Origin of the sequence: Halorussus salinisoli (assembly GCA_005239435.1) — an archaeon.
GTDB lineage: Archaea > Halobacteriota > Halobacteria > Halobacteriales > Haladaptataceae > Halorussus > Halorussus salinisoli.
The window spans coordinates 113,460-169,706 of record SZNP01000006.1 but is presented as its reverse complement, the minus strand read 5'-3'; the positions used below and the strand labels follow the sequence as shown (position 1 = coordinate 169,706).

The following is a 56,247-nucleotide window of genomic DNA, read 5'->3' as shown; positions in this document are numbered from 1 at the left end:
AAACGGCGTTCTTCGCCGACGACTTAGACGCCTTCGGCGATATTCGACCCGCCGAGCGGTTCACCGACGAGGACCTCGACTGGGCGAACCCCGAGAACCTGGACCGCCACCGCGAGATGGAACCCAGTCCGGGGTGGACGTGGCGAGGGCCGGAGACCGCGGTCTCCGGCCGGACGTGGGGCGGGTGTCTCGGAACCCTCGACATGCAGTTGCGAACCGGGCGCTACCTTCCGGTTGCCGAGGACTTGGACGGGCGAATCCTCCTGTTGGAGACCTCCGAAGAACTTCCCTCCGCGATGGACGTCCGGCAGTTCCTCGTCGGGATGGGCGAGCGCGGGCTCCTCGAACGCTTCGCGGGCGTCCTCGTCGGTCGCGCCAAGGCCCGAAACCTCTTCGAGGAGCCCGGTTCCGAGGCCCGCGCCGAGTACCGCGAGAATCAGCGCGAGACGATTGCGGAGGTCGTCGGGGAGTACAACCCCGACGCGCCGGTCGTCTTCGACGTGGAGTTCGGCCACACTGCACCGATTGCGCCGGTTCCGGTCGGCGGGCGCGTCGAAATCGACCCCGCGAGCGAGACTATCGCGTTCGAGGACTGACGACGTGGCGTTCCGAGTCGTGAGACGTCATTCACGGCTTATAAGTCGGCGCACTCCCCATCACCGAACGTTCTCGTGACTTCCGTACGACGCGACCGACTCCGACTCGCAACCGTCGTGTTCGCCGTCCTGCTCGCGCAGGTCCTTCTCTACCCCGGCGTGCCGGACCTCGTCGCGGCGGTCGGCGCGACCACGACGCTCGACGCGAGCATGTGGTTCCTCGCGGCGGAGTTCGCCGCCTTCGTCGCCTTCGCGGGGGTCTGGGGCGCGGTCAGTGACCGACTCGGCCGCCGGACGCCGCTCGTGGTGGCGGGCGCGCTCGGCGGTGCGGTCGGCTACTTCGCGCTCGCGTTCCTGCCCGGCGCGCTCTCGCTGTCGTTCGGCGGCGTGCTGGCGCTCCGGGCGATTCAGGGCGCGACCACCATCGGCGCGTTCTCGCTGGCGATGACGATGCTGATGGACTTAGAGGGCGGCCACGGCAGGAACATGGGCGCGGCGGGCATCGCCATCGGTCTCGGGACGGCCGTCGGGGCACCTCTCGGCGGGCGACTCTACGGTCTCGGCGCGCTCGTTCCGCTCTACGTCGCGGGCGGACTGCTGGTCTGTGCCGCGGTGGTGGCCCTGTCGATACCCGACCGCGCGCCGTCCACGGAAGACGGGAGGCTCCGCCGGGCGCTCGTCACGCTAACCGAGCGTCCCGTGTTGGGACTCCCCTACGTCTTCGGGTTCGTGGACCGGTTCACCGCCGGGTTCTTCGCGCTGGTCGGCACGGTCTACTTCCGCGAGGAGTTCGGACTCGACGCCGCCGCGACCGGCCTGATGTTGGGCCTGTTCTTCGCGCCGTTCGCGCTCCTCCAGTACCCCTTCGGGGTCCTCTCGGACCGGGTCGGTCGGAAGGTTCCCATCGTCGCGGGTTCGGCGCTGTACGGGTTCGCCGTGGTCGGGGTCGGACTCGCTCCGACCGTCCCCGCCGCGGCGGTCACGATGGTCGTCGTGGGCGTCATCGGCGCGCTGATGGCTCCGGCGACGATGGCGCTCGTCACCGACCTCGCGTCCGAGTCCGGGCGCGGGACCGCGATGGCGGGGTTCAACGCCTTCGGAAGCATGGGCTTTCTCGCGGGCATCCTCGTCGGGGGGACGGTGGCCGACGAGTTCGGCTTCCTCGCGGCGTTCGTGGCGGCGGGCGCGCTGGAAATCGCCATCGCGCTGGTGTCGATTCCGACGTTCCTCCGAATCGCTCCCGAGAGCGCGAGTACGTTCGGCGGGTAACGTCGGCGAGTCCGCTACACGCACCTCGAAAAGGTCGGTCCCTGCGCTCGCCGTGGAAGACGGACGATGGAACTACAGATGTGCCTCGAAGCAACAAATACGAACGGTAAATATAGGAGTATAATTCTCTGTCCGTCGACGGACCGACCCGCGACCTACCGCAGTTCCGCTCGCGCCGCTTCGATTCCGGCCTCGGTGTCTACGTCTTCGCCGGTCTCCTCGAAGGCCTCGCCGATGGTGCGAACCCCGCGGAGGATCTGTTCGCTGGAGAGGTTGCCCATGTTGCTCACGCGGAAGATTTCGCCGCCGAGGTGGGCCTGCCCGCCCGAGATGGAGACGCCGCGCTCCTCGATGGCGTCGAAGAAGGCGTCGGGGTTCTCGCGGGTGGACGTCGGGAGCGACACCCCGGTCAGGGTGTTCGAGTAGTCGGTCGCCTCGTTGCGCTCGGCGAACAGTTCGAGTCCCATCGCGGTGAACGCCTCGCGGAACGCCCGCGACTGGCGGCGGTGGCGCTGGATTCGCTCGGGCATTCCCTCGTCTTCGATGTTCTCGACCGCCACGGCGAGCGCCCGGAACAGCGGAACCGCGCTCGTGAAGGGGGTCTGGTGGGACTCGGCCTTCCGCAGGTGCCAGTCCAGGTCCTCGTAGAACGGCGCGGCGTCGCCGTCGAACGCCTCCTGGGCGGCCTCGGTGGCGTACATCGCCGACGTGCCCGGCGGCGCGGCGAGGCACTTCTGGGCGTCGGTGACCGCCACGTCCACGTTCCAGTCGTCGATGCGGAACTCGTCGCCGCCGATGGAGGTCACGCCGTCCACCACGAAGGTGGCGTCGTGGGCCTCGGCGATCTCGCCGACCTCCTCGACCGGATTCAGCAGGCCCGTACTCGTCTCGTTGTGGACCATCGTCACGACGTCGGTGTCGTCGGTGACGGTCTCCTCCACGGCGTCGAGGTCGATGGACTGACCCCACGTCGCTTCCACGGGGTCTACCGAGGCGTAGCGGTCGGCGATGCGCTTGAAGCGTCGCCCGAACTTCCCGTTGACCAGCGGGACGACATCGCCGCCGTCTCCCACGAGGTTCGCCACCGCGGCCTCCATCGCCATCGTCGCGGTCCCGTTGAAGATGAGACTGGTGCCGTCGCTCGCGGTCGTTTCACCGTCGAGCGTGGACTGGGTGAAGACGTAGTCGAGCGCGTCCTGCGCTCGCTCGTAGACGGCCTCGAACTCGGCGGAGCGGTGCGAGACCATCGGTTCGTTCATCGCCTGCAGTACGTCCCGGGTTACGGGGACGGGTCCGGGGTTCAGGAGGAGGAAGTCCTCACGCATGGTTGCACTCTCGTCCGGGTTCGGCTTAAGTACGCGGGGTCTCCGCAATTCCCGCCATCTCTGCCGGGTCGGAGAGCCGACGCTCGAACTTCCTACCAGTTACTGGCCAGAGAACTCATCACGACCGTCGGTGTATCACCGTTGCTATGGCACAATTCAGCGAGAGCGACGAGGGGAAACCCGTCGTCATGGGCGACGAGAAGGTCGGAATGGTCTCGGAAGTCAAAGGCGGGACCGCCCACGTAGACCCCGACCCAGGCATCACCGACAAGATCAAGGCGACGCTCGACTGGGGCGACCACGACGAGGACACCTACCCGCTTCAGGAGAACCGGGTAGACGCCATCACCGACGACGAGGTCCGCCTTCGAAGCGACCTGTAGGACCGGCCTGCGACCCAATCAATTGTTTTCCGCGGGCTAACCGTATCTGCACCACCGAGGACTGACTGCTCGACCGCTACGTTTCTAGCTGTTCGGCGATTTTGTCGAGGTGGTCGAGACCGACGATTGCCACGGTTTCGCCGCGCGAGCGAAGCGAATCCAGATTCCCTGCCATGCACTCCTCGCGGGTCTCGTCGCGGAGGGCGACCGGCTTGGGCGGGTCGAACGCCCGGAGGAGCGACTGAGATCGACGGGCCTGCGCGCGCTCGTCGTCGGCCTGCACCGCGGGCGGGTCCGACCAGTCGCAGTCGTGTTCGACGGGGTCGTCCACTTCGACCCGGAGCGACGTTCGGTCGGCGACTGCGGCCGCGACCCGGCAGGTCAGCGCGTGGCGCGTCACCGACGCGACGCCGGACGCGACCCGGCGGAGGGTGCCGAGCGACGCGCCGTCGCTCCACCAGTTGCGGGCGAGTCGGGCGAAGAAGTCGCCGGTCGGCGCGTCGATGCCGACGACTTCGGCGTCGCACTCGCTGGCGGCCTGCGCCGCGGCGCTCATCTCGCCGCCGAAGGCGGGCGGCGTCCGGGTGTCTCGGGCGTAGGTCTCGTAGAGCGGCGTCGCCAGCGGTGGGGCTTCCAGCGCGACGACCTCGGGGTCGCGCTCGCGTACCACCGCGCTCGCGCGGTGGACGCTCGCGGGGTGGTCGTGGACGACGCCCACGAGCGTCAGGTCGGCGTCGGGAAGTCTACGCACGTACTCGCCGTTCATCCGCGGGTCGTCTGACGGTTCCAGTCGGTCGTCGGAGGGGCCCGCGGAGTCGGTCGAATCCGGGGAGGGCATTGGTTTGCATGGTGGTTTCACGCACCACTGATAGACCTTTGGATTTGGGTCAGAAAGGATTCAGGAAACTAGACAAGATGCTAACTAATATGCCGAAGGTCGGGCCTTCGGAAACCGGACTCCGAGCCTCGACGTGAACACCAACTTACGTATACCTATCTAAAGGAAGCTTCTTTATTTCTTTAACGTGTATCAAATGATGTCTGCTCCGAAGGGAGCCACCGGCGAAGACTGGAATTTTTACGGGAGAACGGACAAACTCCCGATAATGGCTACCGTCAGCGCGGACGAGAACCCCTACGTCGAGGAGCCGGAAACCGACTTCCGACCGGTCCAGGAGTTGACCGAAGCCGAGGCGAGCGAACAGGCAGAACTCCTCCGAGAGGCCATTCGCTTCCACGACTACCGCTACTACGTCGAGAACGACCCCCTCATTGGCGACCGGACCTACGACGCCCTCTTCACGCGGTTGCAGGACCTCGAAGACGCCTTCGACGTTCGGACCGCGGACAGTCCAACCCGGCGCGTCGGCGGCGAACCGCTGGACGAACTCGGCACGGTCGAACACGTCGCGCCGATGCTCTCCATCGACTCCAGCGGCGAGGCCGACGACGTGCGGGAGTTCGACGAGCGCGTCCGGCGGGAGGTTAGCGAGGCGCGACGCGCCTCGGGGAAGTCGAGCGGGGAACCGCGAGACGGCGACGTGACCTACGTCTGCGAACCCAAGTTCGACGGTCTCTCGGTCGAAGTGGTCTACGAGGACGGCGAGTACGTCCGGGCCGCGACCCGCGGCGACGGTTACGAGGGCGACGACGTGACCGAGAACGTCCGGACCATCGCCAGCGTGCCCCACCGACTCCGCGGCGACTACCCGGACCGACTGGTGGTCCGCGGCGAGGTCCACATTCCCGAGGACGCGTTCCGGGAACTCAACCGCGAGCGCGTCGAGCGCGGCGAGGACCCCTTCGCTAACCCGCGGAACGCGGCCGCCGGAACCCTCCGGCAGTTGGACCCCACCGTGACCGCTCGGCGACCGCTCGACTGCTTTTTCTTCGACGTACTCGACTCCTCCTACGACTTCGAGACCCACTGGGAGCAACACGAGACCCTGCCCGACTGGGGCCTGAAGGTCAACGACCGCTCGGAGCGCACCGACGACGTCGAGGAGGCCATCGACTACCGCGACCGTCTGATGGCCGACCGGCCCGACCTCGACTACGAAATCGACGGCGTGGTCATCAAGGTCGACGACCTCGCCACCTGCGCGGAGCTCGGCACCACGGAGCGCCACTACCGGTGGGCCTTCGCCTACAAGTTCCCCGCGCGCTCGGAGGTCACGACCATCACCGACATTACGGTGCAGGTCGGTCGGACCGGTCGTCTCACCCCGGTCGCGCTCCTCGAACCCGTCGACGTGGGTGGGGTCACCGTCTCGCGCGCCAGTCTCCACAACCCCGACGAAATCGCGGAGATGAACGTCGACGTCGGCGACGAGGTGGACGTCGAGCGCGCGGGCGACGTGATTCCCTACGTCGCCGAGGTGGTCGAGAAGCACTCGGAGGGCCACTACGAGTTTCCCGACCACTGCCCGGTCTGCGACAGTGCAGTCGAGTTCGACGGCCCGATGGCCTACTGCACCGGCGGTCTCGCCTGCGACGCCCAACTCCGGCGCGCGGTCGAGTACTACGCCAGCGAAGACGGTCTCGACATCGAGGGACTCGGCGGCGAGCGCGTGGATCAACTCGTCGACGCGGGACTGATAGCGGACAGTCTCGCGGACCTCTACCGAATCGAGACCGAGGACCTGACCGACCTCGAAGGCTGGGGCGAGACCAGCGCCGAGAACCTGCGTCGGGAATTAGAGGAGTCGAAGCACCCGCGCCTCCGGGCGTTCCTCTCGGCAATCGGCATCCCGAAGGTCGGCCCGGCGACCGCGGCCGACCTCGCCCGCGAGTTCGGCGACCTCGACGCCATCCGGAACGCCGACCGCGAGCAACTGGAAGCGGTCGAAGGTATCGGCCCGAAGGTCGCCGACCAGATCGCGGAGTTCTTCGACTCGCCCGAGAACGAGCGCGTCATCGACGATCTCCTCGACGCCGTCGGCTCGCTCGAAACGCCGAGCGAGACCGAGACCGGCGACGAGTTGGAGGGCCTGACCTTCGTGTTCACGGGGTCGCTCGCGGAGTACACCCGGAGCGAGGCCCAGCAACTGGTCGAGGACCACGGCGCGAACGCCACGAGTAGCGTCTCCCGGAACACGGATTTCCTCGTCGCTGGCGACAGTCCGGGCCAGACGAAACTCGACGACGCCGAGGCGAACGACGTTCCGGTGCTGGACGAAGCCGGGTTCGAGGAGCTACTTCGAGAGAGAAACGTGGACGGTTAGAGGTCGGCGTCGGAGAACGCCCACAGTCCGATTGCGACCGGAACGAACAGCCAGGCGAGCAGGTAGGCGACGACGAAGGGGTCGGAGAGGTACACCGGCAGGGAGTCGCCGAACGCCTGGGCGACCTGCTTTCGCTTGAAGAGGCTGAACATGAAGACGCGGGAACGGAGCGTCGAGTCCAGCAGGAACGCGTCGATGAGCGTCTTGTACGCCTGCGTCGGATTCAGCAGTTTGACGAACAGTAGCGTCTGGTACCGTGACGCCTCACCGATGCCGACGTACTTGTCGAGCGCGTTGACGAGTTGATTCGCGAAGGAGTTCCAGAGGACGACGAACCAGAAGAAGAACCCGACCGACCCGACCACGGCGCGCTGGCTGGAACTCGTCGCCGCCGAGATGCCGACTGCGAGACCCACGAACACCAGGCCGAGGACCACGGTCAGGAGTGCGAACAGGAGGAAGTTGACCAGTTTGATCTGGAGCGAGGTGAACAGCATCAGAATCAGCGCGACGAAGAAGCCGATGACGATGGGAAGCGCTATGACGGCTCCTCGTCCCAGAACCTTCCCGAACACCACGTCGTTGCGCGAGTGTGGAAGCGAGAGCAGGAGTTTGAGCGACCCCGACTCGCGCTCGCGGGTGATGGACGCGTAGGCGATGACGATGGCGATGAGAGGGATGAGAATCGACGTCCCCTGCTTCATCAGGTAGATGAACGCGTCGGTGGTTCCGCTCCCGCCCTGTGCGGGTGCGGTACCCATCTCGAAGTAGAACTGGAGGATGGCCGGGAGCGCGAACACGCCGACGAACAGTATCGACAGCCCCCAGAGCCACTTCGAGCGCACGGCGTCCTGGAAGTCCTTCCGGGCGATGGCCTGCCACGTCATGCTTTCACCTCCTGTTCGTCGGTGGTGTAGGCCATGAACAGGTCCTCCAGCGAGGCTTCCTCGGTCTCGAAGTCCTGCACGTCGACGCCCGCCTCTTCGAGGGTCGTGAGGACAGTCGTCTTCGCACCGCTCTCGCAGGAGACCTGTAGCGTGTCACCCGAGCGAGTCACCTCCGAGACGCCGTCGAGCGCGGCCACGTCGGCGACGGCCTGTTGGGACACGTCGTCGGCCGTGATGTCGAGCACCGTGTCGGCGCTGGTCGTCTCGCGCAGGCCCTCGATGGAGTCTTCGGCGACGAGTTGCCCGTCCCGGAGGATGCCCACGCGGTCACAGACGGCTTCGACCTGTCCGAGGATGTGGCTGGAGAAGAAGACGGTCGCGCCGCGACTCGCCTCTTCGCGCACGATGTCGCGCATCTGACGGGCACCCTGCGGGTCCAGACCGGTCGACGGCTCGTCCAGAATCAGCAGGTCGGGATTGCCCACCAGCGCCATCCCGAGGACGAGGCGTTGGGCCATCCCCTTCGAGTAGCCACCCGCCTTCCGGTCGCCGTCCTCGCTCGACAGGCCGACCCGTTCGAGGATGGCGTCGGGGTCGTCGTCGACGTCCTTCGACTCGATGGCGAACTCGAGGTGCTGTCTGCCGGTCAGTCGGTCGTATACCGAGAACCCTTCGGGAAGGACGCCGATGCGCTCCCGGACTGCGACGCTCTCGTCGTGAGTGTCGTAGCCGAGAACTCGGACCTCGCCCTCGGTCGGGCGCACGAAGTCCAACAGCATGTTGATGGTCGTGGACTTGCCCGCGCCGTTCGGGCCGAGGAAGCCGAACACCTCGCCTTCCTCGACTTCGAAGGAGAGGTCGCGGACGGCGACCACGTCGCCGTACCGCTTGGTTACTCCGTCGATTTCAATGGCGGCCATAGTCGCGCCTTTTGCGCTCCCTCATGTAAACCCTTGTCTTATCGTGTTGGCCAATGGACTGAAAAGAGGGTCGACAGACGGCCGTCACACCGTTTCGTCCGGGTCGTGCTGGTCGGCCATCCGAGTCGCTTCGTCGGCGTACCGCTGGCGGGTCTCGTCGTCTTCGACCGGGTTCAGGCTCTCGGCGTCGGCGTCGATGGCGGCGGTCACGTCCGCGCCCTGCCGGAGCATGTTCATCGAACGCTGGCGCTGGACGCTGTACTCGCCGTCCGTCGTGGCGTACACCAGCGAGACCAGTCCTTTGTCCGTGTAGGTTCGCTCTACGAGCCAGAGTCGCTCGTCGTCCATGTCCGAACCTTTCCCGGAAGCGAGTTGAATCCACCGAGTTAGATTCTTCACCTTTCCCCTCGCTGATACTGCCAGTAGTGTTAAGACGGAAAGCGGCGTATCGGTCTATGAATGATGGTCCACGGGTGGCAGGAATCCAGGGGACACGGAGTACGATGTATCGGCCGCAACCGTCTTAGTTCCCTCTCGGCGACGTAATGACGATGAGCCAGTCCCCGTTGTCCCAGGCGACCGACGACCGCCTCTCCGAGATGCTGTTTCAAGGTGAGGAGGTCGAAGAGGAGTTCACGGTTGAGGGTGCGCGCGTCGCGGTCACGACCCACCGAGTCCTCGTTTTCACCCCCAATGGCGACGGGCGACGGTTCGACCACGCCGACCGACCGAACGTCCTCGACGCAAACGTCGAGACCACGGGACACCGGTCGTACGTCGGTTGGAGCGTCCGAACTGGCGTCTACGGTGCGGTCCTGCTCGGCGGCGGCATCCTCCTGAAGACCAGCGGTATCCTCGACCAACTCGACGCGGCGAATCCACCCGAAAACGCACCTGGCTCCGGCATCGCTCAACTCGTCTCTTTTCTCCCGAAGGCTCTCGGCACGCTCACGAACGGTCTCCTCGTCGTCGGCGGCCTCCTGATTCTCGCGGCCGTCGCACTCGCGGCACTCTACTTCGGTTCCCGGGAGCGCGAACTCGTCATCGAACGCGCTGGCCGCGATCCCATGCGCGTCCCGGTCCACAGCGACGACGCCGAAGACGTCGCCAGACGACTCCGGACCGCGGTAGGAACAGGTTCAAAGCCACGTAGCGACTAGCCGCGCTCGATGGACGGGGACGCGGTTCGAGAGCGCGCGGCGGAGTTACCACGCCAGCCCGGGGTCTACCAATTCGAAGACGGCGAGACGGTAGTCTACGTCGGCAAGGCCGTGGACCTCCGCGACCGGGTGCGGTCGTACGCCGACCCGCGGGGCGAGCGTATCCGCCGGATGGTCCGACGCGCCGACGACATCGACTACTCCGTCACCGACACCGAAACGCAGGCCCTCCTGCTCGAAGCCAACCTCATCAAGCGGTTCCAGCCTCGATACAACGTCCGACTGAAGGACGACAAGTCCTATCCCCTCGTCCAACTCACCGACCACGAGTTCCCCCGAATCGAGATCACCCGCGACCCCGACCCGGAGGCCCGCGCTCGGAGCGACGGCGGTGACTCGCAAGTCTCCGGCCCGCGCGTCTTCGGCCCCTTCACGAAGAAGACGCGGGTCGAGACGGTCGTGAAGGCCCTCCGAGAGACCTACGGCGTCCGGGGGTGTTCGGACCACAAGTTCGCCAACCGAGACCGGCCCTGCCTCGACTACGACATCGGGCTCTGCTCGGCCCCGTGTACCGCCGAAATCGACCGCGACTCCTACGTCACCGACGTGGAGTCGGTCGTCCGCTTCTTCGAGGGCGAGACCGGCGTCCTTGCCGACCCCCTGCGCAGGGAGATGGAGGACGCCGCCGCGAATCAGGAGTTCGAGCGCGCGGCCAACCTCCGGGACAAACTCGACGCCGTAGAGGGGTTCCACGGCGGCGCGGGCGAGGCGGTCGCCAGCCAAGACGACGAGCGCACCGTGGACGTACTCGGCGTCAGCCTCGCTGGCGACTCGGCGACGGTCGCGCGCCTCCACAGCGAGTCGGGCCAACTCGTCGCCCGCGAGCGCCACGCCGTGACGATTCCCGAGGGGGACGCGGACACGGACGCGCCCGACGCGGACACCCGTTCGGGGGCGGTCCTCTCGGCGTTCGTCACCCAGTACTACACCGAGCGCGACCTGCCCGACGCGCTCCTGTTCTCCGACCGGCCGGACGACGACGAGGTACTCGACTGGCTCGAACGCGAGGGCGTGTCGGCCCGGGTCCCCGGCGCTGGCCGGGAGGCGACTCTCGTGGACCTCGCGCTGAAGAACGCCCGGCGCGGCGCGGGCGAACCCGACGCTCTGGCGGCGCTTCGGGACGCCCTCGACCTCGATCGGGTGCCCCGGCGCATCGAGGGCTTCGACGTGAGCCACGCGCAGGGCAAGCACGCGGTCGGGAGCGACGTGGCCTTCGAGGACGGCACTGCCGACAAGTCGGGCTACCGCCGGAAGAAACTCGACGAGCGCAACGACGACTACGCCAACATGTACGACCTCGTGCGCTGGCGGGCCGACCGTGCGATCGAGGGCCGGGACGACCGACCCGACCCCGACCTCCTCCTCATCGACGGCGGAGAGGGCCAACTCGGTGCGGCGCGCGAGGCCCTCGCCGACGCGGGTTGGGACGTGCCGGCGGTCGCACTCGCCAAAGACGAGGAAATCGTCGTCACGCCGACCCGAACCTACGACTGGCCGAGCGACGCCGACCACCTCCACGTCCTCCAGCGCGTCCGCGACGAGGCCCACCGCTTCGCGGTCCAGTACCACCAGACCTTGCGCGACGAGGTTTCGACCGAACTCGACAACGTACCCGGAATCGGCCCGGAGACCCGCCGGAAACTCCTCCGGCGGTTCGGGAGCGTCGAGGGGATTCGAGACGCCTCCGTCGCGGAGTTGCAGGAGGTCGAAGGCGTCGGGGAGAAGACGGCCGAGACTATCGAGACGCGGTTGTGAGCCCCGAAACCTACTCCGTCTGAAGACGCTCCCGCGTCCGTCCCGAGTAGCCCAACACCACCGCCAGCACCAGCAGGACCGCGAATCCGACGACGAGCGCGCTCTGTAACGCCGCCGCGACGGCCATTCCGACCCCGCCGATGGCCGCGATTTTGTACCGACCGGTCCAGATGCCCCGCGTACTGGTCAGGGCGAACGAGAGCGTCAGTAAGTAGACCAGCAGTCCCGACCGGGAGAACCCTCCGGCGAACAGGAGGATGTAGACGCCGATACCGAGCATGATGCTCACCACCGCGACCGAGAACCCCTTCGCCACGGCGACGCGCGTGTTCGACATACGTCCCCGTTCCCGGTCCAGCGTCATAATACGTCGCGTTGTCCGGGCTTCGCGAGAGGGATCACGCTGTCCGACTCCCGACACAAACGTCAAACGTTATGCCCCCATAGCATCGTGTAAGCAACATGAATAACCCCTTCTACGAACTCGGGCGACTCACCGCCGGGCGGAGCGTCTCGCGTCTGCTGGCGGGCGTCGTCACGGTCCTCGCTCTCCTCTTCGTTCTGCCGTTCCTGGACCTCGCGGCGGTCGTGGGCCTGCTCGCGCTGGGCCTGGTCGTCGTGGTTCTCGCCAGTGCGGTCGAAATCGTCGGCCCCTACGAGAAGCGCGCGCTGACGGTGTTCGGCGAGTACCGGGGGCTGTTGGGTCCCGGTCTGAACTTCGTCCCTCCGCTCGTGAGCGAGACCCACACCTTCGACATGCGGACCCAGACCCTCGACGTGCCCGAACAGGAGGCCATCACCGAGGACAACTCGCCCGTGACCGCCGACGCGGTCATCTACATCCGGGTGATGGACGCCGAGAAGGCGTATCTGGAGGTCGACAACTATCGGAAAGCGGTCTCGGACCTCGCCCAGACCACGCTCCGGGCGGTGGTGGGCGACATGGAACTCGACGAGACGCTGCGACAGCAAAAGGAGATAAACTCCCGCATCCACGAGGAACTCGACAGGCCGACCGACGACTGGGGCGTCAGGGTCGAAGCCGTCGAGGTCCAGTCGGTGATGCCCACACCGACCGTCGTGAGCGCGATGGAACAGCAGACCGCCGCCGAGCGCCGCCGCAGGGCGATGATTCTCGAAGCGCAGGGCGAACGCCGGAGCGCCATCGAGAAGGCACAGGGCGAGAAGGCGTCGAACGTCATCCGGGCGCAGGGCGAGAAGCAGAGCCAGATTCTCGAAGCACAGGGAGACTCGGTTTCGACCGTCCTACGCGCCAAGTCCGCCGAATCGATGGGCGAGCGCGCGGTCGTCGACAAGGGGATGGAGACGCTGGACGCCATCGGGCAGGGCGACTCGACCAGTTTCGTCCTCCCGCAGGAACTCTCGTCGCTGGTCGGTCGGTACGGCAAGCACCTGACGGGAAGCGACGTGGCGGGAGACCGCGAATCGCTGGAGAGCCTCGACTTCGACGCCGACACCGAGGACCTGCTGGGTCTGGACGACGTGGCCGGGATGCTCACCGAGTCGGACGGCGAAGGCGTCGGCGTGGACGAGGACGTCGAAATCGTCGAGGAGACGACGAACGCGTCGGAGTCCGAATAAGGCAAGTCAACTGTTTCGGATAGCTACTCGTTTCCTTTCCATTTGAAGAATGGCGTTAGACGATTAAATAGTGGTGTGCGGCGCGTCAGAGGAAGAAAACTCGAAAGAGGACGAACGCGCCGACCAGCGAGTAGACGACCATCATGGCGCGGACGGTCGTCTGCTCGGAGACCCGACTGTTGACGAACGCGCCCGCCTGTCCGCCGACTAGACACGTAAGACCCGCGACAAGACCGAAGTCGAAGGGGACGGTGAAGTGGTGGCCGCTGAAACTCGGCGGTGCGAACCGCAACAGGAGGAGGTTGGTGACGAGTGCGGCGACGATGGTTCCGTGGAGGACGAGCGCGCTCGTCCCCGTCGAGAGCCTGATGGAGATACCCTTACGAACCGTGAGCAAGGTCTGGGTGAGTTCGCCGATGGCGATGGCGACGAATCCGGCCATCGCACCGCCGGCCCCCGCGACGAGTCGGTCGTACCGGTCGAACGTGGACGCGTGAGAGGCCGGCTGGCCCCCGTCGGCAGCGACTCCCTCGGCGTGGTCCTCGTGGCCGGTGTGGGCTCTGAACAGTATCGCCGAGAGGACGATGAGCATCCCGCCGAAGAGCAACTTCAGCACCGTCGAGGGAGCGAAGTACGAGAGTGACCGCGTGAACACGGCAATCGGGACGCTGACGACCAAGATGGCCTTCGCCACGCCGAGGTCTATCTGCTCGCGGTAGTAGTACGCCGAGACGCTACTGGTGTAGCCGAACAGTTCCACGAACAGCGCGAGACCGATAGCGGCCTGAAGCGTCACGTCGGGGAACGCCGGAACGAGCTCGGGGTAGACGAACAGGAAGGCGGGGACGAAGAGGACCGCCGCCTCCATGGCGAACGTATTGACCGTAGTACAAATTGCGAACGTGAGAAGTACGAACGTTATCAGACCGATTGCGGTGAATCCGAGAGGGAGCGCCATCTACGCGAAGCCTCCTGTCGGTGGCTGAATCGGGTGGCCAGGGTCGGAGCGAGCGAACGGCAGTTGCTGTTCCATGGTGGCCCGGTCTAAAAAACGGCTTACTGAAAAGGATTGATGAAGCTCACAACCAATTGCGGACGATGATGAGGTTTTCTACCGCCTCGAAGACGGCGACGGCTTCCGCGCTCGGACGACCAGAAACCGCGGCGTGTGCGACTCGAAGTACGCGAGCGGGCCGTCGGTTTCGGGCGGTCTCGGCTCTCGCAGGTCTTCGAGGACGAACCCGGCCCCGAATATCGGCCCGAGGACGCCGCGGAGCGACCGCCGATAGCACGGAATCTCGATTCGCTTCTCGCCCTCTCCCCAGACGCGGTCGTAGCGTTCGACCTCGTAGTAATCCGCTTCCGTGGCGTCCGCGCTCCCGATTTCGGGGTCCTCGTGTTCGATGACGAAGTAGGTGGTGAACGGGTGGTCGCACGAGACGACGAGTCGGCCGCCCGGTTTCGACACCCGGTGGAACTCCGCCATCGGCGGTCGCCAGTCCTCGACGTGTTCGAGGGTGAGTTGACTGACCACGAGGTCGAAGCTCTCGTCCTCGAAGGCGTCGAGCGGTTCGCGCAGGTCCGCGACCAGAAAGGTCGCTTCGTCTCCGTGTCGGTCGGTCGCCTCGGCTATCATCTCCTCGCTCGCGTCGATGCCGACGACTTCGGCACCTCGCTCGGCCAGCCACGCCGAGTAGTAGCCCGACCCACAACCAGCGTCGAGGACGCGTTTGCCAGAAACGTCGGGAAGCAGACTTCGGACGACGGGCCACTCGTACTCGGCGCGGGCCCGCTGGTCGGGGTTCGAGTCGGCGTACCTCGCCGCCATCTCGCCATACTTTTCGTGTGCATCGGTACTCTCTCCCATGGTCTCCTTCATCGCACCACGCCGAACACAATCAACATTTCCGACACTAACGTTCGTGATAATCGAATGTCGGGTGCGAAACGCCGCGAGGCAGGTCAGAACCCTTCTGTCGGTTCCGGCACGCCGCCCTCCACGTCCACGTCCACCTCGAACTCCTCGCGCAACTCCCGAATCCGGTCCCGGATGTCTGCCGCGAGTTCGAACTCCAGATTGCTCGCGGCCTCGTTCATGCGCTCCTCCAACTCCTCGATGCGGCGCTCGGCCTCGTCGTCGGTCTCGGGTTCGCCGTCGGTGACGCCGGAGGTGTCGGTCTTGCTCCCCGGCAGGTTGGCCTCCGAGACCTCCTTCTCGATGGTCGTCGCCTCGAAGCCGTGTTCCTCGTTGTACTCCTGCTGGATCCGGCGACGGCGCTGGGTCTCGCCGATTGCGGCCTCCATCGCGTCGGTGGTCTCGTCGGCGTAGAGGACGACTTCGCCGTTGACGTTCCGGGCCGCGCGACCCATCGTCTGGACCAGCGACGTTTCGGAGCGCAGGAACCCCTGCTGGTCGGCGTCGAGTATGGCTACGAGCGAGACTTCGGGGATGTCGAGGCCCTCGCGCAGGAGGTTGATACCCACCAGCACGTCGAACTCGCCGAGGCGGAGGCCTCGGACGAGTTCGTGGCGTTCGAGGGTGTCGGTCTCGTCGTGCATGTACTCGACTGCGACTCCGGCCTCCTCCAGATACTCGGTCAGGTCCTCGGCCATGCGCTTGGTCAGCGTCGTGACGAGGACGCGCTCGTCGTTCTCCGTCCGATGCTCGATGCGGTCCATCAGGTCGTCGATTTGCCCCTCGGCGTCGGACACCTCGACCTTGGGGTCCACGAGGTGCGTGGGCCGGACGATCTGCTCGACGATCTGGTCGCTCTGGTCGCGCTCGTAGTCGGCGGGCGTCGCCGAGACGTAGAGGGTCTGGTCGGTCTTCTCCTCGAACTCCTCGAAGGTGAGCGGCCGGTTGTCGTAGGCCGTCGGGAGTCGGAAGCCGTTCTCCACGAGACTGTCTTTGCGGGACTTGTCGCCCGCGAACTGGCCCTTGATCTGGGGGACGGTCTGGTGGGACTCGTCGATGACCGTCAGGAAGTCGTCGGGGAAGTAGTCGAGCAGGGTGTAGGGCGCGTCGCCGGGTTCGCGGTCCGAGAGGTAGACCGAGTAGTTCTCGATACCCGAGCAGTAGCCCGCCTCCTTCATCATTTCGAGGTCGAAGGTCGTGCGCTCCTCGATGCGCTGGGCCGCAACGAGGTCGTTGTTGCGCTCGAAGTACCGGATGCGGTCGTCCAAGTCCGACTCGATTTCGGCGATGGCGTCGTCCATCGTCTGCTCCGGAATCGAGTAGTGTTCGCCCGGGTGGACGAGGACCGCGGACTCCTGGGACTGGACTTCCCCCTCCAAGGGGTCTACCTTCATCATGCGGTCGATTTCGTCGCCCCAGAGTTCCACTCTGACCGCGTACCGGCCGTACATCGGGAATATCTCGATGGTGTCGCCCCGCACCCGGAAGGTGCCCTGCGTGAAGTCCACGTCGTTGCGCTCGTAGTTCAGGTCCACGAGACGCGCCAGCAGTTCGTCGCGGCCCACCTCGTCGCCGACCTCCAACCGGAGGCTCATGTCTTCGTAGTTGCGCGGGTCGCCGAGACCGTAGATGGCCGAGACGGAGGCGACCACGATTACGTCGTCGCGCGTCAGTAGCGAGCGCGTCGCGGAGTGACGCAGGCGGTCGATTTCCTCGTTGATGGAGGCGTCTTTCTCGATGTACTTGTCGGTCTGCTCGACGTAGGCCTCCGGTTGGTAGTAGTCGTAGTAACTGACGAAGTACTCGACGGCGTTGTCGGGGAACAGGTTCCGGAACTCCTCGTACAACTGCGCCGCGAGGGTCTTGTTGTGGGCGATGACCAGCGTCGGTTGCTGTATCTCCTCGACTACCCACGAAACCGTGTTCGTCTTCCCGGACCCCGTTACCCCCAGTAGGGTCTGCTTGTCCATGCCCGATCGGAACCCCTCGGCCAACTGCTTGATGGCGTCCGGTTGGTCGCCTGCGGGGTCGAAGGGTGCGTCGACCCGAAAGTCGGACTCGGCCTCGGGTCTGTCGGGCGAAAGTGGCCCTGAGTCGGCGTCGCTCATTGTAGAGCGAGGTAGGGATTGGAGCTACTTTACCCCCTCGTCGCGTCCGTCAATCGTGAACCCCGAAGGGAGATTGCGTGGGTCCTCGGCCAGCGACTCCGCGATCGCCGCGACCGCCGCGACCGAGTGTGAAACCGCTTAACAGACGGGCTTCGGATTCACGCCCATCCCTTCCAGCGTCTCGGTGTACTCGTCGTAGGCCGTCTGAATCACGCCGTTCGCGGCCTCCAGCGCACGGTCCCAGTCGTCTTCGCTCTCGCAGACCTCCGCCAGTAACTCCGTCCCGCGCTCGATTTGCCCGTCCAGGTCGCCGCCCAAGTCACGGAACAGTTGGGCGGTCTGGGGGTCGGCCTGCCCGACGAAGAAGCCGACCATCTGCTCTTTGGACTTCTCGCTGGCGAGCGTCCGGCCGAGGAAGCCACCGACGCGGCCCGCGTCGTCCTCGATACCTCGCAGGTAGTCGTGGATGGCAGGCACCTCGCTCGGTTCGTGGTCGTCGTCCAGTTTCGCCGTGACCTGCTCGTAGTGGTCGCGCTCCTGCTCGGCGAAGTCGGCGAAGGTCTCGCGGACCGACTCGGCGGCGTCCCCGTCGTCGGCCCACTGCTGGAACGTCTCGCTGGCGGCGTGTTCGGCCTCCGCGGCGGCGCGGAACACGACTTCCGGTTCCATCTCGCCTTCGGTCTCGGCGTAGAGCGATTTCGAGGAGCCGAGTCGTGAGAGCGCGGTCTCGTTCTCGTCGCGGACGGTGTCGAGGAACTCGTCTGGGTTCATGGGTTCCAGTACGGAAACCAGTCGCTTGTAAGTAGCGACAGCGGCGGAAAAGACGAAGACGAAGTTACGGAACTACTCGCCGCTACCGGTCTCGATGGGTGCGTCCACGAGATTGCCCCACTCGGTCCAGGACCCGTCGTAGTTCACGGTGTCGTCGTAGCCGAGCAGTTCGTGGAGCGCGAACCAGGCGACCGACGAGCGCTCGCCGATGCGGCAGTACGCGACCGTCGTTCCGTCGCCGTCGATGTCCTCGTCGGCGTAGAGGTCTTCGAGTTCGTCGCGGGTCTTGAACGTGCCGTCGTCGTTCGTGACCGCGGCCCACGAGATGTTCCTCGCGCCGGGAATGTGGCCGCCGCGCTGGGCGGTCTCCTGGAGGCCCGGCGGGGCGAGGACCTCGCCGCTGTACTCCTCGGGCGAGCGCACGTCCACGAGGGGGACGCCGCGGTCGATGGCCTTCTCCACGTCGTCGCGGTAGGCGCGAATGGACTCGCGCGGGCCGCCCGCCTCGTAGGTCTGCTCGGAGAACTCCGGTACTTCGTCGGTGGTCGGGTAGTCGTTTTCCAGCCAGTAGTCGCGGCCGCCGTCGAGCAGGCGCACGTCGTCGTGGCCGTAGTACTTGAACTGCCAGTAGGCGTAGGCCGCGAACCAGTTGGAGTTGTCGCCGTAGAGGACCACCGTCGAGTCCTCGGTGATGCCGTGGCTCCCGAGCAGGTCCTCGAAGTCGTCCTTTTCGAGGATGTCGCGCTGAGTCTGGTCCTGAAGCTGAGTCTCCCAGTTGAAGCCGATAGCGCCCGGCGCGTGGGCTTCGTCGTAGGCCTCGGTGTCTACGTCGACTTCCACGAGTCGGTACTCGGGGTCGTCGCTCTGGAACTCGTCTAGGTGATTCTCCACCCAGTCGGCGGAGACGAGAACGTCGTTTGCGTACTCGGTGTCGCTCATAACCATCTAGACGTACACGGCCTCTCGTTATATCCTCTTTACTTACGGTAGGTAACGCCTTGTGTCTCCCGTACCGGAAAGGATTGCCGGTGGCGGAGCTATCCGCCAGAAATATATTCGAACTGACAACGCTCGCCGGGCAGGATGCGGCAATTATCTCTGGTAGCTGTGAGATGCTGCGAGAGACCGTCCGGAACGGGGGACATTTACCACCGGACTCCCTACGCTGGTCCGATGAACCAGAACGTCGTAGTCAGCGCCGATTGGCTCGCCGACCACCTCGGCGAGGTGGCGGTCGTAGACGTGCGCGAGGCGTGGGAGTACGACGGCATCGGCCACATCCCCGGTGCGGTCAGCATCCCCTTCGACGAGTTCCGGAGCGAGGATAACGGTGACGAAGGCATGCTGCCGGGCGCTGATGCGTGGGCCGACCTGCTGGGCGCGGCGGGCATCTCGGCCGACGACACCATCGTCGCCTACGACGACACCCACGGCGTGTTCGCCGCGCGGTTCCTCGTGACCGCGGAGGCCTACGGCCACGACGACCTCCACCTGCTCGACGGCGACTTCAGTTCGTGGATGCGCGAGTACGAGACGAGCAGCGACGCGCCGGAGGTCGAGTCCGCGGAGTACGCGGTCGGGACGCCGACCGACTCGCCGCTCGTAGACCACGAGGGAGTCGAGCGGGCCATCGAGGACGCCGACAGCGTCCTCGTGGACACCCGCGACGACTGGGAGTACGAGGAGGGCCACGTCCCCGGCGCGGTCAACCTCGACTGGCGCGAACTCGTGGACGACGAGACCCGGGGGCTGAAACCCCGCGACGAACTGGAGTCGATTCTGGAGGCTCACGGTATCACGCCCGACAAGCGCGTGGTCCTCTACTGCAACACGGCCCGGCGCATCAGCCACACGTACGTCGTCCTCTCGTCGCTCGGTTACGACGATTTGGCGTTCTACGAGGGGAGTCTGACCGAGTGGGAGAAAATCGGCGGGCCTATCGAGACCGGGGACTGAGACGTAAATCGTCGTCATAGAACTGTATTCCACTATCTGGGATATAATATCGATTATATATGCATAGAAAACCCACCTGAAGAATACCTATACATTGCTCTACCCACCGTCGCGCTCTGACGTCCGGTCGCCGCGAGCGGCGACCGGACGGGGGCTTTCTAAGCGTTCACTGTTACGTAACTGCTGTCACCGTCAACGATGGCAGTTCGTAGCGACCCGGCAGGGGCTTTCTGAAAAGTTGACTCCAACTCCGACGGCTACCTCCGAACCATCACACTGCACACCAACCGCGACCGGACCGAGGATTTCGAAACCGAAGAACCCCGTGACGCCTCCGACGATTCGGTCTACTTCCGGTCCGGGGTATCCAAACGTTCAAACCCGATGACGACCAACCCCGGCCCAGTGACATCCGGCGATTCGTGGCGCGAGGTGTTCGGCCACTCCGAGCCGTACGACGAGCAGGTGGACGGCATCGAGACGGCCATCGACACCGCCGAAGACGGCGGGTTCGCGGTCGTAGAGGGTGCCTGCGGGACTGGCAAGACCATGCTGGCGCTGACGGCGGGCATTCACCTCGTCCGCGACCCCGAGAGCGACTACGAGCGCGTGGTCGTCCTGACGAGCGTCAAACAGCAACTCCGGCAGTTCGAGGAGGACCTCCGGACCATCAACTCGAACCTCCCGACCGACTGGGACCCCGTGACCGGCCTCACGCTCGTCGGGAAGGCCGACGTGTGCCCGTACAACCGCGAGAACGCGGGCGGTATCGACGACGGAAACGTCTACGAGCGATGCGAATCGCTCCGGGAGGACACCCGCGGAATAACGGGGGAAGGCGGAGCCACTACCGCCCAGAATCTGGTCTCCCGAGCGCAGAGCCAGCAGACCGGGTTGGCCGACAGCGGACGACAGGGCCGGGCCGCCGCGCAGTTCCTCGAAACCGCCGGCGAACCGACGCCGTACCCGCCCGAGATGCCCGAGTACGAGGACGTCGAGTACTGCCCGTTCTACGCCCAGTTCCTCGACGACCTGCCCGAGGACGGCGACCCCGTGGAGGCGGTCCCGTTCGACTTCGACGGTACGGGTCTCATCGACCCCGAGGAACTCGTTTCCCTCTCGGTCCAACACGGCACCTGCCCCCACTCGATGATGGGCGCAATCTTGGGCCACGCCGAGGTCGTCGTCGGAAATTACTACCACGCCTTCGACCCGGTGACGACCGGCGGATTCACGGGTGCCCTGCTCGACAAGTCCACCTTCGTCGTCTGCGACGAGGCCCACATGCTCGAACCCCGCGTGCGCGACCTCGTGAGCGACGCCGTGGGCGACAAGACACTGCGAGACGCCGAGTCCGAACTCACGCGGGTCATCCAACCCGTCAAGTTCGACGGCGACAAAAAATCCCACACCACCGCCGACGCCGACCTCGTGCGCGGCGAACTCGAAGACAGCGACGTGTCCTTGTCGGACATCGAGGCGACCCGCGACTTCTTCCGGGACCTCCGCGAGGAGTTGGACCGCCGGGTTACGGCCCACCTCGAACGCGAGCATCGGGGCTGGAAGTCGAACCTCCACGACCTGCCCGACGACGAGATACCCCTGCGCGACCCGACCGAACCGCAACCCGACGAAATCTCGGAGTGGGCCGAATCGGAGGGGTACCACGACGGCATCTGGGTCAAGGCCGAGGCCGTGGGGTCGGTCGTCGCGCGCATCCTGAACGAGGCCGAGGACGACGAGAAGGAGCGCGCCGCGCCCGCCGCGGGCCGGGTCCTCGGCGAGTGGTACCGCAACGACCACGAACGCTACTTCCGGGAGATAGAACTCGAACGAACGTGGAACGAGAAGGAACCCGACACCTCGTGGCGACGCGCCTACAACGCTCGCCTCGCCATGCAGAACTGCGTGCCGAGCGACGCCATCGGCGAGCAACTCGCGGAGTTCGGCGGCGGGGTCCTGATGAGCGCGACCCTCGAACCCCTCGACGTGTTCGAGGAGGTGACGGGGCTGAACCACCTCGACGAGGAACAGGGCCGTCCCGTCGTGGACCGAACCTACGGCCTGAACTTCCCCGAGGAGAACCGCGAGAGCTTCGCCGTCGACGCGCCCAAGTTCACCTACGACAACCGCGGCAGGCCGGGCGAGGAGACCCGGACCCGGCAGGTGTACGCCGACGCGCTCCGCGACGTGGCCCAGTCGCCGGGCAACGTCCTCGTCGGGATGCCCAACTACGCCGAGGCCGAGTGGGCCGCCGAGAGCCTCCGCGAGAACTCCAAAGTCGAGAAGTCGGTCCTGTTGGACGAGAGCAGCGACGACGACGTGACCGAGGACCTCAAAGCCGAGTTCTTCGGCGGCGACGGGAAGGTTCTCGTGACCAGCCTCCGGGGCACCCTGACCGAGGGCGTGGACTACGAGGGCGACAAACTCCACGCCGCGGTGGTCTGTGGCGTCCCCATCATCAACACCGCCAGCCCCCGGACGAAGGCCGTCAGAACCGCCTACGACCGCGCCTTCGGCGACGGCTTCCAGTACGCCCTCACCGTCCCCGCGGTCCGGAAAGCCCGCCAGGCCCTCGGTCGGGTGATTCGTGGCCCGGAGGAGGTCGGCGTCCGCGTGCTGGTGGACTCCCGCTACGCCCGCGATTCGTGGGACAGCGTGCGAGAGTACTTTCCGGACGTCGAGCGCGAGGAGTTCCAACCCGTGAGTCCCGACATGCTCTCGCTCGGACTGGAGCGATTCTGGCGCGACCCGGAGTAGCTATCTGCGGCCCCGAGGTGACGCGGCCTACTTCCGACCCGAAGTGACGTCGATATCGGCGGTCTGGCCGAACGTCCCCTCGTTCCGCCCGTCTTCCGACCCTTCGCCTCGCTCGTCTCTCAACTCGTTCAGGCGTGTTCGGAGGTCGGCCTCGAACGCCTCCCTGTCGTCGCCGAATCGTTCGGGCGAGCAGAACGACAGCGAGAAGACGTAGCCGACGACGCCCTCGACGGTCCACTCGCGCTCGGACTCGAACTTTCGGACCTCGACGTCAGAGAATCCGTGGTCTTCGAGGAGTTCGTCCCACGGGTCGTCGTACTCCTCGACCGGGCCTGTCCGGGGCGGCAGGTCGTCGAGGTACTCGTCGGCGACCCGGTACACGTCCGCCTGCCAGTCCTCGACTCCCTTCGTGAGCCACTCGGTGTCGTTGACGGTCGCTACCCCGCCGCCCGGTTCGGTCGTCCGGTAGAGTCGGTCGAGGGTCGCCTCCTGGTCCATCCAGTGGAACGACCGTCCCATCGTGGTGAGCCAAAACGTCCCGAGGTCCTCGTGCAGACTCTCCCGCAGGTCGGCGTCCGACCCGACGACCCACTCGACGTTCTCCCGACCGGCGTCTCGGGCCTTCCGGCGGGCCTGCCGCAGCATCTCCTCGTTCGGGTCCATCCCCACGACCGTGCCGACGTGCGCCGCGAGTGGGACGGCGATCTGGCCCGTGCCGCACCCGAGGTCGAGGACTCGGGCGGAGCCGTCCAGTTGGAATCGGTCTCTCAGGTATTGGACGACCGGCTCGCCGTAGTCGGGCCGATGGTCGGCGTAGTACTCCTCGGTTCCCTCGAACGGGGAGGCGGTCGAGTTCTCGTCCGCGGTCATAGTCCGCCTACGTGATTGCCTCCGGAGAAAGTATCGCTCGCCGACCGGGAGTCAGTCGCCGACCGGGTGCCAGCAGTCCACCAGCGGCCGCTCGTCGGCCGCCCCTCCCGCGGTCCCAGTTTCACTTTCACCGCGCCCTTGGATCGCCTTTAACCCCCTGAGACGCCTACTCGTCTCCGAAGCGCCGACTTCGATGGGAGGCAATCCAAGATGAAAACACGAGCCACCCCGACCCACGACGACACCCGCGACCGAATCGAGACCTACGAGCGCACCGACAGCGACGGCCGGGCGGAACTCGTCCTCTACAACCCCGCCGAGAGCCACGAGTGGCTCAACGCCGCGGCAGCGAGTACCGTCGAACTGGAGGAGTACCGATGAGCGTCGAACGCGACGCCCCGGCGGACTCCGAGCCTCCAGAGGAGTACTACCTCGTGAGTCAGTCTCCGACCACGAAGAAGCGCCACCGGCCGGACGACACCGGCGACGACCCCGCGTGCCGAGCGTTCCTCCAGCGCGACGACGCTACGTGGCGCAAGCTCACGCCGCGCCAGACCGTCTTCTACGACGATTGCGCCAACTGCTTTCCCCGCGGGTAGGAGTTCACGACCGTTCTTCGACGACCGCTCGCCCACTTCCGCTAGCCGAGACGACGTGGGCGTCTTCGGGGTCGAAGCCGACCAGCAGGGTGTCCTCCGCGGGGCGCTCGGGCGCTCGCAGGGTCACGCTACTGCCCGCCCAGTCGAGGTGGACGCGGAACGACTCGCCGAGGAACTCGACCGTCTCCACGCTCGCCTCGAAGCCGTTCTCGCCCGCGTCTCGGGTCAGGTGCTCCGGGCGGACGCAGAAGACGACCTCGCTTCCCTCGGGCGCGTCGAGGCCCGGGAGGCGGAAGGTCGCACCGCCGACCCGGACCGTCGCTCCGGAGTCGTCGCCCCCGCGCCCGTCCACCTCGCCCGCGAAGACGTTGTTCTCGCCGAGGAACTCCGCGACGAACCGGGTGTTCGGCCGGCGATACACGTCCTCGGGCCTGCCGACCTGTTCGACCCGGCCGTCGTTCATGACGGCCACTCGGTCCGAGACGGCGAGAGCCTCCTCCTGGTCGTGGGTGACGTAGACCGTCGTGATTCCGAGATCGGACTGGATTCGCTTGACCTGCGTCCTGAGGTCCTGCCGGAGTCGGGCGTCGAGCGCGCTCATGGGTTCGTCGAGCAGCAGCACGTCCGGGCCGGGCGCGAGCGCCCGCGCCAGCGCGACGCGTTGGCGCTGGCCGCCCGAGAGTTCGTCCGGATTCCTGTCCTCGAACCCCGGCAGGTCCACGAGTTCGAGGAGGTCGGCCACGCGCGCTGCCTTCGACTGACCGCCGGGCGTCTCCCGGAACCGGAGGCCGTAGGCGACGTTCTCGCCGACCGTCATGTGCGAGAACAGCGCGTAGTTCTGGAAGACGATGCCCACGTCGCGGTCCTCCGGCGGCACGCCCGCCATCTCGCGGTCGCCGAATCGAACCTGCCCCGAGTCCGGCGATTCGAAGCCCGCGATTGCTCGCAGGGTCGTGGTCTTCCCGCACCCCGAGGGACCGACCAGCGTGAAGAACTCCCCGTCGGCCACGTCGAGGCTCACGTCGCGGAGGGCCGTCACGCCGTCGAACGATTTGGAGACTCCTCGCAGGCGGAGACTCGTCACGCCTCCCACCTCCCCCCGAGTCGGTCCACGACCACGAAGCTGAGGCTGGTCACGACCAGCAGGACCGTCCCCATCGCGGTGGCCGGGCCGAGAGTGCGGTTGCCGATGTATCGCTCGACGGCGACTGGCATGGTGTAACTGGTGCTCCCGGTCGCCAAAATCACCGTCGAATCGAACTCGCCGATGCTGATGGCGAAGGCGAACGCGGCCCCGGCGGCGACCCCCGACGCCACGAGGGGGAGTTCCACGTCGAGGAGCGCGCGGACCCGAGTCGCGCCCAGGGCCCGGGCCGACTCCACGACCGAGCGGTCCACGCCCGAGAGCAGTGGCGCGACGTTCCGGACGACGAAGGGGTAGGCCGCGACGGCGTGGGCGGCGGTGATGGCGACTGGTCCGGTCACTTGCACGCGGTGGCCGAACAGTTCGACGCCGAAGACGAGACCCCGGAGCATTCCGAGACCGACGACGACGCCGCTGACCGCGAGCGGGGCCATCGCCGCGGCGTCGGCGAGTCGCGTCCCACGGCCACCCCGCGTAGTCAGAACCGAGACGGTCACGCCCATCGGGAGCGCGACCAGCAAGGTAGCGACCCCGAACAGGACGGAGTTCCGGATCGCGACGCCGGGTTTCGTCTGGAAGGAGGCCCCTTCGGCCTGTCGCTGGACGAGGAATTCGTAGTACTGGAGCGTGAACCCGGAGGGACCGGTCACGCTCTCGGCGACCATGGTCGCTATCGGACCGACGAAGACCACGGCGACCACGAGCGCGTAGGCGAGGACGCCCGCGCGTTCGAGTGCGGCGCCCGGAGAGGGCGACTGGGGGAAGAGTCGTTTTCGAGGCGGCGGGTTCGCGGCCCGACCGCCGCCGGACTGGCGGGCCTCGTACCGGAGGTAGGCGTAGGTCAGCGCGAGCGAGACGGCGGTCTCGGCCACCGCGAGGGTCGCGGCCTCGGCGTACTCCAGTTCCTGCACCAGCGAGTAGACCCACACCTCGACCGTGGCGAGTTGAAACCCACCCAGGGCGAGGACGATGGGGAACGACATGAACGTGAAGACGAAGGTGAGGAGCGCGCCCGTCAGAACCGCCGGGAGGAGTTGCGGAGCAAGCACGTCGCGGAAGGCGTACCACGGGTTCGCGCCGAGCGACCGGGCGGTCTCGACCATCCGGGCGTCCACGCTCTCCCACGCCGCGGTGGTGACCCGAACGACCAAGGGCGCGTTGTAGAAGGCGTGGGCCACGACGATGGCTTCGAGCGTGAACAGGAGGTTGGCGGGACCCAGACCGAGAATCGCGAGTAGGTCGTTCAGGGGGCCGCGAGAGCCGAAGAAGGCGACGAAGCCGATGGCGACCATGATGGAGGGCATCACGAACGGGAGGATGGTCAGCGAGCGAATCGTCCGTCTGCCGGGGAACTCGTAGCGCGACAGGACGTACGCCCCCGGAAGGCCGAGCAGGACGCTGGCGACCGTCGAGAGGAAGGCCTGGTACGCGGTGAACCCGAACAGGCCGAGTGGCTGGTCGGCGGCGACCTCGGCGACTGCGCCGAACTCCCCGGCGAACACCGGGGCGAGCGCGCCGAAGTAGAAGGGGTCGGTGAGGACGGTGACGACGACGTCGAGCGTCCACTCGCCGCCGACCCGGACCACGTCGGCGAACACCGTGAGGACGGGGTAGTAGAAGACGACCGCGAGGACGAGCGCAGTTGCGACTCCGAGGACCGAGATGGCGTGGCGTTCGAGCCACTGGGTCGTCGTTCGAGGCCGGGCCGCTTCCCGTCGGGTCGCGTCACCTCGGTTCCCCTCGGGTCGGGTCACGAGTGGGCTATCTGCCGCCGGCTATCTCTCGCGCCCACGAGTCCACCCACGAGTCGACGTTGCCCTGTAGTTCCTCGTAGGTGAACGTGACCGGGTTCTCCGGTATCTTGGCGTACTTCTCGAACTCCTCGCTGAGGGGTGCCCAGTCGGTCGCGGGGAACTGGACGTTGAGTTGGGCGATCTTCTGCTGGGCCTGCTTCGAGAGCAGGAAGTCCATGAACGCCTCGGCGAGTTCGGGGACGTCGGTATTGGCGAACTTCGCCATCCCCTCGGGGTTGGCGTAGCCCTGCCCGTCGAGGAAGCCGACCTGATGCTTGCTCATGTCCTTGTCCTGGCGGTTGGCGTACACCTGGTCGGTCGAGTAGGAGACCACCATCGGAGCCTCGCCGTTCTCGTAGGCAGTGTAGGCGTCGCTCCACGACCCGAGAATCTTCACGTCGTTGTTCTTCAACTTCTTCCAGTAGTCGAGATACTGGTCTTCGCCGCGGTTGTAGATGGTCCACAGCAGGAACGCCCGGCCCGTGGCGGCGGTCTTGGCGTTCTGGACGATGAGGTCGCCCGCGTACCGGTCGGCCAGCAGGTCGTCGAAGGTTTCCGGGGCCTGCTCGATCTCGTTCTCGTCGTAGACGAGGCTGATGTAGCCCGTGTCGTAGGGAATCGCGCGGCTCTCGGGGTCGAACTTGAGACCGTCCTCGACGTGGCCGTAGTTCGAGAGTTCGTCGGCCGTCCGCGTGAACAACTGCGTCTCGCCGAGTTTCTCGTCGATGCGGATGAGGTGGTCCACGTTGAGACCGACGTAGACGTCGGTGTCGATGTCCACGCCCTGCGAGGCGCGCTGGATGTAGTAGTTGAGTTCGTTCTCGGGCGTCTGCCACTCGACGGTCACGTCGGGGTGGCGCTTCTCGAACTCCTCTTTCACCCACGGGCCGGGCGAGGAACTCGGCGCGTCCACGAACGAACTGTACGTGGCGACCTTCAGCGTTCCGCTGAGGCTCTCTTCGGTCGTGGTCTCGGCGGCGGCGGTCCCTTCGGTCGTCGTCTCCGTCTCCCCGCCGGTGGTCGTCTCTCGTCCACTCTCGCCACCGGTACAGCCAGCGAGACCGATGAGCGTCGCGGTCGTGCCGTGTTTCAGAAAGTCTCGTCGTCTCATTACTCGGTTGTTGTACCCAGTGATACTTAATTGGCGTCATCTGAACTGGGAGTGTGCGAACGATACTCGGTGTCGTCGCGGGCGAGCCGAAAGGTTTTGACACGGGCGTTCGATTGACGGGTATGTCCGCACGGCGACAGTGGGTGCTGGCAGGTCTGTTGACACTGGTCGGTCTGCTCGCGGCCGCAGTGCTGTTCGACGTTCTCGGTACCGTCTTCTTCGCGGTCACGGTGGCGTACGTCCTCGTGCCGCTTCACGAGCGATTCGTCCGGCGCGGGATGCCGTCGTGGTGGGCCAGCGCCGCCGCGACGACCGTGGCGTTCGTCAGCGTCCTCCTCTTTTTCCTCTCGTTCGGCTTCCTCGTCTATCGACGGCGGAGCGAGTTGGTGGGTTTCCTGCTCGACCTCCCCGAGAGCGTGACGTTCGAACTCCTCGGCACGGCCTACACCATCGACGCCGGAGCCCTGACGGAAGTCGCCCGCGAGTATCTCGGTTCCATCGCGCTGTCGCTGGCCCGACTCGCACCGGTGCTGGCCCTCAAGGGGACGCTGTTCGCGCTGTTGGTGTTCGCGCTACTGATTCGGCGACGGGAGGCCCGTCACGCCCTGCTCGCACCGATTCCCCACGCCTATCGGGACGTCGCGTCCGCGTTCCACGAGCGCACCCGGGAGACGCTGTTCGCCATCTACGTCCTGCAGGCCGCCACGGCGGCGGCCACCTTCCTCGTCGCGCTCCCCGTCTTCTACCTGCTCGACTACCAGTTCTTCCTCACGCTCGCTCTCGTGGCTGGCTTCCTCCAGTTTCTCCCCATCGTCGGCCCGTCGTTTCTGGTCGCCCTGCTGGCGGCGTATCGGCTGACCGCGAACGAAGTCGTCGGCGCGGTGCTGGTCTTCGTCGTGGGCGGCGTCGTCGTCGGTTGGCTCCCGGACGCGGTCATCCGGACGCGATTGGCCCGCGAGACGGCCCACCTGCCGGGGAGCCTCTACTTCGTCGGCTTCACGGGCGGCCTGCTCAGCGTCGGGCCGATCGGGTTCATCGCCGGGCCGCTGGTCGTCGCGCTCCTCGTGGAGGCGACGGAGATGCTGGCGGCCGAGGTGAACGGGTACGGGAGCGAGAACGCGGGGTGAGAGACGCGGATACGACCCCGAACCGCTCTCACCGACGACTTCCGCGCTTCCAAACGTCTCCGTGAACCCGAGTACCAAGACTTTTACCCCGGAAAGTCGCGTTCGAAACCATGAGCGAGGACGCCGAGGAGCGCGACGAGTTGGTGGACGACGAGACGATTCCGGACGACGTAGACGAAGCGGAACTCGAAGAGATGGCCGAGGAGGACCCGGCCGCCGCGTTCGAGCAGGCGGGGGAAATCCCCGGCACGCACCTCCGGGCGGCGGAGTTCTGGGACGACATCATCGCCGACATGGAGGCGACTGCCGGCGAGTACGAGGCCGACGGGTGGGACACCCTCCAACTCCACCCCGGCGACGTGACCGTCCTCGTGCCCGGCGACGGCGACGAGCGATTCGGTCTCGACGTGCTGGCACCGAACGACGAGTTCGAGCAACTCGAAGCCCTGCTAGAGGACGAGGCCTCGTTCGACGCCTACGAGGTGTTCCGAGCGATGGCCGACAGACTGGTGCTGTTCGTGGTCGCCATGGAGGACCGCGACCGCGAAATCGCCGTCCTCTACCCCGCCTACTACGACGCCCAGAACGCTCAAGCGATGCTGAAAGCCGCCCGGAGCGCCGGAGAGATGCGAACCTACGTCCGGACGCTGACCGACGAGCAGATAGAGTTCACCCACGAGGAACCGGAGAACTTCGGGCCGCCGTCCGACGAGGGCGACGAGGACGCCGACTGAGCGTCGATTCGTCGCTGGCCGTTGCCGAGTTCGTCGCCGGGAGCGAAGCGTACGAGGAAGAGAAGTGGCGCGACCGAACCCGCGTCAGTCGTCGCCCTCGGCGGTATCGACCGTCTCGGCCTCCGAGGCTTCCATCTCGTGGCCGCAGTTGGGACACTCCATTTCGCCGTGGCGCAACTGCTCGCTGGCCGACCGAACCTCGCGCATCACGCCCGAGATGCGGTCCTCGGCCTCCAACTCCTCGTCGACCGAGAGGTCCACGCCCTCGACTTCGAGCAGGAACTTGGCCACCTCGGTCACTTCGTACATCATGTCGTCTAGCTCCTCGGCCGTGAAGAAGCCCGACATCGCACCGTAGAGGAAGGTCGCGCCCGCCTGTCGGACCTTGTTCTCGAAGGAACTCCGGGCCTGATTGACCGCCTGCGGGGTGTAGGTGTCGGTCATGAAGGGGACGAGTTCGGGCAGGTTCTCGCCGATTTTCGTCATCTCGACGCCGGTCTCGGTCCGGAAGTCGGCGCAGAGTCGGGCGATGGCCCACTCGCGGGCGGTGATGTACGTCCGGTCGCGCAGGAACTCGTTGACTCGGTCGTACTGCGCGCCGTCCATCTTGGTGAACCGCTCGTACTTCTGCACGTCCGCCGGAACGTCCTCGCGCTCGTCGGTGGCGTCTCCGCGCTCGTCGGTAGGGTCCTCGTTCTCGACTGCCGACTCCTCGTCGGTCGCTCCGTCGGCTTCGTCGGCCACTACGTCGTCCTCGCCAGCCGTCACGTCGTCAGTGGCTACGTCGTCGTCGGTCGCCACGTCGTCCTCTTCGACGTGCTCCTCGTCGGCGTCGCCTGAGGCATCTGCGTCTCCGGCTCGGTCGATATCGGACGGAGCGTCGAAAGCGGGTTCGTCGTCGGATTCCGAGGTCACGTCGGCGGACTGTTCGGCGTCCTGATTGTCGTTCTCGGGCGGACGCGATGGGTCGTCTGCCATGAATCGGGGTAGCGGTGGGAGGTGGAAAAGCGTATCGTCTGGTAGTAGTCGTGGCGGCTACACAATAGTTTTGTCGGAGGCGGCGGTTGGGGGAGGTATGAACGTCCTGCTCGGAATCGGCGGAAGCGACGACTCGCTTCGCGCGCTCGAACGGTCCATCGAACGCGCGACGGCCGCGGGCGACGACCTCACGGTAGCTATCCTCGAAAACCCCGAGAGCGACCGCGAGACCAGCGACATCGAGTCGCGGGTGTTCGAGGCGCTCGAAACCGCGGAGTTCGCGGCCGAGGTCCGACACCTCTCGGGCGACCCCGGAAGCCGACTCGTGGACCTCGCCGAGCGCGAGGGGTTCGACCAGATCGTCCTCGGCGGCGGCCAGCGCAGTCCGATGGGGAAGATAAAACTGGGCCACATCGCGGAGTTCGTCCTCCTGAACTCCCCGGTCAGCGTCAAACTAGTCCGATGAGTCGAAGCGAGCGTAGTTACCCGGACGAGGAGGCCGGGTCGTTCCCGACCCCGCCGCTGTCGTTCACCGACAAGGAGGGACGGGAGATAGAGATTCGACCCTACGACGACGAGGAGTTCGAGGCCATCGTGGAGATGTACACCGACTTCGAACCCGCCGACCGCGCGCAGGGCATCCCGCCAGCCACCGAGTCGCGGGTCCGCGACTGGTTCGAGAACCTGCTGGACGGCCTGAACGTGGTCGCGTGGCACGACGACCGGGCGGTCGGCCACGCCACGCTGGTCCCCGACGAGGACGCCTACGAACTCGCTATCTTCGTCCACCAGGACTACCAGCGCGCCGGTATCGGCTCGGAACTCATCCGGACGCTGTTGGGTCACGGACAGGAGAAAGGCGTCGAGAAGGTCTGGCTGACGGTCGAACGCTGGAACCACGCCGCCGTGAACCTCTACGAGTCGGTGGGCTTCGAGACCCACGGCACCGAGAGCTTCGAGTTGGAGATGGTGTTGCGGCTCTGAGTCGGACGAGTCGGTGTGACCTCACACCGACAGCACGGGCTGGCTCGCGTACAACAGCACGTACTCGGCGGCCTTCTCCAATACTTCGCCGGGCTCCCCGCTGAGGGGTTCGCGCGGAATCACGAGGAAGTCGGCGTCGATGTCCTCCGCGGTGTCGAGGACCGCGCTTCCGGGGTGCTGGGTCTTTCTGGTGGTCGAGAAGCCGTAGGCGTTCGAGGTCGAGAGGGTCACGCCGTAGTCGGCCGCGAGGTCCCGAACCTCGTCCATGAACGTCTCGGTCTCCGAGAGTACGTCCTCTTCGGGGACCGCACCGCTTTCGATGCCACGGACGAGTTCCTCGCCGAGAACGTACATCGCGTGGACCGAAGCGCCGTACTGCTCGGCGATGACGGCGGCGTACTCGACGGCTTCGACCGACTCGTCGCTCCCATCGACCGGAACGAGGACGGTATCAACTTCGAGCGGCGGCTCGGTCATGTGCGTACGTGTGAGGCCCCCCGGCAAAAATCCTCGCTTCGTCGCTGGAACGCCCGCGACGCGCGGTCGCTCTCGTAGGGTTCGGCGGGAGTTCGCTCTCGCCCGAACGGGAGAGGCCGCGCCGAAGGGTAGAGGCCCACCGACGAGGTACGAGAAACAAAATTATATGTTATAAAATATTTTCCTACATCTAGAAATTATATCTCTTCCTTTCGGCTCACTCGTCGAGTTGCTGAGCGATGTTCGTCAGGCTGTCGTCGGGCGACTCAGTGGCCTCGTAGAAGGCTCGCTCGCCGGGTTCGCGCAGGCCGTACTTGAATCCCGCCTCGATGACGTCCACGAGGACCGACTGGTCGAACTCGATGCCGGTTCCGTCGACCCACGACGAGAGGTGGTTCTCGGCGTCGCCGGGGTTGCGCGCGAGCGAGGGCGTCTCGTAGAGGCCGCGAATCTCGCGGCCGTCGTCGGTCAGCGGCGATTCGATGCGGGCGCGGTACTCGGTGTCGTCTGCGACGACGCGGACGAGTTCGCCGTCCGGAAACCGGTCGGCGTCCGCCGGCGGAATCTCGATTTTGGGGCGGTCGAGTCCGCCGCTTCGCGTGAGCGTCGCACGGACGGTCGTCAACGAAGAGTGGTCGCTGGAGATTCGGTCGGCCATAGCGAGTGCTGGGCGACGGTAGGAGCGTGAGAGAGAAAACTGCTGTGGTCGGGAGCGCTACTCTTCGTCCTCGCCGCCGTCGCCGAGGAGGTCCTCGACCGACTCGTCGCCGCGCTCGCTGATTTTGACGTTGAGTTGGGCCGTCGCGTCGCTGACCTCTCCGCCGCGCACGGTCACGCGCTTGCGCTCGCCGTCGCGCGAGGGCTTGTAGCCCGTGCCGCCGTCGAGCAGGACCTCCTTGAGGTTCGGTCCGGAGACATCGCCGCGCATCGGGCGACCGGCGTCGTCGGAGCCGCCGGTGATCTCGACCGTGTAGCCGTCGAGACCGACTGCGCCGCCGTCCGCTTCCTCGCCGATGGACTTGCCGAGGAATCGGTTCGCGTCTTGTCCGTCTACGTCGCGCTGGTAGGTCGTCCCGGATTCGGGATCCGCGACGACGACCTGAAAGTCTGCCATACGGGTGAGAAAGGGGACGCACCCTAAAAATACGTCGAAGTGCCACGGGCCGACGCCCCGGGCCAGTCGCTTCGTGTGGAAACGCTAGTCGGTCCGAACTCGGCGCAAGTGAACTTTTGACCGTTCGCGTCGTCCTCGCTCCATGCGCGATAGAACCAAGACACTGGTCGCGGGCGCTGGCGGACTGCTCGCGGCGTGGGTCGGATGGGGCATCTACGTCGACCGCACGACCGAGCGCGTGTCCGCCGAAACTATCGAGACGTTCGACGGCGTGGAACTCCGGCGGTACCCCCGGACCGTCCTCGTGGAGACGACGGCCGACGACCAGCGCACCGCCTTCGGTCGGCTCTTCCGGTACATCTCCGGCGAGAACGCGACCGACGAGGAGCTATCGATGACCGCGCCCGTGGCGACCGACGCGGCTGGAACCGACGCGTCGATGACCGCACCGGTCCGGACCGCGCTGGCCGACGGCGAGAGCGTGTCGATGACCGCACCGGTCCGGACGACGGCCGGGTCCGGCGCGCAGGACGCCGGCGTCACCATGGCGTTCTACCTCCCGGCCGAGTACACGCCCGGGACAGCGCCGACGCCGACCGACCCCCGAGTCCGACTCGTGGTCGAACCGCCGCGTGAACTCGCGGTCCGGCGGTTCTCGTGGTACGCGACCGAGGACCGCGTCGAGCGGAATCTCCGGGAGCTACGGGACGCCCTCGAAGCCCGCGACGCCGAACCGCACGGACGCCCGGTGGTCCTCCGGTACGACGACCCGTGGACGCCGCCGTTCATGCGCCGGAACGAGGTCGCCGTGGAGGTCGGCGACGAGAACGAGCGCTGAGAACGCGGTTCTACTTCCCGACGATGCCCTCGTCGATGTCGCCGTAGGCGACGACTTCGCCGCCGTACTCGTCGGCGAACGACTCGGCGTCACCCTGCGTCGAGAAGGGAACGAAGTCGGGTCCCATCGCGCCCTCGACTTCGCTGTCCACGACGTACTGGAGGTCCGTGGCGCGAGCGAACGACTCCGGTTCGGTGTGCGAGGAGATGGTCGTGGTGCCGCCCTGGGTCGAAACGTCGTAGTCCACCGACGAGTAGTCGGTGACGTAGCCTGCGTCGAGGTTCCAACCCATCCCCTCGCGTTCGAGTTTGTAGGGGAAGAAACACTGCTTCAGCGAGTCGAAACGCGCCGGATTGTCGTGGCCCTCGGGACTGTCGCCGTCGTAGAAAATCTGGCCGTTCGGACCTGGATGCTTCTCGACGACCATCCCGCACGCGTCGCAGTCGAGGCCGCCAGCGACCGAAATCGGGTCCGGTACGTCGCCGTCGTCGCCAGTCAATCCGCCGAGACATCCCGCGAGTGACGCCGCGACCCCGAGCGCGCCCGCCCGGAGGACCGAACGCCTGCGCCCGTCGGTCGCGTCTCGGTGGTGGTCGTGCGTGCAGCGACGACGCTCGGCGTCGTCGCCCAGAAGAGCGGACTCTCGGTCCGGGGAACACATGTTACGTACACTTCGTCGGGACCCATCATACCTCCTCGCCCGGTTCCCGGAAACTGAAACCGGGAGAAGGGGGTAAGGGTATGCCGTGCCTACGGTCGTCAGACGCACCCGCCCCCGCGGATAGCTGGTGACACGTTACGAGATGAATTCGAAACACGTCCTCGCGGTCCTGTTCGCCTTCCTGGTCGTGAGTAGCACCGCGTTCGCGGTGGACGTGGGCGCGTGCCGCCCCGATCCGGTCCCCTTCGACGACACCATCGGCATGGGGATGACGGCCGCCGCGACGGTTGAGGCCCGCGAGCGCGGCGTCGAGATTCCGAGAGCGGAGGTGTTCTACTCCCAGTATCGCTACGTCGTGGGCTACCACGGCATCACCTCGCTGGTCGACGAACTCGGCCGCGAGGGCCACGCCCGCCAGTTCGGCGTCCCACACGCGGTCTACGTCAGCGACTACGCCGACGCACAGTTAGAAGTCGGCGACGACGACTACCTCCGGGTTCCGGACACCCCCTCGACCTACGTCGGATGGGTGGCCGCCGAGGAGGCCTACTTCGTGGTCGGCAGTCGAGCGCGAACCCCGGCAGGCGAGGCCATCGTCCCCTTCTCCTCGCGGTCGGCCGCCGAGAAGTTCGCTGTGGCCCACGGCGGCGAAGTCCGTGGCTGGGACGCGATTCGCGCGACGTCGTTCGACACCGAGGCCGCGACCCGCGAGGCGTTCGAGAGCGAGGTTCGCGGCCAACACCAGTGGGCCCACCGGCGAGTCGCCGACGCCGGGGGCCTGCTCGACAGACCGGTCTCGGTCGTGGTCGGCGAGGACGCCGAGACGCTCGCGCGAGCGGTGGCGGCCGCGCCGCCGAACACCACCGTCCGCGTCCCGCCCGGCAGTTACGACGCGAACCTCACCATCGACAAGCCCCTGACGCTCCGCGGTGCCGGAAACGCGACGCGCCTCCGGGGTGACGGCAACGGGACCGTGGTGACGGCGACTGCTCCCCGGGTGGCAGTCACGGACCTCCGGATTACCGGCGTCGGCGGGACGCTCTCGGCCGAGAACGTCTCGACGGACCGGGCCGACCAGTGGGACTACCGCGTCCAACTCGGCTACGGGTACGGTGACGCGGGGGTCACGTTCGACTCGGCCAACGGGTCGCTGGTCCGAAACGTCTCCATCGACACCCCGTCGAACGGCGTCGTCGTCCGGTGGAGTCCGAACGCGGTCGTAGACGACGTGCGTGTGAACGGGAGCGACGACTGGCAGGACGGCTTCATGGGCGTCATGGTGATGCGTTCGCGCGTCGTCGTCCAAGACTCGACGTTCGCCGGGGGGAGAGACGGCGTCTACACCCACCTCGCCGACGGATTAGTCGTCCGGGACAACCGGATGGTCGGCCGGGACGAGATGCGGTTCGGCGTCCACGAGATGTACACCTCGGACGCCCTCGTGGCGAACAACACCGCGACGGGGACCGGCATGGGCGTGGTCGTGATGACGCGCCCGACCGGAAATCTCGTCGTCGGCAACGAGGTTCGAGACAGCTATTCGGGCGTCAACGTCGGCGGCCGGGCGTCCTACGTCGCCGGAAACGTAGTCGTGAACAACCACTACGGTATCGAATCGCCCTCACAGACCACCATCTACGAGCGCAACGTCGTCGCCAACAACGACGTGGGCCTCCGAGCCTCGTCGCTCATCCCGACGAACCGAGTCGTGTCGAACGACTTCGTGGACAACGACCGGTACGTCTCGGCGTCTCTCGGCCCGCTCAGGGTCTGGACCGCCGAGGGTCGGGGGAACTACTGGAACGACGCCCCCGGCGGCGACACCGACGGCGACGGCGTGATAGAGCGACCGTTCCAACCGAGCGGCCCGGTCGATAGCCGCGTGGACGACGTGTCCGGAGCGACGACGCTGGCCGAGTCTCCCGTGTTGACCGCTCTCCGGGCGCTTCAGGGCGTCGTCCCCGGACTTCGGCCCACGGGCGTCGTGGACGAGGCACCGCTGGCCGACCCGGTTCGTCCGGCGGTCGTCGCCAACGTGACCGACGCGAACCAGACGAGAGGACGATGACACACCGAACTTCCACCGAACAGCAGAGCGACGAGTCGGGCGCGTCGGGTGACTCGCTCGAACCGAGTGCATCGGACGAGCGAACGAACGTTCTCGAAGTCGAAGGTCTCGGCCACTCGTTCGACGACGTGAACGTGTTCTCTGACCTGAGCTTCTCGGTCGAGGCCGGAACGGTCACGGCACTCGTCGGACCGAACGGGTCGGGGAAGACGACGCTCCTGCGAGCGCTCCTCGGGCTTCTGGAACCGGACGAGGGGCGCGTGAACCTGACTGCCGGGGGAGAGACCGGCCGTCGGGTGGGCTACCTCCCGCAGAGCCCCCGATTTCGACCGGCGTTCACCGTCGAGGAGACCCTCCGGTTCTACGCCGACCTGCTTGACCGCGAGGTGGACGTGTCGGCCATCGTCGGACGCGTCGGTCTCTCGGAGGCGAGTGACCGCCGGGTAAACGCCCTCTCTGGCGGAATGATCAGACTACTCGGCGTGGGACAGGCGATTCTGGGCGACCCGCCGCTGGTCGTTCTCGACGAACCGACCGGCGACTTGGACCCCCGGATGACCGAGTACGTCTTCGACGTCGTTCGGGACCTCGCCGACGACGGGATGGCGGTCCTGTTGGCGACGCACAACCTCTCGGGGGCCGAGGAGGCCGACGCGGTACTGCTCCTCGACCACGGCGACGTGGTGGCGGAGGGGTCGCCCGCCGACTTCGTGACACGCACCGACGCCGACACGTTCCGAGAGGCGTTCCTCGCGCTCACGGGCCGCGAGGCCGGTGTGGACGAGGAGGGGACGCCTGACGCTCCGTCGGTCAGCGTGCGGACGCAGGGAGGTGACGCGGAGTGAACCGCCGGTCGTTCGTCCGACTGTTCGCCGTCGTGGGCCGGGAACTGACCACGGTCGTCCGGACGCGAGCGTTCCTCGCGCTCGCCGGGGGATTCGCCGCGGTCGTCGCGGTGCTGGCGTGGACCGCTGGCGCGGTCGGCTACGTTCCGCTCGTTCTCGACCTGCTCACGCCCGTCGAGGTACTGGTGCCCGCCCTGGCGCTCGCGTTCGGCTACCGGGCGGTTCTCGGCGACGAGGAGCGCGGCGAACTCGACGTACTCCGGACCCTCCCGGTCTCGCGTTCGACGTTCGTCGTCGGCGTCTATCTCGGACGGGCGGCCGCCTTGCTGGTCGCGGTCCTCGTTCCGCTCCTCGGGGTCGCCCTGCTGGTGCCCCTGTTCGGTGGCGTCGGGACCACCGTCATCGCCTCCCACGCCGCGATGGACTCGCCGCTCCTCTACCTCCGGTTCGTCGTCCTCACCGCGGTGTTCACGCTGGTCCTGATGGGCGCGGCGATGGCAGTCTCGACGACCGCCGGAACGACGCGGGCGGGTCTCGTCGTCGCGGTGGCGCTCGGGGTGGCGCTCGTCGTCGGGTTCGACGCGGGCATCGTCGCCGGACTCGCTGGCGGCGTCGTCCCCGAGGGCGCGCTCGAACTGGTCCTCGCGCTGAGTCCGAACAGCGCCTTTCGAGGCCTCGTACTGGAGACGGTAGTCGGCGGCGTCGAGTCGGGTGCGCCCGCCGCCTCGCCCGTGGTGGGTCTGCTCGGTCTACTCCTGTGGCTCGTCGGTTCGCTCGCAGTCGCGGTGGTCTCGGTGTGGTCGGGCGACGGTCGATGAGTCGTCGAGGACCTGTCGGCTTCCGGGCTACGAGAAATCGCCGAGTTGGCTGTTGACGCGGTACTCTCGCTCTGCGGTCTCGTCGTCGGGTTCGACCGTCCGGACCCACGCGGTGTAACTGTCCGGGAGGTCGTCCAACTCCACGCGAATCTTGAGGACGGTCGCTTCGCGGGCTTTCGCCCGCATCGCCTCGCGCTGGCTCCGCTCGAACGACCCGTCGCCGGTCTTGACCTCGCACCAGTACTCGGTCAGGACCGGCCGGTCGGGACCCAGTCGGACCACCGCGCGGCAGTCGGGTTCCCACCGTCGGCCCGACCGGACCGTCACCGGGTCGGGGTCGGTGTCGAGTTCGACGCGGAGGTCCCCGTCCTCGCGCTCGGGGAGGTCGGTATCGACTCGGGCGAAGTGGGTCAGGAGCGGCGGGTTCACCTCGGGCGTGCAGACGACGGCCTCCCCGAGCGCGCCGTACTGGTTGGCCTCGGTGTCGAACGTCAACCCCTCGGTGGGCGTCCCGTCGGGGTTCTGGGTCCGACGCTCGGGCCACGCCACGAGGTAGCCGTCCACGTCGGTGGGGTCCTGCGGTGCCGCTCGCTGGACCTTCACCGGAGTCTCCCCGCCGTCGGAGAGGTCTCTGGCGCGTCGATGGGCGGCCGCCTCGGAGCCGAATTCGAGACGGTCGCCCTCCGTGCGCGCGACTCGCCGCGCCGCCTCGTTGGCGTCTCGCGCGCTCTCCTTGACCGCGACGGTGAACGACTCCGATTCGTAGTTCATTACCGGGAGTGTGTTCGGCCGGGCTATTTCAACTTGAAGATGCGCGACTATGGTCCCGAATAGAGATAGGTACGTACTTCTTTCGTATATGAATACATTTCTCTAGCGTGTATTTGTACACGTTAGAGATGTGTTATACTGGCTTAGACAGTAGACCTCGGGCTACAGATAGCTACTGTTTAGGTGTGAAATCGAGTGGAGGTAGCTACTGCTCGAGCCAAGGAGTACCGCACGGCATCGCGACCGCACCGCGACAGCCTCACGCCGCCCCCGCCTCGCTCACTTCGGTCGCTCGTCCACCGTCAGAGGCACACTCCGACGAGCCTTCCGTCACTTCGCTCCCGAAGACACCGGAGGACAAACAACGTCCTCCGAACCTGCGGTCACGTCCGTTCCCGCAGGCACCGGCAGACAAACGGCGTCTGCCGAGTCTGCACTCGCGTTCGCTCGCGCAGACCTCGCGCGGTTGGCGCGGTCGCGCTGCGACCGCGCCAGCGCGCGCCGAGGTGAACTCCGAGTGTTTGCGGTAGCGGTTTGCGGTACGGTGCGCACCAGCGACTTACCGCGAGCGAACGAGCGGAGCGAGTGAGCGAGCGGGCCGAGGAACCCTCGAAGCCTCGCGCCGACGGCGCGGGGCTGAGGGGGTGACGACGGCTTTTTGGTGGAGCTTTTTAGCGAGAGCAGTCGCCGACGGCGACTGCTCTCGCAATAAAAAGGTCCTTTAGAAGGGATAGTCGCGCTTCTCGGTCTGCGTCGAAATCCACTTCGTCTGGGTGAGTTCGTTCAGAATCTCGTCACCGTCGTACCGACCCATGCCCGACTGCTTCATCCCGCCGAACGGGATGGCTGGCTCCTCGTTGACCGGTTGGTCGTTGATGTGGACCATGCCCGCCTCGATGGACTCGGCGAGGTCGTGCCCGCGGTCGAGGTCGCCCGTGTGAATCGCGGCCGCGAGACCGTGTTCGGTGTCGTTGCCGAGTTCGACCGCTTCGTCCTCGTCAGAGAACGGAATCACGGGCGCGACCGGGCCGAAGTGCTCGTTGCAGGCCGCGGCCATGTCGTTCGTGGCGTCCGAGAGGACCGTGGGTTCGACGTAGAGGTCCTCGTGGTCGCCGCCCGCTTCGAGGGTCGCACCCTGCTCGACGGTCCGCTCGACGTATTCGAGAATCTGGTCGCGCTGGCCCTCGTCGATGACGGGACCGACGACGTTCTCGCGCTCCCGGGGGTCGCCGATGGGGAGTCCCTCGGCGCGCTCGGCGAGTTTCTCGACGTACTCGTCGTACAGGCTCTCGTGTACCAGATGGCGGTTGATGGAGATGCAGATCTGGCCCTGGTGGAGGAACGACCCGAAGACGGCGCTATCGACCGCGGCGTCCACGTCGGCGTCCTCGGTGACGACGAAGGGGTTGTTGCCGCCGAGTTCCATCGCCGGGAGCGCGAGGTTCTCCGCGGCCGACGCGGCGACCTGCTTGCCGACTTCGGTCGAACCGGTGAACGCCATCACGTCGAGTTCCGGGTGCGACGCCATCCGGTCGCCCACGTCCGAACCGTGGCCCGTCACGACGTTCAGGACGCCCTCGGGCAGCCCCGCCTCCTCGAAGAGGCGCGCGATGAGCAGGCCGCCCGTGATGGGCGTCGAGGAGGCCGGTTTGAGGACCACGGCGTTGCCCGTCGCCAGCGCGGGCGCGACCGCCCGCATCGAGAGGTTGAACGGGAAGTTCCACGGCGAGATGACGCCGACGACGCCCTCGGGCACGCGCTGGACCTCGTTCTCCTTGCCGGGAATCATCGAGTCCGACGTTTCGGTGTCCATCTTCCCCGCGAGACCGGTAGCGTGGTGGCACATCCCCTGTGCGGTCTGCCACTCCGCGAACGCCTTCGCGTTGGCGCTGCCGGACTCGACCGCCAGCAGTTCGAGGATGTCGTCGCGGTGGTCGTCGAGCAGGCCGATGGCGTCTTCGATGACCGCGGCGCGCTCGTCGGCCGACCGGTCGCTCCACGACGCCTGGGCCTCGGCGGCCGCCTCGTAGGCCCGGTCCACGTCCGCCTCGGTCGCGGCCGGGACTTCGGCGATCTGCTCGCGCGTCGCCGGGTTCTCGACCGCGATGGTCTCGTCGCTACTCGCTTCGACCCAGTCGCCGTCTACGTACAGCGCGTCCCAATCGCCGTCGGTGGTAAAGCTTCTGTCAGTCACGCTCGTCCGTAGGAGTTCGAGCGGGAAAACACGATTGGGTGGCGGCGTGGCGGTCGCGTCAGCGCCCGGAGAGCCTCTCACCGCAGAGTATTGTGTTTAATCCAGACTACCGCGGCCTGGTGACGAAAATTTATAACCGCCGACGATAAAGCCTCGCTTTAAATGAGCAAGTATGATTTCAGAAACGAACGTGACGAGCCGCCCGACGACGGTCTCGCGGTTTTTCGAATGAAACTCCGGCAACTCAAGACCGAGGGCTGTAACCTGCTCGTCGTCGGTGACGCGCCGCGTGAGGTGTTCACCCGCACGAGCGAGGGCATGCTCGGCGATTCGGCGGCCCGGCGATGGCGGGTTTTCGCGCTGACCGACGCGAGTCCCGAGAGCGTCTACGACCGCCTTCCGGCGGCGTCGGATACGCCTCGGCCGCTCTCGAAGACGACGAAGGTAGTCAACCACGCCCTCCCGCCGCGGCCGATAACTGACCTCGCAGACACGCCCGTCGCGGCCGTCCCGGAGGTGTCCGTCGGCGACGCGAATCTCGCCGGACTCCGAACCGAACTCGACGAGGCGATCAGGGAGTTCTGCTCGCAGAGCTATCGACCCGCGGAGATTCGCGTGACGGTCGATTCGCTCGCGCCCTTGCTCGACCACTACGAGTTCGAGGTCGTTCGCCGATTCCTCCGGACGGTCGGCGAACGCGTCCACGACTGCGACGCCATGGCTCACTACGTCCTGCCGCGACCGTACGACAGTGAGTACTGTCAGCGTCTCGTCTCCGAGTTCGACGCCGTGGTCGAACTCCGGACCGTGCCCGAAGAGACTCGCGCCGACGCTGGCGAGTCGAACCAGTCGAACACCGGAACTCGGTCACACCACGCCGAAGAGCGCTGGCACCTTCCGAACTCCGACACGACGATGCCGTGGATTCCGCTCTGAGAAGTGACGCGTGGCACAGATGTTTTGTAGTGTGACCGTCACGCTTCGATAGCAGTCGTTTCGACGGAGGACGGAGATGGTGCCGAGGTTCGACACGTTCGACGACGCCACCGGATTCGAGGTCGTAGACCCCATCGAGACCCGCAGGTTCACGCTCTCGACGCCGAGCGCCGTCGAACCGACGCCCGCCGACCCCGACTCGTTTCGGTTCCCCGTCAGCTCTGCTTGCACCGTCGTGACGAGCGCACTCACCTTCCCCTATGCGGTGCTGACGTACGTCTGGGACGCCGACGGCGACATCCTCTCGGAACTCGCCCACGACGAGTCGGCCGAGTTCCCGCCGGACGAGTATCTGATCGAACTCAACGTACCGGTCAAACTCTATCTCCACGTCGAGGCGGGCGTTCGCGTCGAGTCCGAGACGGACTCGATGCGCATCGAGTTCGACAGGGAGACCACGGTGGCGGTCGGTGCGCGGTCGTTCTCCGAGACTCCGGCGGGGACGGTCACGACCACCGACGACCCGGTGGACGCGATGGCGGCCGTCTCGACGTTCGGGTCGGCGCTGGAGACGACGACCTGCGAGCGGTCGTGGCCGACGCTGCGGGGCCATCCGCCCCTCATCGAACGCGGTGACGAACTCTCGATTCCCGACGGACTCGACGCGCCCGAGACCGGCGTCACGGTCGCGGTGCCTCCGGAACACGAGGCCGTCTACGCTGTCGCGCCGCTGGCCTACTACTTCGGCGCGGAAGTCGTGCCCGGCGAGACGCCGCGACTGACCGTCGGCGGATTCGAGCGCCGCTTCGACGACGGGGCCGGGGTAGAAGACTGGGCCGGGGTCGAAGACGGGGTGGTTCGGACGCTCGAACAGGCGTTCTTCCTCGACTGCGCCACCCGGACCGAGGGACACTACTCCGTCGAGTTGGCCGACCGGAACCGACTCGAATCGCTCGTGGACCTCGACTTCGCCGACCTGTACGGGATGCCGCTCGACGAGCAGTTGTCGGCGTACTTCTCGATACCCTACTCGACGCTGGCCGACGCGATGCCGGCGTGGCACCGAATCGCCTACGTCCGGCCGGACCCCGAAAACGTCGAGACGCTCCCGCATCTGGTCAACGACCTCTCGATTCTGCGGACGCCGCCGCAACCGACCTACGAGGAGACCGACGAGATGCGCGAGACCCAAAGCGCCATCGACGACTTCAAGCGGGCCACTCCGTCCGATAGGGGGGCCACGCGACGTCCCGACGAGGCTGGCGGCACGGGGTGGACCGACGAGACCGACTGGGTGGACCAGATCGACTGGACCCTCGAAACCGACCGACGACGAGGCGTACCCCCCGTCGAGGAGTACGTCGACATGCCCGACGTAGACGCACACGAACTCGCGTGGGTCGGCGACGGCACGCCGATACGCGGAACCAAAGTCCTGCCCCAGGCGTTCCGGAACGAGACGTCCGACACGAGCGAGGACCTCATCGACGTCACGGTGGTCTGCAACGACGACGAGATGCGCGAGGAGTGGGACGCGGTCGCCGAGGTGTACGCCAAACGCGAGACGTTCGACTTCGACCTGGACGTCCACTTCGACGTGTCGACGTCAGAACTCCGGACGCTGTTGCAGACGCCGACCGACCTGTTCCACTACATCGGTCACATCGACGGCCGAGGGTTCGAGTGCCCCGACGGGGTTTTCGACGCCGAAACGTTGGACGGGGTGGAGATCGAGGCGTTCGTCCTCAACGCCTGCCGGTCGCACGACCAGGGTATCGCGCTGATAGACGCCGGAAGTCGCGGCGGCATCGTGAGTCTGGAGAACGTCGGCAACCGCACCGCGGTCGAGTTCGGAGAGACGCTCGCAAAACTGGTTCACAACGGCTTCAGCGTCGGGAGCGCGCTGGCAATCGCCCGGAAGCACACCGTCGTCGGGACCCACTACATCTCGCTGGGAGACCCCGGCCTGACGCTCGCACAGAGCGACGACGTTATTCCGCTCACCTACGTCGTCGAAGACGAGAGCGCCGACCGGATGTCGCTGACCATCCGCGGCTACCCGACGCGAGACCATCCGATAGGGAGCGTCTCGAAATCGTATCTCGAAGACGGCCCGCAGTTTCTCTCGACGGGGCCTCACGAGGTGTTGTCCGAGCGCGAACGGACGAAGGAGGTACTCGCCGACATGCCTCACACGCCGCTTATAATCGGCGGGGACCTGGTGTTGGGCCGCGAGTGGGTGAACGACTCGTAGCTCGTTACGGTCCGCTTGACCCGCCGTCGGCGACGACGTTTCCGACTTCGACGAGGAGGAGTGTCAGTAGCCACGCGGCCTTCACCAGTTTCGGTCTGTCGGCGATGGCCTCCACCACGCTGTTCCGGAACCCGGACATTCTCTCGCCCACTTCCCTACTCCTCTGTTTCACTTCTTCGAGATACAACGAACGACGACCCGTCCTTCGAGTTTCCATCTACAGGTAAGAGAAAGCCTACCGGATGCAGTCGTCGTTCGCCGGTAGACGGACGCGCCCGAGGATACGGGACGCCGGGGAAGGGTCTCGTCCGAAGCCACGGAGAACGTTCTCGCCAGCGTCGGTATCGGTAACGCCAGCGTCGATACCGTGCTGTAGCGTCTCGTCGTCCGTCCGCCGGAACCGCGACGGTACGGACTAATACGAAACAAGCTCTAGAAAATCAATACGTTGCTTAGACACTTCTGCACGTATACGAGTCGCCCTGCCAAACCCTTACTTCCGCTCGCCGACAACTCGTCTCCCATGAAGCAGTTCCCGTCCGTCCCCCGCGCCGAAAACGCCCCGTCAGCCCTGTTCGACTCCGGCCACCTCTGGATTCAGGAGAAACTCGACGGGGCCAACTTCCGCTTCCGACTCCGCGAGTCGGGCGCGCTCCAGTTCGGTGACCGGAGTCGGACGTACGACGCCGACGAGATACCCGAACCCTACCACCACGCGGTCCGGCACGTCCGCGAGCGATTCGACCGGGAGGCGCTCCGGAACTCGGTCGAGGACGTGGAATCGGTCGTCTTCTTCGGCGAGGCGATGCACCGCCACGCCATCGACTACGACTGGGACCGGACCCCCTCGTTTCTCGGGTTCGACGTGTGGGAGGCCGGCGAGGAGCGATTTCTGCCACCCGACGCCGTCGAACAGATTTACGACCGCCTCGGTCTCCAATCGGTCAACACCCTCCAGAAGGAGGTCCGGGCCGTCGATTTCGACCCCGCGTCCTACGAGATTCCCGACTCGGCGTGGTACGACGGTCCCGCCGAGGGCGTCGTCGTCCGGAACAAGACCGGCCAGCGAGCGGCGATTCTCCACCCCGACTTTCGAGAGGCGGACGACGCCGTGCCGGTCGAAGCGCCCGCCGACGAACTCGCGCGGAAGTACGCCACCCGCCACTGCGTCGAGAAAGTCGTCCGCAACCTCGAAGACCGCGAGCATCCGGTCACGTTCGACGCCGTCTACGACCGCGTAGTCGAGGCCGTCGTGCGCGAGGAACACCATCGACTGTTCCACGACGACCGGTCCATCGACGTGGGAGCGTTCCGCTCGGAGGTCGCGGCCCGGACGCAGGAACTCCTCGACGGCGTGCGATCGGACGCCTAGAACCCGAGCGCCCGCCGAAGTCGCGCGACGAGACCGCCGCCGGAAGTCGGTAGTTCGCGGGCCAGCGCGTCGAGTTCCTCGTCGTCGAATCGGTCGTCGTGGCGGGCCTCTCGCAACCACTGCTCCCACTCCTCGGCGGTCAGGGCGCCCCGGGATTCGGGACCCCACTGTTCGACCAGCGCCTCTCGTCCACGGAACGGGATGTCCATCTCGCCGCCGCCCCAGTAGAGCGGCGAGAGCCAGAACTCGTACTCGGCGGTATCGTCCGCGGACGCCTCGCCGTCTTCGCCAGCGGACGCCTCGTCGTTCGGGAACTCGATGCGATACGGGTAGCCGTTGTAGAGGAACACGTCGTCGGGCGTGACGGTCTCTCCGTTCGGAAGTTCGAGGGTCCGGGCCATTCGGTCGCGTGGTGCTACGGGCCGCGGGGGTTTGAGGATTCGGCCGCCGGAGACGCGCCTCGAAGCGCAGTTCTCGGGAACTAAAAATCGGCTCACTACTTCATGAGTCGATTCGACGTATCTTCGCTCATGAGCACGCCCGAGGACTGAGAGGGGTCGATACCCCCCGACTACGAGATTGCACAGTCAGTCGACCTCCGACCAATCACCGAAGTCGTCGAACCGTACGGGTCCTCGGCCGCCACCGACATGGACGTGGACGCCGACGGGTCGATTTCGGGGCTGTTCTGACCGGCGCTCCCCGCCACGTTACTCGTGACCTGCGCTCACCCGCCGTCGCGTTCGCAGAGCGCGAGTCGCCAGTTCCGGTGGTCGGTGAGCGCCCGGTCTCGAAGCGTCCAGTCGCCCTGCTCCTCGACCGGTCGGGCGACTTGCACCGTCGGCGAGGCGACCCACGAGAGCGGCGGGCGGCGGTCGCTGTGGAAGCCGTGTGCCGACAGCAGCGACGAGGGCAGACTGTCCCCGGGGGCGAGTATCACGTCCGCGTCGGCGTGTCTCCGGAGGACCGCCGGCAGGAGCGCGGACAGCGCGCGCTCTCTGTCGGCACCGCCAACGAGCGGAACCACGTCGGCGAGTCGGGCGAGGGTCGCCCCGTCTCGGCGAGTTCGAGAGGCGACGACGATGGCCGCGGCGGGTCCGTCGTCGCGCGCGACGACCGTTTCGTACGTCCACCGGGGGTTGTCGAACCGCCAGCGGTAGAACGTCTCGTCGCGGGCGACGTGGAATCGACGCGGTGTCCCGGCGTCCGCGAGCGACGCGAGGAGTTCCGGCGGTACGCCGTCGTGCCACCGACGCGCGAACTCGCCGGCCGACGACGCCTGCCAGTCCCGAACCGACAGATACGACCGGGCCGCGAATCCTCCTGCGGACTTCAACGGTTCCGCGAGTCTGCCCGCGGATTCCAGCGGAACGGCGTCCGACAGCCACGCGGCCGGGTTCTGCACCCGGTAGTAGGTCGCCTGTTCGCCGACGATCTCCCACCCGAGTTTGAGATTCCCGGGGAGCGAGAGGTCGTTCGGGAAGTTGAAGAAGCAGTCCACGTCGTCGGCGTAGCGGTCGACGGCGGCCTCCGTCATTCGCGTGAACAATCCCCGTCGCTGGTGGTCGGGGGCTACCATGGTGTCGCACGGCTGAAAAGCGAGGTACTCGGCACCGTCGGCCCGGAGTTCGAGCGGGAAGAACGCTCGCGCGCCGACCACCTCGTCGTCGGTCTCGGCCAGGAATATCGGGACGTGGTCGACGTACGGGTTCGACCGGTACTTCCAGTCGAACCACTCCTCGCCCATTCGCCCGCCCAACACCTGCTCGAACAGCGAGAGGAACGCCCGTTCGTCGGTCGATTCGTAGGGACGCACGGTGTAGGTTTCACTCACGGAATTCCCTCCCGCGTCGGGTCCCGCAGTTCGCCGCCGTACTGCGGACGGTCCCTCGACTCGTCGCGGTCTCGCGGGCGTTCCGTCCGACCGTCGCCGCGCACAGCGAGCATCGTCCCCGTCTGAGTGCCCGGGGCACTATACTAATCGCCGCCTAACCGCGGATTCCGACCGAAAAGTCCGTTTTTCTCTCGGGTGGGGTGACCTGCAACCGTTGAAACGCTCCCTTGCAGTTGTTACCCGCCGGATAGTAACCCGCCTCGTCTCCCGACGTAAGGTAGTGATTACGCGAACGCCAGACGCCGCCCGACGGACGGATCGGTCGGTCCCGGCCCGCGCATCTTCGTCTCCCGGTTCGACATCGTCACCTGCCGGTTCGACGCCGCCGCGCGGCGGAGGGAGGACGAGATGGGTTCGGCGGTAATCTCGTTAGACGCCGAGTTAGCGTGGGGGTTCCACCACTACCCGGAGCCACCGAACGACGTGCTTCGACACGCTCGCGGCGTCTGGGGGCAGCTGTGTCGGCTCTTCGACGAGTACGAGATTCCCGCTACCTGGGCGATCACGGGCCACCTCATGCTCGACGCGTGCCGAGACCCCCACCGCGGTCATCCCGCGGGCGAGCGATGCTGTACGACCGCGACCGACGACCTTCCGGCCGGAAAGCTCTGGTTCGGCGACGGACTCGTGGACACCGTCGCCAGCGCCGACGTGGACCACGAAATCGCCAGCCACGGGTTCACGCACGTCCACTTCGAACACGAGAGCATGGACCGGGGGTTCGCCGCCGACGAACTCGCGGCGTGCGTCGAGGCGGCGGACGCCCGCGGGTTCGACCCCTCGTCGTTCGTCTTCCCCGTCAACAGGGTCGAGTACCGCGACCTGCTCGCCGACCACGGCTTCGACTGCTATCGCGGCCACCCGGCCGGCGAGTCCGACCGCGGACCGATTCGGCGGCGAGCGACCAAACTCGCCAGCGGAATCGTCGGGAGGCCGGCCCCGCCGGTCGTGACCCCGCACGTCGACGAGTACGGACTGGTCGACGTCCCGGCGTCGCTCTACCTGTTCGACTTTCAGGGCGTCGCCCGGTCGATTCTCGGCCGCGTGACGACCGACCCGGTCGTCCGACGCGCGGTCGCCGGCATCGACGCGGCCGCGAGGAGCGAGGGCGTCTTCCACATGTGGCTCCACCCCCACGACGTTCGAGGGCCGCGCGACGTGGCCCGACTCGATTCGATACTCTCGCACGTCGCGGCCCGACGCCGATCTCACGGTCTGCGAGTCGAGACGATGGGGGACGTGGCCGACAGGGTGCGGGCCGCGTCCCGCTGACCGCGACGCGCTCCGATAGAACGGTACGTGTGTTTCCAAAAGAATTGAAAATATATGCTTACCACTTATATGGTCGTCTCTGGACTCACTTCTCGACGGGTTCGACGCTCACCTCCATCTTCCCGGCGGCGGCCTTGTACTCGGGAATCTTCGCCTCTGGGTCGAGCGCGTCGTTCGTGAGTCGGTTGATGGGCGCGTCCGGGAAGTGCGGGGTCGACCAGATGACGCCCGGTTTCACGCCGTCGGTCACGTCGGCCTTCAGTTCGACCTCGCCGCGCCGCGACGAGACGACGACGCGCTGGCCGTCCTCGACGCCGAGGTCCGCGGCGTCGTCGGGGTGAATCTCCACGAAGTTCTCCGGGACGACGCGGATCAGCGTCTCCGAGCGCGTACTCATCGCTCCCGAGTTGTAGTGTTGCTCGATGCGCCCGGTCGAGAGGACGAACGGGTACTCGTCGTCCTCGGTCTCGGCCGGTGGCTGGTGGCGGACCGCGCGGAACTTGCCGCGGCCGTTCTCGGTCTCGAACGACTCGGCGTAGAGGTAGGGCTCGCCCTCGTCGTCCTCGTCGTAGCAGGGCCACTGGACACCTTCGGTGCCGAGGCGGTCGTAAGTGACCCCTCGATAGATTGGGCAGACCTCACGGAGTTCCTCGAACACGTCCTCCGGGTCCGAAAAGTCCCACCCGTGGTCGAACAGCCGACTTCCCATCTCGCTCAGAATCTCGAAGTCGTGCTTCGTGTTCCCCGGCACGCGAGTCGCGGCGCGCATGCGCTGGACGCGCCGGTCGGTGTTGGTGACGGTGCCCCCGCGCTCGGCCCACGAGGTCGCCGGGAGAATCACGTCGGCCAGTTCCGCGGTCTCGGTCATGAAGACGTCCTGCACGACGAGCAGTTCCATCTCTTGGAGGTACGCCTCGGTCTTGGAACTGTTCGGTTCGCTCATCACGGGGTTCTCGCCGACGACGTAGAGGCCCCGAATCTCCTCGCCCGCGGCGTGGGTGATTTCGACGTTGGTGAGGCCGGGTTCGTCGGGCACCTCGAACCCCCACGTTTCCTCGACGGTTCTGCGAGCCTCGTCGTCGGCCACCGACTGATAGCCCGGCAGGAGGTTCGGCAGGGCACCCACGTCGCAGGTCCCCTGCACGTTGTTCTGCCCCCGCAGGGGGTTCACGCCGGTCCCGGGTCGGCCGAGGTTTCCGGTCGCCAGTGCGAGGTTGATGAGGTTCTGGACGTTGTCGGTCCCGCAGGTGTGCTGGCTCATCCCCATTCCCGTGAAGATGGCCCCGTTCTCGGCCGTAGCGTACGCTTCGGCGGCCTTCTCGATGTCGTCCAGCGACACCCCGGCAGTCTCGGCGGCCTGCTCGCGGTCGAAGTCCGCGAGGCGCTCTTCCAGCGACTCGAAGTGGTCGGTACGCTCCTCGACGAACTCCTCGTCGTGCCAGCCTTCCTCCAGAATCGTGGCGAGGACCGCGTTCAGCAGGGGAATGTCGGTCCCCGGCTTCAACCGGAGGTGGAGGTCGGCGTCTTTCGTCGTCTCGTTCTCGTGGGGGTCGACCTGCACGACGAAGGTTCCGTCTTGGGCGGCCTTCCTGAAGTACTGGCTGTGGGCGATGACGTGGTTCTCGGCCGGGTTCGCGCCCTGAATCCAGTACACGTCGGCCGATTCGCGGAGGTCACGCATGCTGTTGGTCATCGCGCCCGTGCCGAGGCTCTCGCCCAGCGCCGCCACGGTCGAGGCGTGACAGAGCCGGGTGCAGTTGTCCACGTTGTTCGTCCCGAACTGGCGGGCCAACTTCTGGACGAGGTAACTCTCCTCGTTGGTCACCTGCGACGAAGCGAAGAAGCCCACGGCGTCCGGGCCGCGCTCCTCGCGGATGCGCCGGAGTTCGTCGGCCACCTGCGACAGCGCCTCGTCCCACGTCGCTTCCCGGAACTCGCCGTCTTCTCGAATCAGCGGCGACTTCAGGCGGTCGGGATGGTTCACCACCTGCGGCGCGGCCCCGCCCTTGATGCAGAGCGCCCCCTCGTTGACGGGCGCGTCGTTCCAGCGCGCCAACTGCACGTCGCCCTCTTGGTCGCCCTCGGTGAGCGCGAGACCGCATCCGACGCCGCAGTACGGGCAGATGGTCTCCGTTCGCTCCGGTTCGTTGCTCATACTCACGGGTTCTGCCGGAAAGATAATCAAGGTGCGTGTGGACTGGAATCTCCTCTCAGTCCCCCCTCGACACCGCGACGCGAGAGATTTCGACCAGAAAACATACATCCGGAAAGCGAGTGGCCACACGCCATGCGACGGAGACGCTTCATCGCCGCCCTGAGCGCCACCGTCTGCTCGGGATGCAGCGCCCTCACCGACCAGCGACGCTCCTCGGTCACGGACTCGCGGACGACCACCTCGACCCCCACAGACACCGCGACGGCGAAATCGTCGACCGAGAGCGCGACAGAACCCACCGCGGCAGACCCGGACTCCGAGACCACGCCCGCCGACGTGAGCGACGGGTGGCCCCCGGACCGCCGCGTCGTCGCCCAGCGCACCGTGGACCGGACGCTCGCGCTCTCGCCCGCGGGCCACACCACGGCCGACCACGGCAGAGTCGAACTCGGCTTCGCCGCGCCCGCGACCCCCGACCGGCCCGCCCTCCTCCGGGCGACCCTGACGAACCTGAACGACTTCGAGAACACCTTCCGACTGGACGAGACGCCGCCGTTCGACTCCACCCCGGACGCGAGTCCCGACACGACCGCGAATCGACTGCCGGTGTTTCTCGCGCCGACCGAGAACCACGACCTGCGCGAGGTCGTTCCCGCGTACGAACGCGGCGACGACGGCCGATGGCTCCTCACCGACGAAGACGACTGGCTTCCCGAGACGGTCACGCTCGGTCCCGACGAGACCGTCCGCAGCGAGTACCGTCTGGTCCAGCATCCCGACAGCGAAGACCCGCCGCTCGGTCGGTACGAAATCGGCCCCGAGTTCGCGCTCGGCCTGACGGCGTGGCCGACAACCGGACCCGGCCCGGACAACTCCTCGGCGTTCGCGGGCGCGACCCCGCCGTCGCTCCCCGTCGAGCGCCCGGTGAACTGGTACCACGACGCGGGCCCGGAGACGCCGGTCTACCTCGAACCGTCGGCGGAGTCGGTCACCCTCCCGGCCGAAATCGAGTTCACGCTCCACAACCACTCGCGTCGGTCGCTCTCGTGCGAGTTCTTCCACCTCTACCGACTGGAAGACGGCGTCTGGGAGTCGCTCCGGCACGGATACGCGGTGCAAGCCTGCTACGGTCGCGCTCCCGGCGACCGGACGACCTTCCGCCTCCGGGCGTTTCCGGGCAAGATCGTTTACGGCGACGGCGGCATGCGAAGTCACTCGATGCAACTCGACCCCGGCCGGTACGCCTTCGCGGTCGGCTACGACGTGGTGTACGCCGCGTACTTCGACCTCGGCGAGTCGGAATGCTCGGTTCGAGACGGACACGAGTCCGGACCGTAATCGACGGATGAAAACGGTCCCGGCCGCTATCGACCGATAATGAACGTCGAATTTCTCGGCGGGGCCCGCGAAATCGGGCGGAGCGCCATCCTCGTGGACGACTCGCTCCTGCTCGACTACGGGATGGCCACCGGCAACCCGCCCTCGTTTCCGGTCGGCGACCCCGACCCCGACGCCGTGGTCGTGAGCCACGGACACCTCGACCACGTCGGCGCGGTCCCCTCGCTGCTGTCGGGCGACGCCCGGCCGCCCATCCACTGGACGCCGCCGACCCGCGACCTGACCCGCGTGCTGGCCGAGGACACCCTCAAACTCCACGGCGGGAGCTACGACTGCCCGTTCACCCACACCGAGGTCAAGCGCCTCTCGCAGGTCTCGGAGACCCACGGCTACCGCGAGACCTTCGAAGCCGCGGGTTACGAAATCACCTTCTTCGACGCGGGCCACATACCCGGGAGCGCCCACGTCCTCGTGGACAGCGAGGGTCGCAGTCCCTCGGGCAATCGGACGCAGTCCGATGACGACGGCGAGACGCGCCTGCTCTACACCGGCGACTTCCACACCGAAGACACGCAACTCCTCTCGGGGACGACCGCGCGACCCGACGCCGACGTGGTAATCACCGAATCCACCTACTCCGACGTGGACCACGACCCCCGACAGCAGGTCGAAAAGTCGTTCGCCGAGAGCGTCCGGACGACCATCTGGGAGGGCGGGACGGTGGTGGTGCCAGCGTTCGCCATCGGACGAACGCAGGAGATGCTGATGGTCTGCGAGGCGCACGACCTCGACTGTTACGTCGATGGTATGGGCCAACAGGTGACGAGGATTGCGCGGCAGCACCCCGAGTTCGTCCGCGATGCCGACGCCCTCGGACGCGCGAAGTCCAACGCCCGGTTCGTGACGGGCAGGGACGGCCAGCGCAAGCGCATCGCCGACAAGAACACGGTCATCGTGACGACCAGCGGGATGCTCTCGGGCGGGCCAGCGATGACGTACGTGCCCGAAATCCGGGCGAATCCGACGAACAAGATCGCCTTCACGGGCTATCAGGTCGAGGGGACGCCGGGCCGCGAGTTGCTCGATTCGGGCCGGGCCGAAATCGACGGTCGGGTGATGCCCGTGAGCGCCCGGACCGAAGCCTACGACTTCTCGGCCCACGCCGACCGCGACGGCCTGTTCGACTTCCTCGACTCGTACCGCGACGCCCGGATTCTGGTCAACCACGGCGACAGGTGTGCGGAGTTCGCCGAGGAGTTGCGGGGCGAGGGATTCGAGGCGAGCGCGCCGGAACTCGGCGAGGGGTACGCGCTCTCGGCGTGAGGGCGGCCGTCCGCCGGCGTAGACGCTCGGCTTTCGGCCGGAGAGAGCTACGGGAATCCAAATACGTAATTAGGTGGACTGTCGAGGGGTGTGTGAGCGGAGAGGTGACCGACGATTCTACGTGTGGAATTCAGAACTATTCCGACGGGGACGATGGGGAAGTTAGACGCTCGGATGAGCGACGTTCGGAGCATCGAACTGGACAACGCGTTCTACGTCGAGGACGGGTCGTGGATAGAGTCGCTCACGGTCTCGACGACGACCGACTTCGACCCGGACGAGTTGGTGGCCGACGTCTCCGGCGTGGACCTCGTGTACTCGCGTGAGATTCCGACCGGGCCGACGGGCGTGACCGTTCAGCGTCTGATGCTCGTGGCCAACGAGTCGTACCCCTTCGTCCTCGGCATCGTGCTCCGGCGGGAAGCGATTCCGAATCGACTCGTCCTGCAGGGTGAGGAGATGAACCTCGTCATCACCGTTCAGGACTGGGAGCAGTTCCGGGCACTCGCCGACGACATCCAGGACTCGCTGGGCCAGTTCGAACTCGAGAGCATGAACCAGATAGAGACGCCGGGCGAACCGCTCGACGGCGGTCGTCTCTCGGAGGTCCTCATCACGAAACTGGCCGACGAGCAACTGACGGTACTGGAGACGGCGTACAACATGGGCTACTTCGACGTGCCCCGCGAGGCGACGGCCCAGGACGTCGCCGACCGACTGGACATCTCTCAGTCGACGTTCAGCGAGCGACTCCGGACCGCCGAGCGGAGCCTCTTCGACCTCGTCTACGGGTCACGCGATTAATTTATAATTTCTTATCTGAAGGTGGCATTTAGCTACCATCTTGATAATTCCTTATAAAGGACGATGATTATCCATCCTCTTCGGGGGTATATTCAATATATATACCTCATATGGTGGGTAGTGTCATGGTATCAAACGACCATGCGGATACGGCGGACGAGTCGAAATCGGCACCGGTCAGCCGACGAAAGTACCTCGCGTCGGCCGCGGCCGGGGCCGTCGGCATGGCTGCACTCGCGGGTTGTAGCAGTTCCGGGGACGGTTCGGAGACCAGCGGCGGAACTTCCGACGGCGACGGAGGCGACGCGGCCGAGGACAAGGACGCGAAGGTTCCGGAGGGGACTCCGAAGTCGGTCGAGACCAAGTACTGGCACGACTGGTCGAACGTCGACGCCGATTCGCCGCCGCTCGACTACACGGCGGCGGCGGGCGCGGGTCTCGACCCCGTTCCCATGGAGTATTCGAGCGAGGACGACCCGTGGATGCGCGAACACGCCCTGATGTTCAAGCGGGGTGCCGAGGAACTCGGGATTCCGGTCGAACTCAACGACCGGCCGCTCAACCAACTCTACGCCCAGAGCTGGAACACGCCCGGTCTGGAGGCGATCGTCTCGATGAGCACGCACGGGCCCGACCCACAGCGGGGCCTCGACCCGAACCCGCTGTTGATGCGTCGCCACAAGGACAATCCCTCGAATTACGACAACTACTTCCACCCGGAACTGAACGAGGTCCTCGGTAAGCAGCGCGAGATCACCGGCGACAAGGAGAAGCGTCAGGAACTGGTGACGAAGGCCCAGCAGATCTTCGCCGAGGACGTCGGCGGCATCATCAGCGTCTTCCCGGACGTCATCACGGCGGTCAACCGCAAGAAGTGGAACGGCTACGTCAAGACGCCCGGTAACGGTCCCACGGGCGACTCCTTCCAGTGGACGGAGGTCAACCTCCAGCCCAAGACCGACGAGGGGACCTACGTCAAGGGCGTCACCACGTCGATGAACTCCCTGAACCTACCGTGGGCCGCGGGCGGCGCGGAGGAGAAGCGACTCAAGTTCATCTACGACGGCCTGTTCGACGCCACG

53 protein-coding genes (2 of these 53 running past the window's edge) are annotated in these 56,247 nt (G+C 66.4%); 27 read left to right on the top strand and 26 right to left on the bottom strand.

What is annotated here, in order from left to right:
• Together E2484_RS17695 and E2484_RS17690 are read left to right on the top strand one after the other, a co-directional pair.
• Positions 1–596 carry the 3' portion of a S66 family peptidase gene (locus E2484_RS17695; protein WP_137286513.1) on the top strand. 469 nt of this gene lie to the left of the window's left edge, so 596 of the gene's 1,065 nt are visible here — the last part of the coding sequence; its start codon lies off the left edge, out of view; its stop codon occupies positions 594–596.
• Between the two features lie 75 nt (positions 597–671).
• Positions 672–1,865, top strand: coding sequence for an MFS transporter (locus E2484_RS17690; protein ID WP_137286512.1), 1,194 nt, complete (start codon positions 672–674; stop codon positions 1,863–1,865).
• 155 nt (positions 1,866–2,020) lie between these two features.
• Here the strand turns inward: E2484_RS17690 and E2484_RS17685 are convergent, their stop codons facing one another.
• Entirely contained in the window at positions 2,021–3,190 is a 1,170-nt protein-coding gene (locus E2484_RS17685; protein WP_137286511.1) for a pyridoxal-phosphate-dependent aminotransferase family protein, read from the bottom strand.
• A gap of 146 nt (positions 3,191–3,336) precedes the next feature.
• Between E2484_RS17685 and E2484_RS17680 the strand changes: the two genes are divergently transcribed.
• On the top strand, positions 3,337–3,573 hold the full coding sequence (locus E2484_RS17680) for a PRC-barrel domain containing protein (RefSeq protein ID WP_137286510.1): 237 nt from the start codon (positions 3,337–3,339) through the stop codon (positions 3,571–3,573).
• 76 nt (positions 3,574–3,649) lie between these two features.
• Here the strand turns inward: E2484_RS17680 and E2484_RS17675 are convergent, their stop codons facing one another.
• Positions 3,650–4,411 carry a hypothetical protein gene (locus tag E2484_RS17675; RefSeq protein WP_137286509.1) on the bottom strand — a complete coding sequence of 254 codons (762 nt, stop codon included), beginning with the start codon at positions 4,409–4,411 and terminating at the stop codon, positions 3,650–3,652.
• Positions 4,412–4,679: 268 nt separating this feature from the next.
• On the opposite strand from E2484_RS17675, the gene ligA reads away from it, so the two are divergent.
• Positions 4,680–6,797, top strand: a complete 2,118-nt coding sequence (gene ligA / locus E2484_RS17670) for an NAD-dependent DNA ligase LigA (protein ID WP_137286508.1) — start codon at positions 4,680–4,682, stop codon at positions 6,795–6,797.
• On the opposite strand, the gene E2484_RS17665 is transcribed toward ligA, so the two are convergent.
• The 3 genes from E2484_RS17665 to E2484_RS17655 all read right to left on the bottom strand — a co-directional run bounded on the left by E2484_RS17665 (position 6,794) and on the right by E2484_RS17655 (position 8,952).
• Positions 6,794–7,684 (bottom strand): ABC transporter permease, encoded by an 891-nt coding sequence (locus tag E2484_RS17665; RefSeq protein WP_137286507.1) that lies wholly within the window; start codon positions 7,682–7,684, stop codon positions 6,794–6,796. The genes ligA and E2484_RS17665 overlap by 4 nt on opposite strands.
• Positions 7,681–8,604, bottom strand: a complete 924-nt coding sequence (locus E2484_RS17660; RefSeq protein WP_137286506.1) for an ABC transporter ATP-binding protein — start codon at positions 8,602–8,604, stop codon at positions 7,681–7,683. The genes E2484_RS17665 and E2484_RS17660 overlap by 4 nt, the downstream gene beginning before the upstream one ends.
• Before the next feature lie 84 nt (positions 8,605–8,688).
• Positions 8,689–8,952 carry a hypothetical protein gene (locus tag E2484_RS17655; RefSeq protein ID WP_137286505.1) on the bottom strand — a complete coding sequence of 88 codons (264 nt, stop codon included), beginning with the start codon at positions 8,950–8,952 and terminating at the stop codon, positions 8,689–8,691.
• Positions 8,953–9,155: 203 nt separating this feature from the next.
• Here E2484_RS17655 and E2484_RS17650 point away from each other — a divergent pair, with 203 nt between their 5' ends.
• A complete protein-coding gene (locus E2484_RS17650) occupies positions 9,156–9,764 on the top strand; it encodes a hypothetical protein (RefSeq protein WP_137286504.1) in 609 nt (202 codons plus the stop codon).
• Between the two features lie 9 nt (positions 9,765–9,773).
• Complete coding sequence (locus tag E2484_RS17645; protein WP_137286503.1) at positions 9,774–11,579, top strand: excinuclease ABC subunit C; 1,806 nt, start codon at positions 9,774–9,776, stop codon at positions 11,577–11,579.
• Between the two features lie 10 nt (positions 11,580–11,589).
• Here E2484_RS17645 and E2484_RS17640 read toward each other — a convergent pair whose 3' ends face one another.
• Complete coding sequence (locus E2484_RS17640) at positions 11,590–11,916, bottom strand: hypothetical protein (protein WP_137286502.1); 327 nt, start codon at positions 11,914–11,916, stop codon at positions 11,590–11,592.
• 125 nt (positions 11,917–12,041) lie between these two features.
• Between E2484_RS17640 and E2484_RS17635 the strand changes: the two genes are divergently transcribed.
• Positions 12,042–13,181: an SPFH domain-containing protein gene (locus E2484_RS17635; protein WP_137286501.1), complete on the top strand. Its 1,140-nt coding sequence runs from the start codon at positions 12,042–12,044 to the stop codon at positions 13,179–13,181.
• 85 nt (positions 13,182–13,266) lie between these two features.
• Here the strand turns inward: E2484_RS17635 and E2484_RS17630 are convergent, their stop codons facing one another.
• The 5 genes from E2484_RS17630 to E2484_RS17610 all read right to left on the bottom strand — a co-directional run bounded on the left by E2484_RS17630 (position 13,267) and on the right by E2484_RS17610 (position 18,914).
• A complete protein-coding gene (locus tag E2484_RS17630) occupies positions 13,267–14,139 on the bottom strand; it encodes a TSUP family transporter (protein WP_137286500.1) in 873 nt (290 codons plus the stop codon).
• 153 nt (positions 14,140–14,292) lie between these two features.
• Positions 14,293–15,048: a class I SAM-dependent methyltransferase gene (locus E2484_RS17625; RefSeq protein WP_170977406.1), complete on the bottom strand. Its 756-nt coding sequence runs from the start codon at positions 15,046–15,048 to the stop codon at positions 14,293–14,295.
• 95 nt (positions 15,049–15,143) lie between these two features.
• The gene (gene uvrB / locus E2484_RS17620) at positions 15,144–17,204 is read right to left on the bottom strand and encodes an excinuclease ABC subunit UvrB (protein ID WP_137286498.1); all 2,061 of its coding nucleotides are present in this window, start codon (positions 17,202–17,204) and stop codon (positions 15,144–15,146) included.
• A gap of 138 nt (positions 17,205–17,342) precedes the next feature.
• A complete protein-coding gene (locus E2484_RS17615) occupies positions 17,343–17,975 on the bottom strand; it encodes a rubrerythrin family protein (protein ID WP_137286497.1) in 633 nt (210 codons plus the stop codon).
• Between the two features lie 72 nt (positions 17,976–18,047).
• Entirely contained in the window at positions 18,048–18,914 is an 867-nt protein-coding gene (locus E2484_RS17610) for a sulfurtransferase (protein ID WP_137286496.1), read from the bottom strand.
• Positions 18,915–19,148: 234 nt separating this feature from the next.
• On the opposite strand from E2484_RS17610, the gene E2484_RS17605 reads away from it, so the two are divergent.
• Together E2484_RS17605 and E2484_RS17600 are read left to right on the top strand one after the other, a co-directional pair.
• Positions 19,149–19,931: a sulfurtransferase gene (locus E2484_RS17605; protein ID WP_137286495.1), complete on the top strand. Its 783-nt coding sequence runs from the start codon at positions 19,149–19,151 to the stop codon at positions 19,929–19,931.
• A gap of 405 nt (positions 19,932–20,336) precedes the next feature.
• A complete protein-coding gene (locus E2484_RS17600) occupies positions 20,337–22,691 on the top strand; it encodes an ATP-dependent DNA helicase (RefSeq protein ID WP_321112704.1) in 2,355 nt (784 codons plus the stop codon).
• Positions 22,692–22,718: 27 nt separating this feature from the next.
• Here the strand turns inward: E2484_RS17600 and E2484_RS17595 are convergent, their stop codons facing one another.
• Complete coding sequence (locus E2484_RS17595) at positions 22,719–23,561, bottom strand: class I SAM-dependent methyltransferase (protein WP_170977405.1); 843 nt, start codon at positions 23,559–23,561, stop codon at positions 22,719–22,721.
• Between the two features lie 210 nt (positions 23,562–23,771).
• On the opposite strand from E2484_RS17595, the gene E2484_RS25150 reads away from it, so the two are divergent.
• Together E2484_RS25150 and E2484_RS17590 are read left to right on the top strand one after the other, a co-directional pair.
• Entirely contained in the window at positions 23,772–23,942 is a 171-nt protein-coding gene (locus tag E2484_RS25150; protein ID WP_170977404.1) for a hypothetical protein, read from the top strand.
• On the top strand, positions 23,939–24,160 hold the full coding sequence (locus E2484_RS17590; protein WP_137286493.1) for a hypothetical protein: 222 nt from the start codon (positions 23,939–23,941) through the stop codon (positions 24,158–24,160). The genes E2484_RS25150 and E2484_RS17590 overlap by 4 nt, the downstream gene beginning before the upstream one ends.
• A gap of 4 nt (positions 24,161–24,164) precedes the next feature.
• On the opposite strand, the gene E2484_RS17585 is transcribed toward E2484_RS17590, so the two are convergent.
• The 3 genes from E2484_RS17585 to E2484_RS17575 are packed head-to-tail and all read right to left on the bottom strand — an operon-like array spanning position 24,165 to position 28,208.
• The gene (locus E2484_RS17585) at positions 24,165–25,244 is read right to left on the bottom strand and encodes an ABC transporter ATP-binding protein (RefSeq protein WP_137286492.1); all 1,080 of its coding nucleotides are present in this window, start codon (positions 25,242–25,244) and stop codon (positions 24,165–24,167) included.
• Positions 25,241–27,058: an ABC transporter permease gene (locus E2484_RS17580; protein ID WP_137286491.1), complete on the bottom strand. Its 1,818-nt coding sequence runs from the start codon at positions 27,056–27,058 to the stop codon at positions 25,241–25,243. The genes E2484_RS17585 and E2484_RS17580 overlap by 4 nt, the downstream gene beginning before the upstream one ends.
• Before the next feature lie 7 nt (positions 27,059–27,065).
• Entirely contained in the window at positions 27,066–28,208 is a 1,143-nt protein-coding gene (locus E2484_RS17575; protein WP_137286490.1) for a thiamine ABC transporter substrate-binding protein, read from the bottom strand.
• 122 nt (positions 28,209–28,330) lie between these two features.
• On the opposite strand from E2484_RS17575, the gene E2484_RS17570 reads away from it, so the two are divergent.
• Both E2484_RS17570 and E2484_RS17565 read left to right on the top strand, forming a co-directional pair.
• Complete coding sequence (locus tag E2484_RS17570) at positions 28,331–29,335, top strand: AI-2E family transporter (RefSeq protein WP_137286489.1); 1,005 nt, start codon at positions 28,331–28,333, stop codon at positions 29,333–29,335.
• A 110-nt stretch (positions 29,336–29,445) separates the two neighbouring features.
• The gene (locus tag E2484_RS17565) at positions 29,446–30,069 is read left to right on the top strand and encodes a DUF7529 family protein (RefSeq protein ID WP_321112703.1); all 624 of its coding nucleotides are present in this window, start codon (positions 29,446–29,448) and stop codon (positions 30,067–30,069) included.
• An 84-nt stretch (positions 30,070–30,153) separates the two neighbouring features.
• On the opposite strand, the gene E2484_RS17560 is transcribed toward E2484_RS17565, so the two are convergent.
• Complete coding sequence (locus tag E2484_RS17560; protein ID WP_170977403.1) at positions 30,154–31,047, bottom strand: DUF5806 family protein; 894 nt, start codon at positions 31,045–31,047, stop codon at positions 30,154–30,156.
• A 97-nt stretch (positions 31,048–31,144) separates the two neighbouring features.
• Between E2484_RS17560 and E2484_RS17555 the strand changes: the two genes are divergently transcribed.
• Both E2484_RS17555 and E2484_RS17550 read left to right on the top strand, forming a co-directional pair.
• Positions 31,145–31,513, top strand: coding sequence for a universal stress protein (locus E2484_RS17555; protein ID WP_137286488.1), 369 nt, complete (start codon positions 31,145–31,147; stop codon positions 31,511–31,513).
• Entirely contained in the window at positions 31,510–32,031 is a 522-nt protein-coding gene (locus E2484_RS17550; RefSeq protein ID WP_137286487.1) for a GNAT family N-acetyltransferase, read from the top strand. Before E2484_RS17555 ends, E2484_RS17550 begins: the two co-directional genes overlap by 4 nt.
• Positions 32,032–32,052: 21 nt before the next feature.
• On the opposite strand, the gene E2484_RS17545 is transcribed toward E2484_RS17550, so the two are convergent.
• From E2484_RS17545 to E2484_RS17535, 3 genes are all read right to left on the bottom strand, one after another.
• Positions 32,053–32,508, bottom strand: coding sequence for a universal stress protein (locus tag E2484_RS17545; protein ID WP_137286486.1), 456 nt, complete (start codon positions 32,506–32,508; stop codon positions 32,053–32,055).
• 217 nt (positions 32,509–32,725) lie between these two features.
• The gene (locus E2484_RS17540) at positions 32,726–33,166 is read right to left on the bottom strand and encodes a DUF7112 family protein (protein WP_137286485.1); all 441 of its coding nucleotides are present in this window, start codon (positions 33,164–33,166) and stop codon (positions 32,726–32,728) included.
• Positions 33,167–33,223: 57 nt separating this feature from the next.
• Positions 33,224–33,622 (bottom strand): 30S ribosomal protein S6e, encoded by a 399-nt coding sequence (locus E2484_RS17535; protein ID WP_137286484.1) that lies wholly within the window; start codon positions 33,620–33,622, stop codon positions 33,224–33,226.
• A gap of 142 nt (positions 33,623–33,764) precedes the next feature.
• Between E2484_RS17535 and E2484_RS17530 the strand changes: the two genes are divergently transcribed.
• On the top strand, positions 33,765–34,460 hold the full coding sequence (locus E2484_RS17530; RefSeq protein WP_137286483.1) for an SOUL family heme-binding protein: 696 nt from the start codon (positions 33,765–33,767) through the stop codon (positions 34,458–34,460).
• 10 nt (positions 34,461–34,470) lie between these two features.
• On the opposite strand, the gene E2484_RS17525 is transcribed toward E2484_RS17530, so the two are convergent.
• A complete protein-coding gene (locus tag E2484_RS17525) occupies positions 34,471–35,121 on the bottom strand; it encodes a nitrous oxide reductase accessory protein NosL (RefSeq protein ID WP_137286482.1) in 651 nt (216 codons plus the stop codon).
• Between the two features lie 142 nt (positions 35,122–35,263).
• Here E2484_RS17525 and E2484_RS17520 point away from each other — a divergent pair, with 142 nt between their 5' ends.
• The 3 genes from E2484_RS17520 to E2484_RS17510 are packed head-to-tail and all read left to right on the top strand — an operon-like array spanning position 35,264 to position 38,852.
• Positions 35,264–37,189 carry a NosD domain-containing protein gene (locus E2484_RS17520; protein ID WP_137286481.1) on the top strand — a complete coding sequence of 642 codons (1,926 nt, stop codon included), beginning with the start codon at positions 35,264–35,266 and terminating at the stop codon, positions 37,187–37,189.
• Positions 37,186–38,034 carry an ABC transporter ATP-binding protein gene (locus E2484_RS17515; RefSeq protein WP_137286480.1) on the top strand — a complete coding sequence of 283 codons (849 nt, stop codon included), beginning with the start codon at positions 37,186–37,188 and terminating at the stop codon, positions 38,032–38,034. Before E2484_RS17520 ends, E2484_RS17515 begins: the two co-directional genes overlap by 4 nt.
• Positions 38,031–38,852, top strand: coding sequence for an ABC transporter permease (locus tag E2484_RS17510; RefSeq protein WP_137286479.1), 822 nt, complete (start codon positions 38,031–38,033; stop codon positions 38,850–38,852). The genes E2484_RS17515 and E2484_RS17510 overlap by 4 nt, the downstream gene beginning before the upstream one ends.
• 27 nt (positions 38,853–38,879) lie before the next feature.
• On the opposite strand, the gene E2484_RS17505 is transcribed toward E2484_RS17510, so the two are convergent.
• Together E2484_RS17505 and E2484_RS17500 are read right to left on the bottom strand one after the other, a co-directional pair.
• Positions 38,880–39,623, bottom strand: a complete 744-nt coding sequence (locus E2484_RS17505; RefSeq protein ID WP_137286478.1) for a hypothetical protein — start codon at positions 39,621–39,623, stop codon at positions 38,880–38,882.
• 721 nt (positions 39,624–40,344) lie between these two features.
• The gene (locus E2484_RS17500; RefSeq protein ID WP_137286477.1) at positions 40,345–41,817 is read right to left on the bottom strand and encodes an aldehyde dehydrogenase family protein; all 1,473 of its coding nucleotides are present in this window, start codon (positions 41,815–41,817) and stop codon (positions 40,345–40,347) included.
• A gap of 162 nt (positions 41,818–41,979) precedes the next feature.
• On the opposite strand from E2484_RS17500, the gene E2484_RS17495 reads away from it, so the two are divergent.
• Together E2484_RS17495 and E2484_RS17490 are read left to right on the top strand one after the other, a co-directional pair.
• Complete coding sequence (locus tag E2484_RS17495; protein ID WP_137286476.1) at positions 41,980–42,753, top strand: DUF7504 family protein; 774 nt, start codon at positions 41,980–41,982, stop codon at positions 42,751–42,753.
• 76 nt (positions 42,754–42,829) lie between these two features.
• Complete coding sequence (locus tag E2484_RS17490; RefSeq protein WP_137286475.1) at positions 42,830–45,007, top strand: CHAT domain-containing protein; 2,178 nt, start codon at positions 42,830–42,832, stop codon at positions 45,005–45,007.
• A 4-nt stretch (positions 45,008–45,011) separates the two neighbouring features.
• Here the strand turns inward: E2484_RS17490 and E2484_RS25145 are convergent, their stop codons facing one another.
• A complete protein-coding gene (locus E2484_RS25145; protein WP_170977402.1) occupies positions 45,012–45,158 on the bottom strand; it encodes a hypothetical protein in 147 nt (48 codons plus the stop codon).
• A 372-nt stretch (positions 45,159–45,530) separates the two neighbouring features.
• On the opposite strand from E2484_RS25145, the gene E2484_RS17485 reads away from it, so the two are divergent.
• A complete protein-coding gene (locus tag E2484_RS17485) occupies positions 45,531–46,379 on the top strand; it encodes an RNA ligase family protein (RefSeq protein WP_137286474.1) in 849 nt (282 codons plus the stop codon).
• Here the strand turns inward: E2484_RS17485 and E2484_RS17480 are convergent.
• Together E2484_RS17480 and E2484_RS17475 are read right to left on the bottom strand one after the other, a co-directional pair.
• Positions 46,376–46,780 carry a hypothetical protein gene (locus E2484_RS17480; protein ID WP_137286473.1) on the bottom strand — a complete coding sequence of 135 codons (405 nt, stop codon included), beginning with the start codon at positions 46,778–46,780 and terminating at the stop codon, positions 46,376–46,378. The genes E2484_RS17485 and E2484_RS17480 overlap by 4 nt on opposite strands.
• A gap of 326 nt (positions 46,781–47,106) precedes the next feature.
• Positions 47,107–48,213 (bottom strand): GNAT family N-acetyltransferase, encoded by a 1,107-nt coding sequence (locus E2484_RS17475; RefSeq protein WP_137286472.1) that lies wholly within the window; start codon positions 48,211–48,213, stop codon positions 47,107–47,109.
• A 408-nt stretch (positions 48,214–48,621) separates the two neighbouring features.
• Here E2484_RS17475 and E2484_RS17470 point away from each other — a divergent pair, with 408 nt between their 5' ends.
• Positions 48,622–49,545: a polysaccharide deacetylase family protein gene (locus E2484_RS17470; RefSeq protein WP_137286471.1), complete on the top strand. Its 924-nt coding sequence runs from the start codon at positions 48,622–48,624 to the stop codon at positions 49,543–49,545.
• 85 nt (positions 49,546–49,630) lie between these two features.
• Here E2484_RS17470 and fdhF read toward each other — a convergent pair whose 3' ends face one another.
• The gene (gene fdhF, locus E2484_RS17465; protein WP_137286470.1) at positions 49,631–51,700 is read right to left on the bottom strand and encodes a formate dehydrogenase subunit alpha; all 2,070 of its coding nucleotides are present in this window, start codon (positions 51,698–51,700) and stop codon (positions 49,631–49,633) included.
• A gap of 132 nt (positions 51,701–51,832) precedes the next feature.
• Between fdhF and E2484_RS17460 the strand changes: the two genes are divergently transcribed.
• The 4 genes from E2484_RS17460 to E2484_RS17445 form a co-directional block, all read left to right on the top strand.
• On the top strand, positions 51,833–53,038 hold the full coding sequence (locus E2484_RS17460; protein WP_137286469.1) for a hypothetical protein: 1,206 nt from the start codon (positions 51,833–51,835) through the stop codon (positions 53,036–53,038).
• A gap of 39 nt (positions 53,039–53,077) precedes the next feature.
• Positions 53,078–54,361: an MBL fold metallo-hydrolase gene (locus E2484_RS17455; protein WP_137286468.1), complete on the top strand. Its 1,284-nt coding sequence runs from the start codon at positions 53,078–53,080 to the stop codon at positions 54,359–54,361.
• A gap of 153 nt (positions 54,362–54,514) precedes the next feature.
• On the top strand, positions 54,515–55,165 hold the full coding sequence (locus tag E2484_RS17450; protein ID WP_137286698.1) for a helix-turn-helix domain-containing protein: 651 nt from the start codon (positions 54,515–54,517) through the stop codon (positions 55,163–55,165).
• Positions 55,166–55,389: 224 nt separating this feature from the next.
• Positions 55,390–56,247, top strand: partial view of an ABC transporter substrate-binding protein gene (locus E2484_RS17445; protein WP_394347931.1) — the 5' portion only. 1,011 nt of this gene lie beyond the right edge of the window; 858 of the gene's 1,869 nt are visible here — the first part of the coding sequence; it begins with the start codon at positions 55,390–55,392; the stop codon falls past the right edge of the window.

Excerpts from the sequence above, each read along its gene's own strand:
- E2484_RS17685 (WP_137286511.1), bottom strand. The coding sequence starts at position 3,190 with ATGCGTGAGGACTTCCTCCTCCTGAACCCCGGACCCGTCCCCGTAACC.
- E2484_RS17680 (WP_137286510.1), top strand. The coding sequence starts at position 3,337 with ATGGCACAATTCAGCGAGAGCGACGAGGGGAAACCCGTCGTCATGGGC.
- E2484_RS17675 (WP_137286509.1), bottom strand. The coding sequence starts at position 4,411 with ATGCCCTCCCCGGATTCGACCGACTCCGCGGGCCCCTCCGACGACCGA.
- ligA (WP_137286508.1), top strand. The coding sequence starts at position 4,680 with ATGGCTACCGTCAGCGCGGACGAGAACCCCTACGTCGAGGAGCCGGAA.
- E2484_RS17665 (WP_137286507.1), bottom strand. The coding sequence starts at position 7,684 with ATGACGTGGCAGGCCATCGCCCGGAAGGACTTCCAGGACGCCGTGCGC.
- E2484_RS17660 (WP_137286506.1), bottom strand. The coding sequence starts at position 8,604 with ATGGCCGCCATTGAAATCGACGGAGTAACCAAGCGGTACGGCGACGTG.
- E2484_RS17655 (WP_137286505.1), bottom strand. The coding sequence starts at position 8,952 with ATGGACGACGAGCGACTCTGGCTCGTAGAGCGAACCTACACGGACAAA.
- E2484_RS17650 (WP_137286504.1), top strand. The coding sequence starts at position 9,156 with ATGAGCCAGTCCCCGTTGTCCCAGGCGACCGACGACCGCCTCTCCGAG.
- E2484_RS17645 (WP_137286503.1), top strand. The coding sequence starts at position 9,774 with ATGGACGGGGACGCGGTTCGAGAGCGCGCGGCGGAGTTACCACGCCAG.
- E2484_RS17640 (WP_137286502.1), bottom strand. The coding sequence starts at position 11,916 with ATGTCGAACACGCGCGTCGCCGTGGCGAAGGGGTTCTCGGTCGCGGTG.
- E2484_RS17635 (WP_137286501.1), top strand. The coding sequence starts at position 12,042 with ATGAATAACCCCTTCTACGAACTCGGGCGACTCACCGCCGGGCGGAGC.
- E2484_RS17630 (WP_137286500.1), bottom strand. The coding sequence starts at position 14,139 with ATGGCGCTCCCTCTCGGATTCACCGCAATCGGTCTGATAACGTTCGTA.
- E2484_RS17625 (WP_170977406.1), bottom strand. The coding sequence starts at position 15,048 with ATGGGAGAGAGTACCGATGCACACGAAAAGTATGGCGAGATGGCGGCG.
- uvrB (WP_137286498.1), bottom strand. The coding sequence starts at position 17,204 with ATGAGCGACGCCGACTCAGGGCCACTTTCGCCCGACAGACCCGAGGCC.
- E2484_RS17615 (WP_137286497.1), bottom strand. The coding sequence starts at position 17,975 with ATGAACCCAGACGAGTTCCTCGACACCGTCCGCGACGAGAACGAGACC.
- E2484_RS17610 (WP_137286496.1), bottom strand. The coding sequence starts at position 18,914 with ATGAGCGACACCGAGTACGCAAACGACGTTCTCGTCTCCGCCGACTGG.
- E2484_RS17605 (WP_137286495.1), top strand. The coding sequence starts at position 19,149 with ATGAACCAGAACGTCGTAGTCAGCGCCGATTGGCTCGCCGACCACCTC.
- E2484_RS17595 (WP_170977405.1), bottom strand. The coding sequence starts at position 23,561 with ATGACCGCGGACGAGAACTCGACCGCCTCCCCGTTCGAGGGAACCGAG.
- E2484_RS25150 (WP_170977404.1), top strand. The coding sequence starts at position 23,772 with ATGAAAACACGAGCCACCCCGACCCACGACGACACCCGCGACCGAATC.
- E2484_RS17590 (WP_137286493.1), top strand. The coding sequence starts at position 23,939 with ATGAGCGTCGAACGCGACGCCCCGGCGGACTCCGAGCCTCCAGAGGAG.
- E2484_RS17575 (WP_137286490.1), bottom strand. The coding sequence starts at position 28,208 with ATGAGACGACGAGACTTTCTGAAACACGGCACGACCGCGACGCTCATC.
- E2484_RS17570 (WP_137286489.1), top strand. The coding sequence starts at position 28,331 with ATGTCCGCACGGCGACAGTGGGTGCTGGCAGGTCTGTTGACACTGGTC.
- E2484_RS17565 (WP_321112703.1), top strand. The coding sequence starts at position 29,446 with ATGAGCGAGGACGCCGAGGAGCGCGACGAGTTGGTGGACGACGAGACG.
- E2484_RS17560 (WP_170977403.1), bottom strand. The coding sequence starts at position 31,047 with ATGGCAGACGACCCATCGCGTCCGCCCGAGAACGACAATCAGGACGCC.
- E2484_RS17555 (WP_137286488.1), top strand. The coding sequence starts at position 31,145 with ATGAACGTCCTGCTCGGAATCGGCGGAAGCGACGACTCGCTTCGCGCG.
- E2484_RS17550 (WP_137286487.1), top strand. The coding sequence starts at position 31,510 with ATGAGTCGAAGCGAGCGTAGTTACCCGGACGAGGAGGCCGGGTCGTTC.
- E2484_RS17545 (WP_137286486.1), bottom strand. The coding sequence starts at position 32,508 with ATGACCGAGCCGCCGCTCGAAGTTGATACCGTCCTCGTTCCGGTCGAT.
- E2484_RS17540 (WP_137286485.1), bottom strand. The coding sequence starts at position 33,166 with ATGGCCGACCGAATCTCCAGCGACCACTCTTCGTTGACGACCGTCCGT.
- E2484_RS17535 (WP_137286484.1), bottom strand. The coding sequence starts at position 33,622 with ATGGCAGACTTTCAGGTCGTCGTCGCGGATCCCGAATCCGGGACGACC.
- E2484_RS17530 (WP_137286483.1), top strand. The coding sequence starts at position 33,765 with ATGCGCGATAGAACCAAGACACTGGTCGCGGGCGCTGGCGGACTGCTC.
- E2484_RS17525 (WP_137286482.1), bottom strand. The coding sequence starts at position 35,121 with ATGTGTTCCCCGGACCGAGAGTCCGCTCTTCTGGGCGACGACGCCGAG.
- E2484_RS17520 (WP_137286481.1), top strand. The coding sequence starts at position 35,264 with ATGAATTCGAAACACGTCCTCGCGGTCCTGTTCGCCTTCCTGGTCGTG.
- E2484_RS17515 (WP_137286480.1), top strand. The coding sequence starts at position 37,186 with ATGACACACCGAACTTCCACCGAACAGCAGAGCGACGAGTCGGGCGCG.
- E2484_RS17505 (WP_137286478.1), bottom strand. The coding sequence starts at position 39,623 with ATGAACTACGAATCGGAGTCGTTCACCGTCGCGGTCAAGGAGAGCGCG.
- E2484_RS17495 (WP_137286476.1), top strand. The coding sequence starts at position 41,980 with ATGAGCAAGTATGATTTCAGAAACGAACGTGACGAGCCGCCCGACGAC.
- E2484_RS17490 (WP_137286475.1), top strand. The coding sequence starts at position 42,830 with ATGGTGCCGAGGTTCGACACGTTCGACGACGCCACCGGATTCGAGGTC.
- E2484_RS17485 (WP_137286474.1), top strand. The coding sequence starts at position 45,531 with ATGAAGCAGTTCCCGTCCGTCCCCCGCGCCGAAAACGCCCCGTCAGCC.
- E2484_RS17480 (WP_137286473.1), bottom strand. The coding sequence starts at position 46,780 with ATGGCCCGGACCCTCGAACTTCCGAACGGAGAGACCGTCACGCCCGAC.
- E2484_RS17470 (WP_137286471.1), top strand. The coding sequence starts at position 48,622 with ATGGGTTCGGCGGTAATCTCGTTAGACGCCGAGTTAGCGTGGGGGTTC.
- fdhF (WP_137286470.1), bottom strand. The coding sequence starts at position 51,700 with ATGAGCAACGAACCGGAGCGAACGGAGACCATCTGCCCGTACTGCGGC.
- E2484_RS17460 (WP_137286469.1), top strand. The coding sequence starts at position 51,833 with ATGCGACGGAGACGCTTCATCGCCGCCCTGAGCGCCACCGTCTGCTCG.
- E2484_RS17455 (WP_137286468.1), top strand. The coding sequence starts at position 53,078 with ATGAACGTCGAATTTCTCGGCGGGGCCCGCGAAATCGGGCGGAGCGCC.
- E2484_RS17450 (WP_137286698.1), top strand. The coding sequence starts at position 54,515 with ATGGGGAAGTTAGACGCTCGGATGAGCGACGTTCGGAGCATCGAACTG.